At 59.4% G+C, this 57,671-nt stretch carries 48 protein-coding genes, 1 tRNA gene and 1 pseudogene (2 of these 50 cut by a window edge); 24 read left to right on the top strand and 26 right to left on the bottom strand.

Going from position 1 to position 57,671, the window contains the following annotated elements; genetic code table 11:
• The 4 genes from queE to nadA all read left to right on the top strand — a co-directional run.
• Positions 1-550 carry the 3' portion of a 7-carboxy-7-deazaguanine synthase QueE gene (gene queE / locus ACM6IN_RS04610; RefSeq protein ID WP_414915499.1) on the top strand. 98 nt of this gene lie to the left of the window's left edge, so 550 of the gene's 648 nt are visible here — the last part of the coding sequence; its start codon lies beyond the left edge, outside the window; its stop codon occupies positions 548-550.
• A 1-nt stretch (position 551) separates the two neighbouring features.
• Entirely contained in the window at positions 552-1,244 is a 693-nt protein-coding gene (gene queC, locus ACM6IN_RS04615; protein ID WP_007912720.1) for a 7-cyano-7-deazaguanine synthase QueC, read from the top strand.
• A 62-nt stretch (positions 1,245-1,306) separates the two neighbouring features.
• Positions 1,307-1,382 (top strand) — tRNA-Lys (locus tag ACM6IN_RS04620).
• Positions 1,383-1,653: 271 nt separating this feature from the next.
• On the top strand, positions 1,654-2,712 hold the full coding sequence (gene nadA, locus ACM6IN_RS04625) for a quinolinate synthase NadA (RefSeq protein ID WP_003227499.1): 1,059 nt from the start codon (positions 1,654-1,656) through the stop codon (positions 2,710-2,712).
• Positions 2,713-2,847: 135 nt separating this feature from the next.
• Here the strand turns inward: nadA and ACM6IN_RS04630 are convergent, their stop codons facing one another.
• The 12 genes from ACM6IN_RS04630 to arcD (ACM6IN_RS04685) form a co-directional block, all read right to left on the bottom strand.
• The gene (locus ACM6IN_RS04630; RefSeq protein ID WP_007950167.1) at positions 2,848-3,336 is read right to left on the bottom strand and encodes an RDD family protein; all 489 of its coding nucleotides are present in this window, start codon (positions 3,334-3,336) and stop codon (positions 2,848-2,850) included.
• Between the two features lie 97 nt (positions 3,337-3,433).
• Positions 3,434-3,646 (bottom strand): cold-shock protein, encoded by a 213-nt coding sequence (locus ACM6IN_RS04635; protein WP_003227496.1) that lies wholly within the window; start codon positions 3,644-3,646, stop codon positions 3,434-3,436.
• Between the two features lie 404 nt (positions 3,647-4,050).
• Complete coding sequence (gene gcvT / locus ACM6IN_RS04640) at positions 4,051-5,175, bottom strand: glycine cleavage system aminomethyltransferase GcvT (protein ID WP_414915500.1); 1,125 nt, start codon at positions 5,173-5,175, stop codon at positions 4,051-4,053.
• A 166-nt stretch (positions 5,176-5,341) separates the two neighbouring features.
• A complete protein-coding gene (locus ACM6IN_RS04645; RefSeq protein ID WP_414915501.1) occupies positions 5,342-6,718 on the bottom strand; it encodes an L-serine ammonia-lyase in 1,377 nt (458 codons plus the stop codon).
• A 202-nt stretch (positions 6,719-6,920) separates the two neighbouring features.
• Positions 6,921-9,773 carry an aminomethyl-transferring glycine dehydrogenase gene (gcvP, locus tag ACM6IN_RS04650; RefSeq protein ID WP_414915502.1) on the bottom strand — a complete coding sequence of 951 codons (2,853 nt, stop codon included), beginning with the start codon at positions 9,771-9,773 and terminating at the stop codon, positions 6,921-6,923.
• Between the two features lie 11 nt (positions 9,774-9,784).
• On the bottom strand, positions 9,785-10,168 hold the full coding sequence (gene gcvH / locus ACM6IN_RS04655; protein WP_007908049.1) for a glycine cleavage system protein GcvH: 384 nt from the start codon (positions 10,166-10,168) through the stop codon (positions 9,785-9,787).
• 430 nt (positions 10,169-10,598) lie between these two features.
• Positions 10,599-12,107 carry a sigma-54-dependent transcriptional regulator gene (locus ACM6IN_RS04660; RefSeq protein ID WP_095112274.1) on the bottom strand — a complete coding sequence of 503 codons (1,509 nt, stop codon included), beginning with the start codon at positions 12,105-12,107 and terminating at the stop codon, positions 10,599-10,601.
• A gap of 263 nt (positions 12,108-12,370) precedes the next feature.
• The gene (locus ACM6IN_RS04665) at positions 12,371-12,733 is read right to left on the bottom strand and encodes a DUF5064 family protein (protein ID WP_007908047.1); all 363 of its coding nucleotides are present in this window, start codon (positions 12,731-12,733) and stop codon (positions 12,371-12,373) included.
• A 62-nt stretch (positions 12,734-12,795) separates the two neighbouring features.
• Positions 12,796-13,725: a carbamate kinase gene (gene arcC, locus ACM6IN_RS04670; protein ID WP_414915503.1), complete on the bottom strand. Its 930-nt coding sequence runs from the start codon at positions 13,723-13,725 to the stop codon at positions 12,796-12,798.
• Positions 13,726-13,866: 141 nt separating this feature from the next.
• Complete coding sequence (locus ACM6IN_RS04675; RefSeq protein ID WP_007950113.1) at positions 13,867-14,877, bottom strand: ornithine carbamoyltransferase; 1,011 nt, start codon at positions 14,875-14,877, stop codon at positions 13,867-13,869.
• A 69-nt stretch (positions 14,878-14,946) separates the two neighbouring features.
• Entirely contained in the window at positions 14,947-16,203 is a 1,257-nt protein-coding gene (arcA, locus tag ACM6IN_RS04680; RefSeq protein WP_007908043.1) for an arginine deiminase, read from the bottom strand.
• A 33-nt stretch (positions 16,204-16,236) separates the two neighbouring features.
• Complete coding sequence (gene arcD, locus ACM6IN_RS04685; protein WP_007908042.1) at positions 16,237-17,664, bottom strand: arginine-ornithine antiporter; 1,428 nt, start codon at positions 17,662-17,664, stop codon at positions 16,237-16,239.
• A 437-nt stretch (positions 17,665-18,101) separates the two neighbouring features.
• On the opposite strand from arcD (ACM6IN_RS04685), the gene arcD (ACM6IN_RS04690) reads away from it, so the two are divergent.
• Both arcD (ACM6IN_RS04690) and ACM6IN_RS04695 read left to right on the top strand, forming a co-directional pair.
• Positions 18,102-19,529 (top strand): arginine-ornithine antiporter, encoded by a 1,428-nt coding sequence (arcD, locus tag ACM6IN_RS04690; protein WP_095112272.1) that lies wholly within the window; start codon positions 18,102-18,104, stop codon positions 19,527-19,529.
• A complete protein-coding gene (locus ACM6IN_RS04695; protein WP_095112271.1) occupies positions 19,526-20,389 on the top strand; it encodes a DNA-3-methyladenine glycosylase family protein in 864 nt (287 codons plus the stop codon). Before arcD (ACM6IN_RS04690) ends, ACM6IN_RS04695 begins: the two co-directional genes overlap by 4 nt.
• A 598-nt stretch (positions 20,390-20,987) precedes the next feature.
• Here the strand turns inward: ACM6IN_RS04695 and ACM6IN_RS04700 are convergent.
• The 9 genes and pseudogenes from ACM6IN_RS04700 to gap all read right to left on the bottom strand — a co-directional run bounded on the left by ACM6IN_RS04700 (position 20,988) and on the right by gap (position 31,653).
• Complete coding sequence (locus ACM6IN_RS04700) at positions 20,988-22,337, bottom strand: CoA transferase (protein WP_414915504.1); 1,350 nt, start codon at positions 22,335-22,337, stop codon at positions 20,988-20,990.
• A gap of 206 nt (positions 22,338-22,543) precedes the next feature.
• On the bottom strand, positions 22,544-23,299 hold the full coding sequence (locus ACM6IN_RS04705; RefSeq protein ID WP_414915541.1) for a methyl-accepting chemotaxis protein: 756 nt from the start codon (positions 23,297-23,299) through the stop codon (positions 22,544-22,546).
• Between the two features lie 150 nt (positions 23,300-23,449).
• Positions 23,450-24,682 (bottom strand): annotated as a pseudogene (locus ACM6IN_RS04710) (chemotaxis protein); the annotation flags it as partial.
• 213 nt (positions 24,683-24,895) lie between these two features.
• Positions 24,896-25,285 carry a YbaN family protein gene (locus tag ACM6IN_RS04715; protein ID WP_401046209.1) on the bottom strand — a complete coding sequence of 130 codons (390 nt, stop codon included), beginning with the start codon at positions 25,283-25,285 and terminating at the stop codon, positions 24,896-24,898.
• A 153-nt stretch (positions 25,286-25,438) separates the two neighbouring features.
• Positions 25,439-26,035, bottom strand: coding sequence for a biliverdin-producing heme oxygenase (locus ACM6IN_RS04720; RefSeq protein ID WP_414915505.1), 597 nt, complete (start codon positions 26,033-26,035; stop codon positions 25,439-25,441).
• Between the two features lie 111 nt (positions 26,036-26,146).
• Positions 26,147-28,732: a TonB-dependent receptor gene (locus tag ACM6IN_RS04725; protein ID WP_414893486.1), complete on the bottom strand. Its 2,586-nt coding sequence runs from the start codon at positions 28,730-28,732 to the stop codon at positions 26,147-26,149.
• 122 nt (positions 28,733-28,854) lie between these two features.
• Positions 28,855-29,820 carry a FecR family protein gene (locus ACM6IN_RS04730; protein WP_007917894.1) on the bottom strand — a complete coding sequence of 322 codons (966 nt, stop codon included), beginning with the start codon at positions 29,818-29,820 and terminating at the stop codon, positions 28,855-28,857.
• 125 nt (positions 29,821-29,945) lie between these two features.
• Entirely contained in the window at positions 29,946-30,464 is a 519-nt protein-coding gene (locus ACM6IN_RS04735) for an RNA polymerase sigma factor (protein ID WP_007917886.1), read from the bottom strand.
• Between the two features lie 187 nt (positions 30,465-30,651).
• Positions 30,652-31,653, bottom strand: coding sequence for a type I glyceraldehyde-3-phosphate dehydrogenase (gene gap, locus ACM6IN_RS04740; protein WP_007917884.1), 1,002 nt, complete (start codon positions 31,651-31,653; stop codon positions 30,652-30,654).
• A gap of 220 nt (positions 31,654-31,873) precedes the next feature.
• On the opposite strand from gap, the gene edd reads away from it, so the two are divergent.
• The 11 genes from edd to ACM6IN_RS04795 all read left to right on the top strand — a co-directional run bounded on the left by edd (position 31,874) and on the right by ACM6IN_RS04795 (position 45,596).
• Entirely contained in the window at positions 31,874-33,700 is a 1,827-nt protein-coding gene (gene edd, locus ACM6IN_RS04745) for a phosphogluconate dehydratase (protein ID WP_095112266.1), read from the top strand.
• Positions 33,697-34,650 (top strand): glucokinase, encoded by a 954-nt coding sequence (locus ACM6IN_RS04750; RefSeq protein ID WP_414915506.1) that lies wholly within the window; start codon positions 33,697-33,699, stop codon positions 34,648-34,650. The genes edd and ACM6IN_RS04750 overlap by 4 nt, the downstream gene beginning before the upstream one ends.
• A gap of 154 nt (positions 34,651-34,804) precedes the next feature.
• Positions 34,805-35,536 carry a response regulator gene (locus ACM6IN_RS04755; protein ID WP_007917879.1) on the top strand — a complete coding sequence of 244 codons (732 nt, stop codon included), beginning with the start codon at positions 34,805-34,807 and terminating at the stop codon, positions 35,534-35,536.
• Positions 35,526-36,995, top strand: coding sequence for an ATP-binding protein (locus ACM6IN_RS04760; protein WP_414915507.1), 1,470 nt, complete (start codon positions 35,526-35,528; stop codon positions 36,993-36,995). Before ACM6IN_RS04755 ends, ACM6IN_RS04760 begins: the two co-directional genes overlap by 11 nt.
• 308 nt (positions 36,996-37,303) lie before the next feature.
• Positions 37,304-38,563 (top strand): AGE family epimerase/isomerase, encoded by a 1,260-nt coding sequence (locus ACM6IN_RS04765; protein ID WP_414915508.1) that lies wholly within the window; start codon positions 37,304-37,306, stop codon positions 38,561-38,563.
• Positions 38,564-38,693: 130 nt separating this feature from the next.
• Positions 38,694-39,995, top strand: a complete 1,302-nt coding sequence (locus ACM6IN_RS04770; protein ID WP_007917875.1) for an ABC transporter substrate-binding protein — start codon at positions 38,694-38,696, stop codon at positions 39,993-39,995.
• 150 nt (positions 39,996-40,145) lie between these two features.
• Positions 40,146-41,054, top strand: a complete 909-nt coding sequence (locus tag ACM6IN_RS04775) for a carbohydrate ABC transporter permease (RefSeq protein ID WP_008082808.1) — start codon at positions 40,146-40,148, stop codon at positions 41,052-41,054.
• Positions 41,047-41,892, top strand: coding sequence for a carbohydrate ABC transporter permease (locus ACM6IN_RS04780; RefSeq protein ID WP_007917872.1), 846 nt, complete (start codon positions 41,047-41,049; stop codon positions 41,890-41,892). The genes ACM6IN_RS04775 and ACM6IN_RS04780 overlap by 8 nt, the downstream gene beginning before the upstream one ends.
• A 2-nt stretch (positions 41,893-41,894) precedes the next feature.
• On the top strand, positions 41,895-43,055 hold the full coding sequence (locus tag ACM6IN_RS04785) for an ABC transporter ATP-binding protein (RefSeq protein WP_414915509.1): 1,161 nt from the start codon (positions 41,895-41,897) through the stop codon (positions 43,053-43,055).
• A 223-nt stretch (positions 43,056-43,278) separates the two neighbouring features.
• A complete protein-coding gene (locus ACM6IN_RS04790) occupies positions 43,279-44,628 on the top strand; it encodes a carbohydrate porin (RefSeq protein WP_095126181.1) in 1,350 nt (449 codons plus the stop codon).
• Positions 44,629-44,741: 113 nt separating this feature from the next.
• Positions 44,742-45,596: a D-hexose-6-phosphate mutarotase gene (locus tag ACM6IN_RS04795; RefSeq protein ID WP_007917868.1), complete on the top strand. Its 855-nt coding sequence runs from the start codon at positions 44,742-44,744 to the stop codon at positions 45,594-45,596.
• Positions 45,597-45,827: 231 nt separating this feature from the next.
• On the opposite strand, the gene ACM6IN_RS04800 is transcribed toward ACM6IN_RS04795, so the two are convergent.
• The gene (locus tag ACM6IN_RS04800; protein ID WP_171057240.1) at positions 45,828-46,688 is read right to left on the bottom strand and encodes a MurR/RpiR family transcriptional regulator; all 861 of its coding nucleotides are present in this window, start codon (positions 46,686-46,688) and stop codon (positions 45,828-45,830) included.
• 226 nt (positions 46,689-46,914) lie between these two features.
• Between ACM6IN_RS04800 and zwf the strand changes: the two genes are divergently transcribed.
• The 4 genes from zwf to ACM6IN_RS04820 all read left to right on the top strand — a co-directional run bounded on the left by zwf (position 46,915) and on the right by ACM6IN_RS04820 (position 50,623).
• On the top strand, positions 46,915-48,381 hold the full coding sequence (gene zwf, locus ACM6IN_RS04805) for a glucose-6-phosphate dehydrogenase (protein ID WP_007917863.1): 1,467 nt from the start codon (positions 46,915-46,917) through the stop codon (positions 48,379-48,381).
• Positions 48,368-49,081, top strand: a complete 714-nt coding sequence (pgl, locus tag ACM6IN_RS04810; RefSeq protein WP_414915510.1) for a 6-phosphogluconolactonase — start codon at positions 48,368-48,370, stop codon at positions 49,079-49,081. The genes zwf and pgl overlap by 14 nt, the downstream gene beginning before the upstream one ends.
• A 17-nt stretch (positions 49,082-49,098) precedes the next feature.
• A complete protein-coding gene (locus ACM6IN_RS04815) occupies positions 49,099-49,764 on the top strand; it encodes a bifunctional 4-hydroxy-2-oxoglutarate aldolase/2-dehydro-3-deoxy-phosphogluconate aldolase (protein WP_016773539.1) in 666 nt (221 codons plus the stop codon).
• Positions 49,765-50,044: 280 nt separating this feature from the next.
• A complete protein-coding gene (locus ACM6IN_RS04820; RefSeq protein WP_095112261.1) occupies positions 50,045-50,623 on the top strand; it encodes a hypothetical protein in 579 nt (192 codons plus the stop codon).
• Here the strand turns inward: ACM6IN_RS04820 and ACM6IN_RS04825 are convergent.
• The gene (locus ACM6IN_RS04825) at positions 50,620-51,801 is read right to left on the bottom strand and encodes an aminotransferase class V-fold PLP-dependent enzyme (RefSeq protein ID WP_414915511.1); all 1,182 of its coding nucleotides are present in this window, start codon (positions 51,799-51,801) and stop codon (positions 50,620-50,622) included. The two genes, ACM6IN_RS04820 and ACM6IN_RS04825, sit on opposite strands and share 4 nt — an antisense overlap.
• Positions 51,802-51,830: 29 nt before the next feature.
• Entirely contained in the window at positions 51,831-52,067 is a 237-nt protein-coding gene (locus ACM6IN_RS04830) for a DUF3820 family protein (protein ID WP_003227425.1), read from the bottom strand.
• A 204-nt stretch (positions 52,068-52,271) separates the two neighbouring features.
• Between ACM6IN_RS04830 and ACM6IN_RS04835 the strand changes: the two genes are divergently transcribed.
• Entirely contained in the window at positions 52,272-52,739 is a 468-nt protein-coding gene (locus ACM6IN_RS04835; RefSeq protein ID WP_007917852.1) for a ferritin-like domain-containing protein, read from the top strand.
• 378 nt (positions 52,740-53,117) lie between these two features.
• Here the strand turns inward: ACM6IN_RS04835 and ACM6IN_RS04840 are convergent, their stop codons facing one another.
• Together ACM6IN_RS04840 and ACM6IN_RS04845 are read right to left on the bottom strand one after the other, a co-directional pair.
• Positions 53,118-53,588, bottom strand: coding sequence for a MaoC family dehydratase (locus ACM6IN_RS04840; RefSeq protein ID WP_003227420.1), 471 nt, complete (start codon positions 53,586-53,588; stop codon positions 53,118-53,120).
• 42 nt (positions 53,589-53,630) lie between these two features.
• A complete protein-coding gene (locus ACM6IN_RS04845; RefSeq protein WP_414893481.1) occupies positions 53,631-54,575 on the bottom strand; it encodes a lysophospholipase in 945 nt (314 codons plus the stop codon).
• A gap of 200 nt (positions 54,576-54,775) precedes the next feature.
• Here ACM6IN_RS04845 and fadD2 point away from each other — a divergent pair, with 200 nt between their 5' ends.
• Positions 54,776-56,464, top strand: coding sequence for a long-chain-fatty-acid--CoA ligase FadD2 (gene fadD2 / locus ACM6IN_RS04850; RefSeq protein ID WP_095112256.1), 1,689 nt, complete (start codon positions 54,776-54,778; stop codon positions 56,462-56,464).
• A gap of 346 nt (positions 56,465-56,810) precedes the next feature.
• Positions 56,811-57,671: the 5' portion of a long-chain-fatty-acid--CoA ligase FadD1 gene (gene fadD1 / locus ACM6IN_RS04855; protein ID WP_007917844.1), read on the top strand. It continues 837 nt past the right edge of the window; the window shows 861 of its 1,698 coding nt (coding positions 1-861); the start codon lies at positions 56,811-56,813; the stop codon falls past the right edge of the window.

Below are 57,671 nucleotides of genomic sequence, written 5' to 3' on the forward strand. Positions count from 1 at the left end.
CCCATTGCGTTGCCAATACTGCGACAGCGCCTATGCCTTCAGTGGCGGTACCGTGCGCACCCTCGACGACATCCTCGAGCAAGTGGCCGGATTTCGCCCGCGCTACGTCTGTGTCACCGGCGGTGAGCCGTTGGCACAGCCCAATGCCATTCCTTTGCTCGAACAATTGTGTGATGCCGGTTATGAGGTCTCGCTGGAAACCAGCGGCGCCCTCGACGTCTCGGCTGTCGATCCGCGCGTCAGTCGCGTTGTCGACCTGAAGACGCCGGACTCGAAAGAAGCCCATCGCAACCGTTACGAGAACATCGAACTGCTGACGCCCAACGATCAGGTGAAGTTTGTCATCTGCTCGCGCGACGATTATGACTGGGCCGTCTCCAAACTGATTCAGTACGGTCTTGATCGACGTGCCGGCGAAGTGCTGTTTTCCCCAAGTCACCATGATCTCAATGCTCGCGATCTGGCGGACTGGGTGGTGGCGGACAACCTGCCGGTGCGGTTGCAATTGCAGTTGCATAAATATTTGTGGAATGACGAGCCGGGGCGCTGAGATGACCGAACAACTGAACACCACCGAAAAACGTGCGGTCATTCTGCTGTCCGGTGGTCTGGACTCGGCCACTGTAGTGGCCATGGCCCGAGCCGAAGGCTACCGCTGCTACACCATGAGCTTTGACTATGGCCAGCGTTCCCATGCCGAATTGCACGCCGCCGCCCGCGTCGCCCGCGACTTGGGTGTGGTCGAGCACAAGGTGATTGGCCTGAACCTCAATGGCATGGGCGGCTCAGCCCTGACCGACGCCAGCATCGACATCCCTGAAGAGCTGGGCGAAGGCATTCCAGTGACGTACGTGCCAGCGCGCAACACGGTGTTCTTGTCGCTGGCGTTGGGTTGGGCGGAAGTGCTCGGCGCCCGCGATATCTTCATTGGTGTTAATGCGGTGGATTACTCGGGCTATCCGGATTGCCGTCCGGAGTTCATCGAGTCGTTCGAGCGCATGGCCAACCTGGCGACCAAGGCCGGTGTGGAAGGCAACGGTTTCCGTATTCAGGCGCCGTTGCAGAACCTGAGCAAGGCGCAGATCGTGCAGGCGGGCGTGAAGCTCGGCGTTGATTATGGCCTCACCGTTTCCTGCTATCAGGCCGACGATGATGGCCGTGCGTGCGGTAAATGCGACAGCTGCCGCCTGCGCGCAGAAGGCTTCGCGGCCGCTGGTGTAAGTGATCCAACACCTTATTTTTGATTATTTTCAAAAAGGTGTTGAATAGTCCTTAAAAATCAGTATTATACGCGCCACCACACAGCGGGTCGTTAGCTCAGTTGGTAGAGCAGTTGGCTTTTAACCAATTGGTCGTAGGTTCGAATCCCACACGACCCACCATATTTGGCGGTTTAGAAAATCCGGAAGGCCCACGAAAGTGAGGATTTCCGGGTTTTTTTTTGCCTGCAATTTCGCTATGCGTTATTTCAATACCCGCAGCGCTGACGCAGGTCAGAATCATCTTTTGTATCAACGGGATATTCTGTAGCCTTGCGCAGCTTCAATGCTGTCCGTGCCTGATAATACTCACTCTCCCGGCGGTACCCTCAAGCGGTCCGGAGCCGGGTGTATACTCGACTTTCGCGCGAACGCGCCTGCAGGTCTTGCGAACATGACGCAGATTTCCGAACGCCTTCTGGTTCAAGCCCACCTCGATGCCAAACAGCCCAAACCGCTGACCGCTGAGGAAGAGGCTTATTACCGTTCCGCCATTGCCGCCGAGCTGAAGGCTCAGGACGCGGTGCTGGTGGCCCACTTTTATTGCGATCCGGTGATTCAGGCTCTGGCCGAAGAAACCGGTGGTTGTGTCTCTGACTCCCTGGAAATGGCCCGCTTCGGCAACGCTCATCCGGCCAAGACCGTAGTGGTCGCCGGCGTGAAGTTCATGGGCGAGACCGCGAAGATTCTCAACCCGGAAAAACGCGTGCTGATGCCAACGCTGGACGCGACATGCTCGCTCGACCTGGGTTGCCCGGTCGACGAGTTCTCGGCGTTCTGTGATCAGCACCCGGAGCGCACGGTGGTGGTCTACGCCAACACCTCCGCAGCTGTTAAGGCTCGAGCTGATTGGGTGGTGACTTCAAGTTGCGCACTGGAAATCGTCGAAAGCCTGATGGACAACGGCGAGACGATCATTTGGGGCCCTGACAAGCATCTGGGCACCTACATTCAGCGCAAGACCGGCGCCGACATGCTGCTCTGGGACGGTGCCTGCATCGTCCACGAGGAGTTCAAGTCCAAGCAACTCGAAGACATGAAGGCGCTGTACCCGGACGCCGCGATTCTGGTGCACCCGGAGTCGCCGACTTCGGTGATTGAGCTGGCAGACGCCGTGGGCTCGACCAGTCAGTTGATTGCCGCTGCACAGTCGTTGCCGAACAAGACGCTGATCGTCGCGACCGACCGTGGCATCTTCTACAAGATGCAGCAGTTGTGCCCGGACAAGGTCTTCATCGAAGCGCCAACCGCCGGTAACGGTGCCGCGTGCCGCAGTTGCGCGCATTGCCCGTGGATGGCCATGAACACCCTTGAGCGCACGCTCAAGAGCTTGAAGGAAGGCACGAACGAGATCTTTGTTGATCCGGCGTTGATTCCGCAGGCGATCCGGCCGTTGAAGCGCATGCTGGATTTCACCCAGGCCGCACGGATGAAGCTGGCCGGCAACGCCTGAGGTCTTTCAGGCAACAAATAAACCTGTAGGAGTGAGCCTGCTCGCGATAGCGGTGTGTCAGATAACAATTATGTTGACTGACACACCGCTATCGCGAGCAGGCTCACTCCTACAGTAGTTTTTGGTGTCTGGAAGTTATTTGGTCTTCTTCGGGATTCGGACGAGGCGGGTATCCGAATAGATGTCATGCCAGGTGCGCTTCTGCTTGTCATACAGCGACCAGAAGAATCCCAGCCCTACGCACAGCCACGACGCAATCGACACCATAAACCGCAACAGCGCCTGCCACAGGCTGATCGCCGTGCCATTGGCGTTCTGCACGCGAATGCCCCACACCTGCATGCCCAATGTCTGCCCGCCATGGGTCCAGAACTTGGCGAAGAACGCAAACAGCACCAACAGCAGCACGGTGGAGTAGAGCGGATCACCGTCGAGCTTGCCGGCATCGGTCATTACCCGCAGACGCTCTTCACCGATGATCGCGGCCTGGATCATTTTGTAAACGAAGCCGGTGACGATCAGCAGTGCGGTGCACAGCAGAAAGTCATAGAACATTGCTGCCAGGCGACGACCTAGGCCAACGGGAGGGAAGTCCCCTTGGGGCGTGAGCAGGTTTTTCGACATGGCAGCCTCTGGATGCAAAATGAAGCGCCATTTTACGGATTCGCGCGTACAAAAAAGCCCCTGATATCAATATCAGGGGCTTTTTCGTAACAGAAAATCAGGCTTCTGCTTGTACTTCGTCAGCCTGCATGCCTTTCTGGCCCTGCACAGCAACGAAGGTCACTTTCTGGCCTTCTTTCAGGCTTTTGAAGCCGTTGCCCTGAATGGCGCGGAAATGCACGAACAGATCCGGACCGCTTTCTGGAGTGATAAAACCAAAACCTTTCTCGTCGTTAAACCACTTGACGGTACCGCTCTGACGTGTGGACATTTCTTATTTCCTTTGACGCAAAAATTGATGACAGTCTCTTTCTCATGAAAGAGTACTGGGGCTGGTTGCAGGAGAGTAAGAAGACGTCGAACGGGATGTAGCTAACTTGTAGGCTACTGCCCAGGTCACGATTCAAAGCTGACCCATGCAAACACAGTGGACAAACTCTACGCCAACTACGGGAGAAAAAACAAGCCCCGTGAAGAGCCCGGTTTTCCTACGCTTGCTGGCACTTAGTCGGTTCGCTACTGCGGTCTTAGACGATTCGCTTGTCCAATTGTTTTCGAACGTTATAAGCAAAGTTCAAATGCGAATCGAATGTTAGAAAATGCACTTTTTTGTGGCGATTGCGTTACACATTAGTGCACGCATAACGCAATCGCGTTACTTATAGAAACAGTCAATCAACCGCGATAGTAGCGTTGTGGAACAAATGGCATTTTGCTTACAAGCATTTGCACCTTTTTCCCACGAACGATGGCCCAGACCGGTGTGTCGAGTGTTACATAAGCACTGTCGAGGTAACCCATCGCCAGCGGCCCGCCCAAGGTCGGACCGAAACCGCCACTGCACACGCTGCCGATGATTTCTCCGGCTTCGTTGACGATTTCCGCGCCTTCACGCACAGGCGTACGTTCTTGCGGCAGCAGGCCGACGCGTTTGCGCGCGACGCCGTTCTGTTGTTGAGCGAAAACAGTCTCTGCCCCCGGGAAACCGCCAGCCCGTGCGCCATCAGCGCGGCGCGGCTTGGAAATCGCCCACAGCAGGCTCGCTTCGATTGGCGTGGTCTCGGTGTTCATGTCGTGGCCGTACAGGCACAGGCCGGCTTCCAGACGCAGCGAATCGCGGGCACCGAGGCCGATGGCCTGGACTTCCGGTTCGGCGAGCAGGGCGCGGGCGAGTTTCTCGGCATCGGCAGCCGGAATGGAGATTTCGAAACCGTCTTCACCGGTGTAACCCGAACGGCTGACGAAGCAATCCACGCCGAGCAACGACACGCGGTTGAATTGCATGAAGGTCATCTTTGCTACTTCCGGCGCAAGACGCGCCAGCACTGAAACGGCCGTCGGGCCTTGCAACGCGAGCAGCGCGCGCTCTTCGAACAGCGCCGTAATGGTGCACTGATCGCCAATGTGTTGTTGCAGGTGAGCCAGGTCCTGATCCTTGCACGCGGCGTTGACCACCAGAAACAGTTCATCGTTGCCGAGGTTGGCGACCATCAGGTCATCGAGAATGCCGCCGTTGTCGTTGGTAAACATCGCGTAACGCTGCATGCCCACCGGCAGATCGATGATGTCCACCGGCACCAGGGTTTCCAGGGCTTTGCCGGCGTTGGCGCCGGTCAGGCGAATCTGGCCCATGTGCGAGACGTCAAACAGCCCGGCCTGCTCACGGGTGTGTTGGTGTTCTTTCATCACGCCAAGCGGGTACTGCACCGGCATGTCGTAGCCGGCGAACGGCACCATGCGGGCGCCGAGTTCGAGGTGCAGAGCGTGCAGCGGGGTTTTCGACAGTTGTTCGGTGGACATGCGTGGCTCCTTGAAAATGTGGTTCGAGGGTCGGGGCTAGATCAAGATCAAAGGCCCCTCACCCCAGCCCTCTCCCGGAGGGAGAGGGAGCTAGTTACGTTTCTCTCCCGGGGGAGAGGGGGCTAAGTACGATCGTCTCCCTGAGGGAGGCCGAGTTGAATAAGGCTCAGCATTCGATAATGTTGACCGCCAGACCGCCGCGGGCGGTCTCTTTGTATTTGCTTTTCATGTCGGCGCCGGTCTGGCGCATGGTGCGGATGACTTTGTCGAGGGAGACGAAATGCTGGCCGTCGCCTCTCATGGCCATGCGTACCGCGTTGATGGCTTTCACCGAACCCATGGCATTGCGCTCGATGCACGGCACCTGCACCAGTCCGCCAATCGGGTCGCAGGTCAGACCGAGGTTGTGTTCCATGCCGATTTCCGCGGCGTTCTCGACTTGCTGCACGCTGCCGCCGAGCACTTCGCACAATGCCCCGGCCGCCATCGAACAGGCCACGCCGACTTCACCCTGGCAACCGACTTCGGCGCCGGAGATCGAGGCGTTTTCCTTGTAGAGAATGCCGATGGCCGCCGCCGTCAGCAGAAACCGTACGACGCCGTCGTCATTCGCGCCGGGGATAAAACGCATGTAGTAATGCAATACCGCCGGAATAATCCCCGCCGCGCCGTTGGTCGGTGCGGTAACCACGCGGCCACCATTGGCGTTTTCTTCGTTGACTGCCAAGGCGTAGAGGTTGACCCAGTCGAGCACCGACAACGGATCGCGCAACGCTGATTCCGGGTTTTTGCACAGTTGCCGATGCAGCGCTGCCGCACGACGTTTGACCTTCAAGCCGCCCGGCAAAATACCTTCGTTACGGCAACCTGCAGCCACGCAGTCCTGCATCACCTGCCAGATGTTCAGCAGTCCGGCGCGGGTTTCCGCTTCCGGGCGCCAAGCGCTTTCGTTGGTCAGCATCACCTGGCTGATCGACAGACCGTAGGTGGCGCAATGACCGAGCAAGTCTTTGGCACTTTTGAACGGGAAGGTCAGCGGTGTGGCGTCTTCGACGATGCGGTCGGCACCGGCGGCATCCTCGTCGACGACGAAACCACCACCCACCGAGTAGTACTCACGGCTGCGAATCTGCAGGCCCGCCGCATCGAAGGCGCGGAAGATCATGCCGTTGGGGTGATAGGCCAACGGCTTGCGGATCATTGCCAGGTGTTCTTTCTCGTTGAACGCAATGCTGTGCTCACCGAGCAGATTCAGTCGGCCGTTGCCGCGAATTTCTTGCAGGCGTGCGGCGACGGTTTCGGTATTGACGGTGTCGGGGTGTTCGCCTTCGAGGCCGAGCAACACGGCTTTGTCGCTGCCGTGACCTTTACCCGTGGCGCCGAGGGAACCGTAGAGTTCGACGCGAACGCTGGCGGTGGTGGTCAGCAGATTTTCACGTCGCAGGCCTTCGGCGAAACGCGCAGCAGCACGCATCGGGCCGACGGTGTGGGAACTGGAGGGGCCGATGCCAATCTTGAACAGGTCGAACACGCTTAACGACATGAGTGGTTCTCCGGTTTCTTGTTATAGGAATTGGCGAAACATCAGGCTTGATGCGTTCCTTGTGGGAGCTGGCTTGCCAGCGATGGCGGTGGGTCAGGCAACAAAGATGTAGGCTGATCCACCCTCATCGCTGGCAAGCCAGCTCCCACAGGGATTTGTGGTGTTCTGGAGAAAGAGGCAGGTATTCCTGCCCCTCATTCCTTTAAGCGTAGCTTTCGATCGACGGGCAGGCGCACACCAGGTTGCGATCGCCGAAGACGTTGTCGACGCGACCGACCGGCGGCCAGTATTTACCTTCAATCAACGACGCAACCGGGTAAACGGCCTGCTCGCGGCTGTACGGGTGAGTCCACTCGCCAACCAGTTCCGCCGCGGTGTGCGGAGCGTTCTTCAGCGGGTTGTCGTCCTTGTCCAGCGTGCCGTTTTCCACCGCGCGGATTTCTTCGCGGATGCGGATCATCGCGTCGCAGAAGCGATCCAGTTCTTCCTTGGATTCGCTTTCGGTCGGCTCGATCATCAGCGTGCCCGCTACCGGGAACGACATGGTCGGCGCGTGGAAACCGAAGTCGATCAGGCGCTTGGCGACGTCATCAACGCTGATGCCGCTGCTGTCTTTCAACGGACGCAGATCGAGAATGCACTCGTGCGCCACCAGACCGTTGCTGCCGGTGTACAGGACTGGGTAGTGCTCTTCGAGGCGACGGGAAATGTAGTTGGCGTTGAGGATCGCCAGTTGCGAAGCGCGTTTCAGACCGGCGCCGCCCATCATGCGAATGTACATCCAGGTGATCGGCAAAATACTTGCGCTGCCGAACGGTGCCGCGCAGACCGCGCCTTCCTTGCGTTCCATCTGGCCGTGGCCCGGCAGGAACGGAGTGAGGTGCGACTTCACGCCAATCGGACCAACGCCCGGGCCGCCACCGCCGTGCGGGATGCAGAAGGTTTTGTGCAGGTTCAGGTGCGAGACGTCGCCGCCGAACTTGCCCGGTGCGCAGAGGCCGACCATTGCGTTCATGTTGGCGCCGTCGATGTACACCTGACCGCCGTTGTCATGAATGATCCCGCAGATTTCGCGGATGCCTTCTTCGAACACGCCGTGGGTCGACGGGTAAGTGATCATCAGCGCGGCGAGGTGTTCGCGGTGCTCGATGGCTTTGGCACGCAGGTCTTCGATGTCGACGTTGCCGCGCGCATCGCAGGCGGTCACGACCACGCGCATGCCCGCCATGTTGGCGGTGGCCGGGTTGGTGCCGTGGGCGGACGAGGGGATCAGGCAGATGTCGCGGCGTTCATCGCCACGGCTCTGGTGATAAGCACGAATCGCCAACAGGCCTGCGTATTCACCTTGCGAACCGGCGTTCGGTTGCAGCGAGATCGCGTCGTAACCGGTAGCGGCGCAGAGCATCGCTTCCAGTTCATCGGTCAGTTGCTGGTAACCGGCACTTTGCGCGGCCGGGGCGAACGGGTGCAGGGCACCGAATTCAGCCCAGGTCACCGGGATCATTTCGCTGGCGGCGTTGAGTTTCATGGTGCACGAACCCAGCGGGATCATGGTGCGATCCAGTGCCAGGTCTTTGTCCGCCAGTTTGCGCAGGTAGCGCATCAGCTCGGTTTCCGAGTGATAACGGTTGAACACCAGGTGGCTGAGGATTGGCGACTGACGTACCAGCGAGGCTGGAATAGTGCTCTGCACGGTCGCAGCAAGTGCAGCGAAGTCCGGCAGGGTCTTGCCGTCGGCGAACAGGCCCCACAGGGTTTCAATATCCGCCTGGGTGGTGGTTTCGTCGACCGACAGACCCAGACGCTGAGCGTCGATCACGCGCAGGTTGATCTGTGCAGCGTGCGCCTTGTCGTGCAGCGCTGCGGTGTGTGCGCCGGTGGCCACGGTCAGGGTGTCGAAGAAACTGGCTTGTTCGACATTAGCGCCCAGCGCGGTCAGGCCCTTGGCCAGAATCGCGGTCAGGTGATGCACGCGGTTGGCGATCTGCGTCAGGCCTTTCGGGCCGTGGTAGACGGCGTACATGCTGGCGATGTTGGCCAGCAGCACCTGCGCGGTGCAGATGTTCGAGGTGGCCTTCTCGCGGCGGATGTGTTGCTCGCGGGTCTGCATCGCCAGACGCAGCGCAGGCTTGCCGAAGCGGTCAACCGAGACACCGACCAGACGGCCCGGCATATCGCGTTTGAACGCATCTTTGGTGGAGAAGTAAGCCGCGTGCGGGCCACCGAAGCCCAGCGGCACGCCGAAGCGTTGCGCGGAACCGATGGCGACGTCAGCGCCGAACTCGCCCGGGGCGGTCAGCAAGGTCAGGGCCAGCAGGTCGGCGGCGACGGCGACCAAGGCGTTGGCGGCGTGGAAGCGTTCGGTCAGTTCGCGATAGTCGAACACATCACCGTTGCTCGCCGGGTATTGCAGCAGTGCGCCGAAGAACGGCGTCACGTCAGTCAGTTCACGCTCATCGCCGACCACAACGTCAATGCCCAGCGGCTCGGCACGGGTGCGCAGCACGTCGAGGGTTTGCGGGTGGCTGTGGATCGAGGCGAAGAATTGGTGGCTGCCCTTGTTCTTGCTCAGGCGTTTGCAGAAGGTCATGGCTTCGGCAGCGGCGGTGGCTTCGTCGAGCAGCGAGGCGTTGGCGATCGGCAGGCCGGTGAGGTCGCTGATCATGGTCTGGAAGTTCAGCAGCGCTTCGAGACGGCCTTGGGAAATTTCTGGCTGGTACGGCGTGTAAGCGGTGTACCAGGCCGGGTTTTCCAGCAGGTTGCGCAGGATTGGCGACGGCGTGTGGCAGTTGTAGTAGCCCTGGCCGATGTAGGTTTTGAACAGCTGATTTTTGCCAGCGATCGATTTGATCATCGCCAGGGCATCGGCTTCGCTGAGGCCATCGTCCATGCCGAGCACGCTGGTGCCCTTGATGCTTTCCGGGATGACACTGGCGCTCAGCGCTTCGAGCGAGTCGAAGCCGAGGCTGTTGAGCATGGCTTGCTCGTCACCGGCGCGCGGGCCGATGTGACGGGCAATGAATTCGTTGGCGGTGCCAAGGTTTACTTGAGTCATGTCGGTGTTCCTCAGGCTTCGGCTTGGGCTTTGATCAGACGGTCGTACGCGTCCTGATCGAGCAGTTTGCCGACAGCGGCGGCGTCGCTTGGCTGGAAGCGGAAGAACCAGCCTTCGCCCAGCGGATCTTCGTTGACCAGTTCCGGGGCATCTTCCAGCGCCGGGTTGACTTCCAGTACCTCGCCGTCGAGGGGCATGTACACGCCGCTGGCGGCTTTTACCGATTCCACGGTGGCGGCTTCGGCGCCTTTTTCGTAAGCCTGCAGCTCAGGCAGTTGCACGAACACCACGTCGCCCAGGGCGTTCTGCGCGAAAGCGGTGATGCCGACAGTAACGCTGCCGTCAGCTTCGGTGCGCAGCCATTCGTGATCTTCAGTAAAACGCAACTCGCTCATGGAAACTCCTCAGGGGCCAGACTCGTCTGGTGGACGCGGTGGAATAGTCGGGCGCGAAGGCCCTTATTTATGAGGGGTTGATTAGCAAGAATGCGGCCAAGGTTTGTTTGTCTTTATAAATCAATGGTTTAAATGTTGCAGGGGTCGACAAGGCAGGCATGTCTGTAGCGAAATCGCTACAGCATAGAGCGAGGATAAAAGCTGAACGGGATCAAAGCCTTGCACTGCGGTGATCGGAGGTGCGTGTAGCGATATCGTTCCGCTGTAGCGCTTTCAGTACAGGTGGAGGTCGTTTTTAGCGTGGATCGAAAGACTGCTGAAAAACCTGTGGGAGCTGGCTTGCCAGCGATCGCGGTGGGTCAGACACCATCGATGGTGCCTGTGCCGACGTCATCGCTGGCAAGCCAGCTCCCACAGGTATGAGGTGATCTCAGGGTTTGTTGGGAATGCCGTACTTGCGCAGGCGATGGGCGATGGCCGTGTGCGAAGTTTGCAGGCGGCTGGCCAGTTGCCGGGTCGAGGGGTAGCTGACGTAGAGTTTTTCCAGCAGCGTTTTTTCGAACGACTCGACCGCTTGTTCGAGGCTGTCGACATCGCTGTCGGTTTGCCGCGCCACCGAGGTACCGGCAATGTCGAGGTCGCCAATATCCACCAGGCTACTCTCGCAAATCGCCGCCGCGCGGAAGATCACGTTCTGCAATTGCCGCACGTTGCCCGGCCAGCGATTGCCGAGCAGGGCCGGGTAAGTCCCCGGGGCGAGGCGGCAGACCGGGCGCTGAATCTGCGCACAAGCCTGCTGCATGAAATAGCGGGCCAATAGCAAAATGTCCTGGCCGCGCTCGCGCAGTGGCGGCACCTCTACGTTGAGCACGTTGAGGCGATAGAACAGGTCTTCGCGGAACAAGCCTTCGCTGACCATTTTTTCCAGATCGCGGTGGGTCGCGCTGAGGATGCGTACGTTGACCTTCACTTCGCGATCACCGCCCACGCGGCGGAAGCTGCCGTCGTTCAAGAAACGTAGCAGCTTGGCCTGCAAGTACGGCGACATCTCGCCGATCTCATCGAGAAACACCGTGCCCTGGTTGGCCAGTTCCATCAGCCCCGGTTTGCCGCCGCGCGCTGCTCCGGTGAAGGCGCCGGGGGCGTAGCCGAACAGTTCACTTTCGGCGAGGTTCTCCGGCAGCGCTGCGCAGTTCAACGCCAGAAAAGGAGCGCTGTGCCGCGCACTGATCGCGTGGCAGGCACGGGCGACCAGTTCTTTGCCGGTGCCGGTTTCGCCTTGAATCAACAGCGGTGCGTCGAGGGCGGCGACTCTTTGAGCGCGGGCCTTGAGGGTGCGGATTGCCGGGGATTCTCCGAGCAATGCATCGAAACCTTCGGCATGGTCGTGGTGCAAGGCCGAGAGTTGTTCGCCGATGCGGTTCGGTTGATACAAGGTCAGCAGGGCGCCAGCGTCGGTGATCGGCGTGGCATCGAGCAACAAGGTCTGACCGTTGACGGTGATTTCGCGCAGCGGCAAACGGAAGCCGTGTTCGAGCAAGGTGTCGAGCAGCGCGGGATCATTGAACAGTTCTGCAACACTCTCACCGGCCGGTTCGCGACCGTACAACGCGATCAACGCCGGGTTGGCCAGCAGCACCTTGCCGGCGCTGTCGAGCGCCAGCACCGGATCGGTCATTGCCGCCAGCAACGCGTCGAGCTGCAAGTGCCGACGCTGGCCAGGGAGGATGTCGACCACGGTTACCGCCTCGACGCCGAGCACGCGAAACAAAGCATCTTTCAGCTCTTCGAGCACTTGCGGGCTCAACGTTGGCGCGTCGATGTAGACGTTTGGCGGGATCATCTCCACCGCATCCAGATTGAGATTGCGCCCACCGAGGATAGCCAGGACTTCCTGGGTGATGCCGACGCGGTCGATGAAACTGACGTGGATACGCATGGGGCGGTTCAGTGATCTGCAGAGCGGAGGGTGGCAAGTATGCCTTGGGCTTGGAGAGAGGTGAAAGCAAAAGCACCCTCACCCCAGCCCTCTCCCAGGGGGAGAGGGGGACTGACCGAGGTGTCTGAGGTTTGACATCGACCTGAAAGAACCAGTTGATTATGGATTCGGTAAAGCAAGTTCAGGTCGGTGTAACTCTGAAGCATTCCCCAATCAGTCCCCTCTCCCTTTGGGAGAGGGCTAGGGTGAGGGGCTTTTGCGGGTTACTCGAAATGCTCAAGATTGACCGGATCCCCGGATTTCATATCAAGTTGCTTGCGGATGTCTTCAAACATCATGTCGTAATGCTTGTGCACCGAACCGATCTGACTGTGAGTCTTGGGAATGCCGTACTTCTCGGCGATTTTCGTCACGTTGTTGGCAAAGTTGTAGGCCTCCTCTTTGGGCAGGAAGAAGGTCTCTTTCATGTCCTTGCCCTGAAGGTTGCCATGCATCGTGAACTGGATGCCTTTGCCTTTTTGCGGATCGGTGAACACTTCATAGTCGAGGTGCACGTTGTAACTGACGTCATCCGGCGTCAACGCATGCCGCTCAATGTGCAGATGACCGGGTTCAAACTGGGCCATGGGTTTCTCCTTTCAAGGCATGGGAGAAGGGCAGACCCTCGGTCTGCCCCCGGAGTTTCTGATTATCGGTAAGTGATGCCCGGCTTCGCCGTGGTCACGCGAGTACCGGCAGTGCCCTGAACGATGGCTTCGATATCCGCCAGCGAACCGATCACCGCGACCTTGCCAGTATGGCGCGCGAATTCGCAGGCTGCCTGCACCTTGGGCCCCATCGAGCCGGCGGCGAAACCGAGGCGTTCGAGTTCATCCGGGTGCGCTTCGGCAATGGCTTTCTGCGTCGGCTTGCCGTAATCGATGAACGCCGCGTTGACGTCCGTGGCGATCACCAGCAGGTCGGCTTCCAGTTGTTCGGCGAGCAGCGACGAGCACAGGTCCTTGTCGATCACCGCCTCAATACCCTTGAGATTACGGTTCTCGTCATACATGGTTGGAATCCCGCCGCCACCGGCGCAAATCACGATGCTGCCCTTGTCCAGCAGCCACTTGATCGGGCGGATTTCGAAGATGCGTTTTGGTCGTGGACTGGCCACCACACGACGGAATTTGTCGCCGTCCGGGGCAATTGCCCAGCCTTTGTCGGCGGCGAGTTTTTCCGCTTCGGCCTTGTCGTAGACCGGGCCGATCGGCTTGGTCGGGTTCTGGAAGGCCGGATCCTTGGCGTCGACTTCAACCTGGGTCAGCAGGGTGGCGAATGGCACCTCGAAATCAAGCAGGTTGCCCAGTTCCTGTTCGATGATGTAGCCGATCATGCCTTCGGTTTCGGCACCGAGCACGTCCAGCGGGTAAGGGCTGACGGAGGTGTAGGCCGCCGCTTGCAACGACAGCAGGCCGACTTGCGGGCCATTGCCGTGGGCGATGACCAGTTGGTTGCCGGGATGGATCTTGGCGATTTGCTCGGTGGCGATGCGGATGTTGGCGCGCTGATTGTCAGCGGTCATCGGTTCACCACGGCGGAGCAGGGCGTTACCGCCCAGCGCTACGACGATACGCATAATGCATGTCCTTTTCGTGTTGATCGTTCCCACGCTCTGCGTGGCAATGCCGCCACGGACGCTCCGCGTCCACTGTGACGCAGAGCGTCACGGGATGCATTCCCACGCGGGAGCGTGGGAACGATCATGGATCAGCAGTGGTTACAGATCAGCCAGGGTCGAGACCAGAATCGCCTTGATCGTGTGCATGCGGTTTTCCGCTTGCTCGAAGGCGATGCAGGCTGGGGACTCGAACACGTCGTCGGTCACTTCGATGCCGTTGGCCAGGTGCGGATACTGCTCGGCAATCTGTTTGCCGACCTTGGTATCGCTGTTGTGGAACGCCGGCAGGCAGTGCATGAACTTGGTGCGTGGGTTGCCGGTGGCTTTCATCAGCTCTTTGTTGACCTGATACGGCAGCAGTTGCTGGATACGTTCAGCCCAAGCCTCAACCGGCTCGCCCATCGATACCCAAACGTCGGTATGGATGAAGTCGACACCTTTGACGGCGGCTTTCGGGTCTTCGGTCAGGGTGATGCGCGCACCGCTTTCTTCCGCGTATTTGTTGCAGCGCTCGACCAGATCGTCATGCGGCCACAGCGCTTTCGGCGCGCAGATGCGCACGTCCATGCCGAGTTTGGCGCCGACCAGCAGCAGCGAGTTGCCCATGTTGTTGCGCGCGTCGCCCAAGTAGGCGTAGCTGATTTCATGGATTGGTTTGTCGGCGTGTTCACGCATGGTCAGCACGTCGGCGATCATTTGCGTCGGGTGATATTCATCGGTCAGGCCGTTGAACACCGGCACACCGGCGAATTTTGCCAGCTCTTCGACGATTTCCTGTTTGAAGCCACGGTATTCGATGGCGTCGTACATGCGCCCGAGTACGCGGGCGGTGTCTTTCATGCTTTCTTTGTGGCCGATCTGCGAAGAGTTCGGGTCGATGTAGGTGACGTTGGCGCCTTGGTCATAGGCCGCCACTTCGAACGCGCAACGGGTGCGGGTCGAAGTTTTTTCGAAGATCAGGGCGATGTTGTTGCCCTTCAGGTGTTGCTGCTCGGTACCGGTGTATTTCGCGCGTTTGAGATCGCGGGACAGGTCGAGCAGGTAACGCAGCTCACGTGGGGTGTGGTGTTCCAGGCTGAGCAGGTTACGGTTGTGAATGTTGAACGCCATGATGATTCTCCTTGGATTCGGTAATCGGCCCGGCCGCTACGGGATGGGTGCGGCCGGGGAGATGGTCGTTTAGTAATCGATTGGGTCACGCACGATCGGGCAGGTCATGCAGTGGCCGCCGCCACGGCCTCGGCCCAGTTCACCGGCGCTGATGGTGATGACTTCCACGCCGGCCTTGCGCAGCAGGGTGTTGGTGTAGGTGTTGCGGTCGTAGCCGATGACCACGCCCGGTTCCACGGCCACCACGTTGTTGCCGTCGTCCCATTGCTCGCGTTCGGCGGCGAAGCTGTTGCCGCCGGTTTCCACCACGCGCAACTTCGGCAAATTGAGGGCTTTGGCCACGGTGTCGAGGAAAGTGCCTTCTTCGCGGCGGATGTCGATGCCGCCCTGTTTGCTTTCGTCAGGGCGCAGGGTGAAGGCGACGATCTGATTCACCACTTCCGGGAAAATCGTCACCAGGTCGCGGTCGCAGAAACTGAACACGGTATCCAGGTGCATCGCCGCGCGGGACTTCGGCAGGCCGGCAACGATGACTTTTTCCACGGCTTTGTTTTTGAACAGGTTCAGCGCCAGTTGGCCGATGGCCTGACGCGATGAGCGCTCGCCCATGCCGATCAACACCACGCCGTTGCCGATTGGCATGACGTCGCCGCCCTCGAGGGTGGAGCTGCCGTGGTCCTTGTCCGGGTCGCCGTACCAGATCTCGAATTCGGCGTTGGTGAACTGCGGGTGGAATTTGTAGATGGCGGTGGTCAGCAGGGTTTCCTGACGACGTGCTGGCCAGTACATCGGGTTCAGCGTCACGCCACCGTAGATCCAGCAGGTGGTGTCACGGGTGAACTGGGTGTTCGGCAGCGGCGGCAGAATGAAGCTGGAGTGGCCGAGGAAATCGCGGAACATCTGGATGGTCTTGCCGCCGAAACTGTCCGGCAGATCATCGGCGGAGACGCCGCCGATCAGGAATTCGGCGATGTGTCGCGGCTCGAGGCTTTTCAGCCAGGACTTCACTTCGCTGATCAGGCCCAGGCCCACCGAATCGGCGGTGACCTTGCGCTCAAGAATCCAGTCCAGCGCCTCAGGGATGGCGACGATGTCGGTCAGCAGGTTATGCATTTCCAGCACGTCGATGCCGCGCTCGCGCATCTTGGTGACGAAGTCGAAGTGGTCGCGCTTGGCCTGAGCCACCCAGAGCACGTCGTCGAACAGCAATTCATCGCAGTTGTTCGGGGTCAGCCGCTGATGGGCCAGACCTGGGGAGCACACCATGACTTTGCGCAGTTTGCCGGCTTCGGAATGTACGCCGTACTTAACTTTTTCCGTGGTCATTTCAGATCCTCCAGATAACAATTCAATCAGGGATTACAGAGTCAGGAAGCCGTCGTAGAGACCGTAGGCAGCCACCAGGGCACCCACGACCACTGCGGCGAAAATCAGCTTCTCGACGTTAGTGAAAATCGGTTGTTTGAGTTCCAGCTTGGCTTTGGCGAACAGGATCGCGCCAGGTGCGTAGAGCAGGGCCGAGAGCAGCAAGTACTTGACCCCGCCGGCATACAGCAGCCACACCGCGTAGATCAGCGCGATGCCGCCGATAATCAGATCCTTGCGTCGCTCGGCCGCGAAGCCTTCGTAGCTCTCGCCGCGCACCGCCAGCAGCAGGGCATAGGCCGCCGACCACAGGTACGGCACCAGAATCATCGAGGTGGCGAGGTAGATCAGCGACAGGTAAGTACTGGCCGAGAACAGCGTGATGATCAGGAAGATTTGCACCATCGCGTTGGTCAGCCACAGGGCGTTGACCGGCACGTGGTTGGCGTTTTCCTTGCGCAGGAACTCCGGCATGGTGTGGTCTTTGGCAGCGGCGAACATGATCTCCGCACACAGCAGCACCCACGACAGCAGCGCACCCAGCAGCGAGATGATCAGGCCGACGCTGATTAGCACCGCGCCCCAGTGACCGACCACATGCTCGAGCACGGCGGCCATCGACGGGTTCTGCAGTTTCGCCAGTTCCGGTTGGGTCATGATGCCCAGCGACAGCACGTTCACCAGCACCAGAAACAGCAGCACGGTGATGAAACCGATCACGGTGGCTTTGCCGACGTCCGAGCGTTTTTCCGCACGGGCCGAGAAGATGCTCGCACCCTCGATGCCGATGAACACCCAGACGGTGACCAGCATCATGTTGCGCACCTGGTTCATCACACTGCCCAGATCCGGGTTTTTGATGCCCCAGATGTCGGCGGTGAAGATGTCCAGTTTGAAGGCGAACACCGCGATCAACACGAACAGCAGCAGCGGTACGACCTTGGCGACCGTGGTCACCAGGTTGATAAACGCCGCTTCCTTGATCCCGCGCAGCACCAGAAAGTGCACGGCCCACAGTAAAACCGAGGCGCCGATTACCGCAGCAACGGTGTTGCCTTCACCGAAAATCGGGAAGAAATAACCGAGGGTGCTGAACAGCAGAACGAAGTAACCGACGTTGCCCAGCCAGGCGCTGATCCAGTAACCCCAGGCGGACGAGAAACCCATGTAATCGCCGAATCCGGCCTTGGCGTAGGCGTAGACACCGCCGTCCAGGTCAGGCTTGCGATTGGCGAGGGTTTGAAAGACAAAAGCGAGGGTGAGCATGCCGACAGCGGTGATGGCCCAACCGATCAGTACTGCACCGACGTCGGCGCTGGCGGCCATGTTTTGTGGCAAAGAAAATATCCCGCCACCGATCATTGAGCCGACTACCAATGCAACCAGTGCACCTAGTCGTAGTTTTCCGGGAGCTTCAGACATTGCATGACTCCATTGCAGGAGAGAAGAGATCACAGCGTAGTTCTGTTGTCTGTTCAAACAGCTGACTTAGATCAGTGCATGGTCACATTCCATTGTTAATGAATGACTTAGGCTTCGACTGAAGGCATAAATACTCTGCCCGCAAGGCCCGTCCTAGAGGCGTTGTGGCTACATTGTTGGGAATGGCTATTATTACTTTCGAATTATCACGCTAGTTCTTTTTCAGCTTTTGGCAAATTTTCAGCGTCTGTTTTCAGTACAGAATTGATTTATCAGGATCAGCGCACAAAACTGTCTTAACGTGCTAGGCGTTAGCGTCATCGGCTATATATAAACAGGCGTTAATTGGCGTTACCTGATAAACGTCATCTACCTTTATCCGTTTAGTTAATAGTTGTTACAAATGCACGCTCACCACACTTCAAAGGGAAACTGAAATGTCGCAACCGACGCAAAAGCTGCGATTAGGCGCGTTGATCGCCCTGGTGGTGGGTTCGATGATTGGCGGGGGGATTTTCTCGCTGCCGCAGAACATGGCGGCACGCGCCGATGCCGGGGCGATCCTGATCGGTTGGGGCATCACGGCGATCGGCATGCTGACTCTGGCGTTCGTGTTCCAGACGTTGGCCAATCGCAAACCCGAGCTGGATTCCGGCGTGTACGCCTACGCCAAGGCCGGGTTTGGCGACTACATGGGTTTCTCGTCCGCGTGGGGTTACTGGATCAGTGCGTGGCTGGGCAATGTCGGCTATTTCGTCCTGCTGTTCAGCACCCTGGGGTACTTCTTTCCGGTGTTCGGTCAAGGCAACACGCCAATCGCCATCGGCTGCGCCTCGGTGCTGCTGTGGGCCGTGCATTTTCTGGTGATGCGCGGGATCAAAGAGGCGGCGCTGATCAATCAACTGACCACGGTGGCCAAAGTCGTGCCGCTGATCATGTTCATCGTCATCGCCGCCATCGCATTCAAGGCTGACATTTTTACCCGCGACATCTGGGGCACCAGCAACCCGAATTTCGGTGGGGTGATGGATCAGGTGCGCAACATGATGCTGGTCACGGTGTTTGTGTTCATCGGCATCGAAGGCGCCAGTGTGTACTCGGCGCGGGCGGAGAAACGCAGCGACGTCGGCCGCGCCACGGTGATCGGTTTTATCGGTGTGCTGGCGCTGCTGGTGCTGGTCAACGTGCTGTCGCTGGGGATCATGAGCCAGCCGGAACTGGCGAATCTGCAGAACCCGTCGCTGGCGGCGGTGCTCGAGCACATTGTCGGGCCGTGGGGCGCGTTGCTGATCAGCATTGGCCTGGCGATTTCCCTGCTCGGCGCGTTGCTGTCCTGGGCCTTGCTGTGCGCGGAAATCCTCTTCGCCACGGCCAAGGACAAGACCATGCCGGCGTTCCTGAAAAAGGAAAACAAGAACCATGTGCCGGTCAACGCGTTGTGGCTGACCAACGCGATGATCCAGATTTTCCTGTTGATCACGCTGTTCTCGGCGGGCACTTACACCAGCCTGATTTATCTGGCCTCGTCGATGATTCTGGTGCCGTACCTGTGGTCGGCGGCGTACGCGGTGCTGCTCAGCGGGCGCGGCGAAACTTACGAACACGCCTCGGCTGAGCGCACCAAGGATCTGCTGATCGGTGGCATCGCCCTCGGTTATGCGGTGTGGTTGTTGTATGCCGGTGGGGTGAAGTATTTGCTGTTGTCGGCGTTGCTGTATGCGCCGGGGGTGATCCTGTTTGCCAAGGCCAAGCATGAGGCGGGCGAGCCGTTGTTCACTCATGTCGAGAAGGGCATTTTTACCTGCGTGGTCATCGGCGCGGGGTTGGCAGCGTATGGGTTGTACAGCGGTGTGTTGTCGTTGTGAGGTTGTCGCTTGCCTATGCACCGCCGTATGACTGGGAGGCGATGTTGGGGTTTCTCGCGGCGCGGGCGGTGGTCGGGATGGAGGCCGTGGGCGATGGCGTGTATTCGCGCAGCATCGGGTTAAACGGTGTTCACGGCACGGTTTCGGTCTGGCTAGGGACGGCGGATGCGCTGGAGGTCGAGCTGGACTTTCCTGATCCGGCAGCCGTGCCCGAGATCGTTGTCAGGTTGCGGCGGATGTTTGATCTGGATGCGGATCTGGCGCTGAGGCAAGGGCATCTGGCGAATGATCCGTTGCTGGCGCGGTTGATTGTCGAGCGTCCGGGGTTGCGCATTCCCGGTGCGTGGGATGGATTGGAGTTGGCGTTTCGCGCGGTGCTTGGGCAGCAGATTACGGTGGTGGCGGCGATTCGTCTGGCGGGGAAACTGGTTGCGCAATATGGCGCGCCGCTGGATTCCACCGTGCCCGGATTGACGCATGTATTTCCCGAGGCGCACGTAATGGCGGCGGCAGATCTGGCAGCGTTGGGCATGCCGAAAAGTCGTGGGCGCACGTTGTCGAGCGTGGCGCAGACGTTGCTGGATGAACCTTCGTTGTTTGAGCCGAATCGCGAGGGTGGCGTGGCGCGGTTGTTGGCGCTGCACGGGATTGGCGAGTGGACGGCGCAGTACATCGCGTTGCGGCAGTTGCGGGATATGGATGGGTTTCCCCATGGTGATGTCGGGTTGCTGCGGGCGCTGGAAGTGCTGGAAGGCAAGCGGCCGACAGCGCGGGAATTGTCGTTGCGCGCTGAGGCGTGGCGGCCTTATCGAGGGTATGCGGCGCAGTTGTTGTGGACGTCTTTGAGCCGGGCAGATTGATACATCATCGCTCGGCCTGAAATTGCAGCCCTCACCCCAGCCCTCTCCCGGAGGGAGAGGGGGCCGACCGAGGTGTCTTGCGTTTTACATCGACCTGAAAGACCGAGTCGATTATGGATTCAGTGCCGATCGTTCAAGTCGGTGAGTGTCTTCAGTATCCCCGAATCAGCCCCTCTCCCGGAGGGAGAGGGGGCCGACCGAGGTGTCTTGCGTTTTACATCGACCTGCAAGACCGAGTCGATTATGGATTCAGCGCCGATCGTTCAAGTCGGTGAATGTCTTCAGTATCCCCGAATCAGCCCCTCTCCCGGAGGGAGAGGGGGCCGACCGAGGTGTCTTGCGTTTTACATCGACCTGAAAGACCGAGTCGATTATGGATTCAGCGCCGATCGTTCAAGTCGGTGAATGTCTTCAGTATCCCCGAATCAGTTCCTCTCCCGGAGGGAGAGGGGGCCGACCGAGGTATCTGGCGCTGTCCATCGACCTGCAAGACCAAGTCGATTATGGATTCCGAATCAATCGTTCAAGTCGGTGAATCTCTTCAATATCACCCGATCGGTCCCCTCTCCCTCTGGGAGAGGGTTAGGGTGAGGGGCTTTTAATTCCACTGTGGGTGATGAGAACCCAGCTCTGTAGCCGGCAACGCCCACTGAATCGGCGTGCCGCTGATCTTCACCGGCACCTGCAAACGATGCGCCGGGCCCCAAGGGGTCTGTTCCAGAAATGAACCCTGATCCTGCTCATCTTCCGCTCGCAATGCCTCACTTGTCCCCGGCCCATGCTCGATCAACAACTTCGCCGTCCGCGCCAGCGACAACCGCGCCGAGCCACCGCGTCCGGTGTTCAAACGCTCGGTCAACAGTCGGAGCGCACTCGCCGCCATCAAATACCCCGTCGCATGATCCAGCGCCTGCACCGGCAATGGCGTCGGTTTCTCAGCCTGCTGCCAGCGCTGGCCGGCCTCGGCGATGCCGCTGCTCATCTGCACCAAACTGTCGAAGCCCCGGCGGTTCTGCCACGGGCCGTTCCAGCCGTAGGCGTTGAGGGCGACATCGATCAGGCCCGGTGCCAGATGGCGACGGCGCTCAACGCCGAAACCGAGATTGTCCAAAGCGTCGGCGCGGTAACCGTGCAGCAAAATATCGGCGTCTTTCAACAAGCCTTCGAACACCGCGCGATCCACCGGATCCAGCAAGTTCAGCCGCGCGCAGTGTTTGCCGAGGGTCATTTCCGGAACGACACCAGGCTCATTCCAGGTCGGGGAATCGATGCGCAACACGTTGGCGCCAAGGCCAGCGAGAAAACGGCTGGCGGTGGGGCCGGCGAGCACGCGTGTCAGATCCAGCACCCTGATCCCGGCCAACGGTTGCGCCACCGAGCCTTGCCACGCTTGGTGCTGTTCATCCTGCGAGTCAAGGAAATGCACCAGCGGCTCGGCATTCACCGCGAGTCCCTGCGGATGCTTCTGCCATTGCGCCCAACTGCGCATTTCGGCGGCGCAGCCCTGGGCCTCGACCACCGCTTGTTCCAGATCCGTACTCGTCCATTGCGCGACTTTCGCCGCCATTGCATCACGGTCGGCGCAGGCGCCGAGCACACGTTCAGCGGCGGCGCGGTGATGTGGAGCGTTGGTGTGCAGGCGGATCCAGCCGTCGCGGGTCGCGTAGTCGCCGGCGATCGGGTCCCACAGCGGTGGCACCTGCCAGCCGATTGGTCGCAGCGAGCTGGAGAACCAGAACGAGGCCAATCGACGGTCGACTGCAACGGCCGGCAAATGGCCTGACTGCTGCTGGATCAACTCGCTGACGGTCTGACCGGCAGCAGCGATGCTGGCGCAGGCAAGCTCCGTGACGGCGAACGCCGAGGGCAGGGCGCCTTGCTCGGTGAAAGGAATCGGTGTGCGAGGCAAGCCGAGTGCGGCTTGAATGGACGTGAGTAAATCAGTCATCGAAGGCCCTCCGGAGCGAGAGGGCGATGATAGTGCAAAACAATCCCGTGTCAGATGAAATCCCCGATTGCAGGGTTGCCACTTGACCCTGTGGGAGCTGGCTTGCCAGCGATAGCGGAGTGTCAGTCAACAATGTACTGACTGATGTGCCGCCATCGCTGGCAAGCCAGCTCCCACAAGGTTTTGTGGTGGATTGAGTGGCGGGCTCAGACGCGAAACTGATCCATCAATTTCATCTGCTGACTCGCCAGGGCATTGAGCTGGCTGCTGATCGCCGCCGACTCAGTAGCCTGCTCGGTCAGGGTTTCAGTCACGGTACGAATCGCCGAAACGTTGCGATTGACCTCTTCGGCGACCGCACTCTGCTGCTCAGCCGCGCTGGCAATCTGCAGGTTCATGTCGCTGATCACCGTCACCGCATCACTGATCTTGCCCAGCGCATCCACCGCCTGACGAATCTGCCCGGCGTTGTTGTGTGCCTGAGTCTGGCTCGAATGCATGGTCGCGACCACGCCACGGGTGCCTGTCTGAATCTTCTCGATGACTATGCGAATTTCTTCCACCGAATCCTGCGTGCGCTTGGCGAGGTTGCGCACTTCGTCGGCAACCACGGCAAAACCACGGCCGCTCTCACCGGCGCGGGCCGCTTCAATCGCCGCGTTGAGCGCCAGCAAATTGGTCTGTTCGGCGATACTGCGGATCACTTCCAGCACCGAGCCGATCTGCTCGCTGTTGACTGCCAGCGCTTCAACTTCGGTCACCGCTTTGCTGACTTCTTCGGCCAGTTGATTGATATCGCGGGTGCTGCGCTCGATGATCGACATGCCGTCCTTGGCCGACTGATCGGCACCTTTCGCCGCATTGGCAGCGTTGGATGCGCTGTTGGCGACGTCGTGGGCGGTGGCGCTCATTTCGTTGGAAGCGGTGGCGACCTGATCGATCTCGCGGAACTGCACCTGCATGCCTTCGCTGGTCTGGCGGGCGATTTCCGAAGACTGGTCGGCGGTGCCGCGCGCCTCGGTGATGCTCTGTTTGATCTGCGCGATGGTCGGTTGCAGCTTGTCGAGGAAACGGTTGAACCAGTTCACCAGTTCGCCCAGTTCATCCTTTTTGCTGTAGTTCAGCCGTTGGGTCAGATCACCTTCGCCGCTGGCAATGTTCTTCAGCATCTCGGCAACGCTATTGATCGGGCGAGTAACGCCGGACGCAGTCAGCCAGATCAGCAACAGGCCGACCAGACCGGCAACCACGGCGACCAGCAGCGCGGTGATCACGCCGGTTTCCTGAGCATCGTCGAGTACCGCTTGCAGCTTGACCGAATCGGCCAGCAGCACTTGTTTTGGCAGGTCGATGACTACGCCCCAGGCGCGTGAGTTACCGATCGGATCGACCGGGTATACGGCGCGAATCAGATCGCCCTGTTCGAGAATCTTCGGTGTGCCTGAGCTCAGCAGTTGCAGTACGTCCTTGCCATCGGCGCCGAGAGTGTCGCTGATCTTTTTGCCGACCTTGCTCGCGTCGGAACTGTCAGCACCGAGCACGCCGCTGCCGGAAACAATCAGCATGTGCCCGGCGTTGTTGAACAAGTTGCGCTGGGAATCCACGGCCGCTGCTTGCAGGGCATCGAGGGCGATGTCGACACCGACCACGCCGATGGCCTTGCCGTCGACGATCAACGGCACGGAAATGGTCGTCATGAGCATTTCCTTGCCACCGACGGTGTCGGCATACGGGTCGAGCAGGCAGGTGCGCTTGGCATCGCGAGGGCAGGTGTACCAGCTGTTGTACGGCGTGCCGCTGACGCTGAGGGTGGTTTTGGTCAGGTCTTCTTCGACCATGATCGTGTTCAGCGAGGCGCCAGCGGCGCGGCTCCAGTACGTGGCAAAACGTCCGGCTTCGTTGGACTGGCGCGCAGCATCGTTGGCGAACTCGCTGTCCTTGCCGTCGAGAGCGTTCGGTTCGAAAGCGAGCCAGATGCCGAGCACTTTATCGTTGCGCTCAAAAGCGGTTTTCAGGCTCAGGTTCAACTCTTCGCGCAAGGCACCGGCGTCCAGCGAACGCTTGGCGGCCATGACGCGCATGTCCTTGATCTGGTCAGCCAGGGCAGTGATCACCGTCAGGCTTTCGCCGAAGGTTTTCTGCACCCGCACGGCTTGCTCGGCGGCTTTGGCTTGCAACAGATTCTGCACGCTGGCGGTGAGCAATTTATTGCTCGAGTCACTGACCAGTTGGTCGTTCTGGTTGGTCTGGTAGATGTTCATGCCGACGATCAGCGCAACCACACCGAGCAGGCACAGGCCGGAGAGCAGAACGATTTTCAGGCGAATGGACAGAGAGTCGAACATGGGGCGATCTCGCGAATGAATAAACGGGTGGCAGGCGGATATGAACTATCCGGTTCGCCAAATCCATTCAGCGCCATGCAATGCTCATCGGCGTGGAAGCAGAGGGCATGAGGCGCGTGCCGACGGACGGTCAGCGCTAAACGTTTGCGCAGGAGAAAGTGCTGAAAAAGCGATTAATTACAGGGATGTTTCAGTGTGGATACGGGGGCGGGTTCACGCGGGAATCGATTCCGGACGCGACCAGATCCACAGATTGCCCAGGCTCATCCCGGCAATCGCCAGATAGACCGGCCAGCCGTGATCGAGCATCACCAGCATTAACGTCGCGCAAAGCAACATGCTCACTGTCGCGCTGACTTTGGCCTTGCGCGCGATGATCTTGCCGTTGCGCCAATTGCTGAGGATCGGTCCGAACAAGCGATGGTTTTCCAGCCAGGCACTCAGGCGCGGCGAGCTGCGGGTCGCGGCCCAGGCGGCAAGAAGGATGAACTCGGTGGTCGGCAGGCCGGGCACGACGATGGCGATCAGGCCAATGCCAAGGCTGACGTAAGCCAAGAGGCCGAACAGCACGCGGGCGAGTTTCGTGGAGGCGGGTTGCGGCATGGGCTACGCGGTGGCTTCTGAAGCGGAATGGAGATCTTACAGGCTTACGCAGTTCCCCTGTAGGAGCTGCCGAAGGCTGCGATCTTTTGATGTTGTTTTCAAGATCAAAAGATCGCAGCCTTTGGCAGCTCCTACAGGGGGATGTGTGTTGTGTCAGGCCGGCTCAGCTTCTGTGGCGTAAGCCTGTTCCAGCAACACGGTGAAGCGGTTGAACGCGTCGATCGCGCCTTGCTCCACTTCAGCTTCTTCTTCAGCAGTGAAATGCAGCGAATCGAGGGTGCGCACGAAGCTTTTCCAGCCTTCGGCACGGCCACCTTCAGGCTCACCCAGGTGACGGGCACCGAAGGTTTCGCTCAGCTCCAGCGCCACCGCGCGTTTGATCAGGAATGCCGCACCGAGCTTCGAACCTTCGGAAACAAAGATCCAGCCCAGAGCACGAGCCTTGCTCGGGTTTTTCACCGCGCCTGCTACCGGGGCCGGTACTTCGGTTTCCAGGTCCGCGAGGTCAGCCTTGGCCGCTTCGGCGCGGCAGCGGGCCGGCAGATCAGGCACGATGGCGGTCAGTTCAGCGTTGTTGTACAGGTCGACCAGTTCCGACTGGAACAGGTACTGCGCGACGACGAAACGGGCGAAATTGGCGCGGGTCTCGAACGGCGCGTGGGCTTTGACCAGGGCGTCGAGCTTGCTGTGCGGCTCGTGGGTGATCTGGTTCAGGCGTTGTGAACGCAGGGCTTTTTCCGATGTGCTCATGACATGTCCTTGATAAAAGAGGCGCTTGATAACGAGACGAACAAGGCGACGTGCAAGCGTAAAAAAACCTCACTGCGCGGTGCCTGAACACGCGCAGTGAGGTCGACCGGATCAGATGTCCCAGATCAGATTGATCGCGAAGTTGCGACCCGGTTGGGTCAGGCGATCGAGGTTGGCCGGTTGCGTCACCGACGCTTCGCCGACGCTGTCGTAACCGCGCACGTCATCCCACAGCCAGTATTTCTTGTCGGTCAGGTTGTAGATGCCGCCGCTGACGGTGACGTCGTCGGTGACTTTGTAATAACCGGCCAGATCAAGAATGCCGAAGCCCGGGGTTTTGAACTGGCTGCTGACGCCATCGGGCGACTTGAAGTTGCTGTCGTCGACGCGATCCTTTTTCTTCACCACGGTCCAGCTCAGCAGGCCGCCGTAGTTGTCCTGGTCGTAACCCAGACCGAACACGCCAGTCAGCGGGTTGACGCTGTTGATCGGCTCGCCGTTGTCGTTGTTGCGACCGTAGGCGTAGGCAATCGAGCCTTGGGTGTAGAGGCCTTGCGGCGCGCCAAACGCATCCAGATTCAGACGACCTTTGACTTCCGCACCCTTGATGGTGGCGTGCTTGATGTTGGCCGACTGGAAGGTCAGTTCGTTGCGGCCCGGGGTCACGGCGTCTTCGTTAATGAAATCGCGGTACTTGTTGTAGAACACCGCTACGTCGAACGAACCTTGTTCGAAATTGCCGCGCAGACCGGTTTCATAGCTTTTGCTTTTTTCCGGTTCCAGGTCGGGATTCGGCGCCACGCTGTAACCAGTGGTGGTGTTTTCGAAGCGGCCGTACAGGGCTTTCGCGGTCGGGGTGCGGAAGCCTTCGGCGTATTGACCGTACCAGGTGTAGTTTTCGGTCAGGGCGTAGGTCAGGCCGAATTTCGGCGAAACTTTGTGCCAGGTCTTGTTCTTGTCGCTGACCGTGCCTTGGCCGTCAGCCGCCACGGTGTTGAGGAATTCCTGGGTGATGTGCGGCTTGAGCTGGGTGTAGTCGTAGCGCAGGCCCGGCAGGAAGGTCCAGTTGTTCCAGCTGATCTGATCCTGAGCGAACACGCTGTAGGTGTTGATGGTCGGGTCCGGGAAGTCGGTGGCTTTGGCCAACACGTCCGCGGTACTGGTCGCGCCGATGGCGGTGCAGCCACGACCGACGGCCAGGCAAGTGCCGTCGCCGCTGCGCGAGCCGGTGACTTTCTGTTGCTTGATGGTGGTGCCGTAAGTCAGCACGTGATCGGTGGCGCCGAGGGCGAACGCCTTGTCCAGCTGCGCGTCGAAGACCCACTGTTTCTCTTCGTAAATCGTGTCGCGAGTACGCAGCACTTTACGGGTGATCGGGTAGTAGAACTCAGTGGTGCTCTGGTCGGTTTTGGCGATCTGGTGGTTGAGGCTCCACTTCACGTTATCGACCAGCAGGCTGTCGAGGGCGAACGAGTGCTCGATGCCGAAACGCTCACGGGTGATCGTGTCGTTACCGGTGCGCCACTGATACATGCCGCCGGGGAGCACGCTGTCGGGGATAGTCGGGGCGCCGTTGAAGTACGGGCCGCCGTAAGCGCTTTTCTGATCGGTGTCGCGATCGTCCTTGTACTTTTCGTAGGTCAGACCCAGACGCGAATCTTCGTTGTAGTTCCAGCCGATCTTGGCCAGTACGTTGTAGGCGTTGACGTCTTCCGGGTTGGCGGCGGTGCGCTCAAGGCCGGTGCCATTGTTGCTGCCGTAGGAATCGGTCTCGTGCCCGTCGCGCTGGCTGTAGTGCAGCAAACCGTCGAACTGGTCGGCGCGGCCGGCAACGGTAGCGGACTTCAGCCAACTGTCATCGGCCGAGCTGTAACCGCTTTTCAGACGGGCGCCGACGTCTTTGCCTGGCTTGATGATGTCGTCGGCATCAAGGGTGTAATAGCTGACGGCGCCGCCGATGGCGTTGCTGCCGTACAGCACCGAGGCCGGGCCCCGGAGGATTTCCACGCGTTTGACGATTTCCGGGTCAACGTAATTGCGCTGAGTCTTGGCGTACGGACCGTTGAAGAAACCGTCCGGGACTTCGACGCCGTCAACCTGGGTCAGGATGCGGTCGCCATCGATACCGCGAATGTTATAGCCGCTGATACCGCCACGCTGACCGGCGCCGCCCACGGAAACACCCGGCTCGTAACGCACCAGATCCTTGATGGTGTTGACGTTGTTGCGGTCCAGATCCTGACGGGTCTGCACGGTGACGGTGGCCGGTACGCTGTTGACCGACTGCTCCTGGCGGGTGGCGCTGATGGTCACCTGATCCAGATTGAGCGTGCCACTGGCGTTGCGCTTTTCCAGCACTACGTTGTTGTTGCTGATTTTGCGGAAGCTCAGGTTGGTCCCCACCAACAGGCGCTCAAGGGCTTTTTCCGGGGACAGCGAGCCACGCACGCCCGGCGACGACACGCCCTGACCCAGTTCTGCCGGCAAGCCGACCTGCCAACCGGTCACGGCAGTGAAGGCGTTGAGCGCCGACACCAGTGGCTGCTGGCCGATGGCGAACGAGTAATCGCCCATGTTGCGCGTCGGTTGCTCGGTGGCAGCCATCAGCGGCGCGGTGCCGGCCATCAGAATGGCCGCGGTCAGCAGCGACAAGACGCGGGATGGGGAGGAAGTCTGGCGGGTAAGGCGTGAGGACATCGATAGCGCTCCGTGTCGCACGAATCTTTATAGGGGCTGATTGGCTTCGCGTGTTGCGAATCAATTGCATTGGCTATAACGAGACGTACTGACGTTGGCTATCGAGTAAAAATAATTCTCATTTAGTTCAGGATGACCACGGCGGGGAATTCTTTCAGTTGCGCCGAGGTGATGTGCGCGAGGGAGCGAACCACGTCGAGTGGCTGATCGAGGCGGTAATTGCCGGTCACAGCGACGTCGGCCAATTGCTCGTTGGTGTTGATGATCCAGCCTGGATAGTAGCGGCGCAATTCGGCCAGCACCTGATTCAGCGGGCAGTTCTCGAACACCAAGCGACCTTGCACCCAGGCCAGGTCAGTGTTGACGTCGAGTTTGGCCGGGCGGTCGAAACCGTTGGGGCCGATACGAATACTCTCACCGGCCTTAAGACGTACGCGAGCGTCGTTATGCGTTGCCTGTAGATCGACATCGCCGCGCTGCACGTTGACCTGCGCCACGCCATCGAGATAACGCACCGCGAATGCGGTATCGCGCACGCTGGCGCGGACCGGGCCGGCATCGATTTCCAGCGGTTGACTGCGGCCGCTGGCGATCTCGAAAAACGCTTCGCCCTGAAACAACCGGGCAACGCGCTGCTGATCGTTGATGGTGCTGGAAAATGCCGAATTGGTATTGAGCAGGACTTTCGAACCGTCCTCCAGTTGCAGGCGCTGGCGCTCGCCGACCACGGTCAGATGATCGGCCTGAATGCGCATCGGCAGATTACTGAAACTGAACAAACCGAGGATCAGCACGGCGGCGGTGGCCAGCGGTTTCCAGTGTGGACGCAGACGCTTGAGGAAAGTGACCTTCGCAGGTTTGGCCGCCAGGCTTTGCGCGCACTGGGCGATTTGCGGCCCGTCCCAGATCGCCTGGGCCTTGGCGAACGCTTCGGCATTCAACGGATCGGCCGCCAGCCAGGCATGAAATTGCCGGGTCTGCTCCTCGTCCGGACTGCCGAGCACGATGAGCCAGTCCAGAGCCTGGTCCATTGCGTTGGCAGCGTCCTGCACCGAATCCGGCGAAGGCGAGCGGTGGGTGTCCGTCACGGTGTTTCCTCGGCAGTGTCTGCGCACGGCTGTTTTTTTAAGTGAAGCGTAAAAGTCGGGCAAGGGTAACAAAGCCCACTGATCCGTGCAGGCGATCCTGGCACTTACAGAAAAGCCCTACAACTTCAGTCGCCATTCAGACGTTCGGCGACGCCGATACAAATGGTCATGATCAGCTTCAGTTCTTTCTGCACGGTGCTGAGGGATACATTCAGCTCATCGGCGATTTCCTGATAACTGTTCCCGTGCAGACGGCTGAGGATGAAAATCTGCTGCTGACGGGGACTGAGTTGACTGAGGCTCACGTTCAGGCGCTCCAGCATCTGTTCGGCGTGGGCGGCATCTTCGGCGCTGCTGGCGGGGGCGGCGACGCTGTGCACGACATCCTGCGGCACGTCATCGACCATGGTTCGCGAATGGATCTTGCGCGCACGCAAATGATCCAGCGCCAGATTGCGCGCGGTCTGGAAGACAAAAGGTTCGAGGTGATCGATGGCCCGTTCGCTCAACGCCCGCGTCACGCGCAGGTAGGTCTCCTGCAGCAGGTCTTCAGCGGTGCTGTGATTGTTGACCATCCGTTCCAGCGTACGCAGCAGCGAGGTGCGCTGGGTGAGGAAGACGTGGTTGAAGCGCGATTGACTCACGGGAGGACCTGATCGATTTCAAGCGAATGATAATGCTTATCATCTAGTTGAATGGTCAAGTATTGTTTTGTGATCGACGCAGATAAATGTAGGAGCTGCCGAAGGCTGCGATCTTTTGATGTTGATCTTAAAAACCAGATCAAAAGATCGCAGCCTTCGGCAGCTCCTACAGGGGATCAGGACAACCTTACTCGGCGTTACACAGCGCCAGGCAGTTATCCAGCATGCGGTTGGAGAAGCCCCACTCGTTGTCGTACCAGGCCAGCACCTTCAGCAGTTTGCCGCTGGACTTGGTGTGGTTGGCGTCGAATATCGACGACAGCGGATTATGGTTGAAGTCGCTGGATACCAGCGGCAGGGTGTTGAAGCCGAGAATCTTCGAGTGCTGGCTCGCGGATTTCATCAGCGCGTTGACTTCCTCGGCGCTGGCTTCTTTTTTCAACTGCACGGTCAAATCTACCAGCGACACATTGATCACCGGCACGCGCACGGCCATGCCGGTCAGCTTGCCCGCCAGTTCCGGCAGCACCAGGCCTACCGCTTCAGCGGCGCCGGTCTTGCTCGGGATCATGTTCTGCGTGGCCGAACGCGCGCGGTATGGGTCGGTGTGATAGACGTCGGTGAGGTTCTGATCGTTGGTGTAGGCATGAATCGTGGTCATCAGACCGCTTTCGATCCCCAGTTCGCGGTGCAGCACTTGCGCCACTGGCGCCAGGCAGTTGGTGGTGCACGAAGCGTTGGAGATGATCTGGTGCGACTGGCGCAAAATGTCGTGGTTCACGCCATAGACAACAGTGGCGTCGGCACCTTTGGCCGGAGCCGAGATGATCACTTTGCGCGCGCCGGCAGTAATATGCGCGGCCGCTTTGGCGCGATCGGTAAAGAGACCGGTGCATTCGAACACCACATCAATCTTTTCCGCCGCCCATGGCAACTCGGCCGGGTTGCGAATCGCGCTGACCGCAATGCGGTCGCCGTTGACGGTCAGACTTTCGTTGTCATGCTCGACCTGAGCGTCGAACGTGCCGTGAACGGTGTCGTATTTGAGCAGATGAGCATTGATCGAGCTGTCGCCCAGATCGTTGATGGCGACGATCTGCAAATCCTGTCGATAGCCTTGGGTATACAGTGCGCGCAGGACATTACGGCCGATGCGGCCAAAACCATTGATTGCGATTCGAAGAGTCATGGAACAGCGCCGCCGTCGTTTTGTTGTTGGAATTACAAGATTATTCGCATAAAAATAGAAAACAAGCCTTTTTAGTGGCAATATTTTGTTTTATCTACAACGAGTGACCTGAATCAACTGGTCCGAATGGTCAAAAAAGCCGTCTGTCATTCCAACAACAACGGCGTTTGATCAGCATAGACAATCAGGTCGCCACATCCGTTAGCCTGGAGTTCTACACATGCATCCCCGCGTCCTTGAGGTCACCGAACGGCTTATCGCCCGCAGCCGCGCCACGCGTCAGGCTTACCTTGCACTGATTCGCGGCGCCGCCACTGACGGGCCGATGCGCGGCAAGCTGCAATGCGCCAACTTCGCCCACGGCGTGGCCGGTTGCGGCAGCGAAGACAAGCACAGCCTGCGGATGATGAACTCGGCGAACATCGCCATAGTTTCTTCGTATAACGACATGCTCTCGGCGCACCAGCCGTATGAAGTCTTCCCGGAACAGATCAAGAACGCCTTGCGCGAAATCGGCTCGGTCGGCCAGTTCGCTGGCGGCACTCCGGCGATGTGCGACGGCGTCACCCAAGGTGAGCCGGGCATGGAACTGAGCTTGCCGAGCCGCGAAGTGATCGCCATGTCCACCGCTGTGGCGCTGTCGCACAACATGTTCGACGGCGCGCTGATGCTCGGCATCTGCGACAAGATCGTCCCGGGCCTGATGATGGGCTCGCTGCGCTTCGGTCACCTGCCGACGATCTTCGTGCCGGGCGGGCCGATGGTCTCGGGGATTTCCAACAAGGAAAAAGCCGACGTGCGGCAGAAGTACGCCGAAGGCAAAGCCACCCGCGAAGAGCTGCTGGAATCGGAGATGAAGTCCTACCACAGCCCGGGCACGTGCACCTTCTACGGCACCGCCAACACCAACCAGTTGCTGATGGAAGTCATGGGCCTGCACTTGCCGGGCGCTTCTTTCGTCAACCCGAACACGCCGCTGCGTGATGCGCTGACCCGCGAAGCCGCGCACCAAGTGACGCGTCTGACCAAACAGAACGGCAACTTCATGCCGATCGGCGAAATCGTCGACGAGAAGTCGCTGGTCAACTCCATTGTTGCGCTGCACGCCACCGGCGGCTCGACCAATCACACCCTGCACATGCCGGCCATTGCCATGGCGGCGGGCATTCAACTGACCTGGCAGGACATGGCCGACCTCTCCGAAGTCGTGCCGACCCTGAGCCACGTCTACCCGAACGGCAAAGCCGACATCAACCACTTCCAGGCAGCGGGCGGCATGTCGTTCCTGATCCGCGAACTGCTTGGCGCCGGTCTGCTGCACGAAGACGTCAACACCGTGCTTGGCCACGGCCTGAGCAAATACACCAAGGAACCGTTCCTCGATAACGGCGAACTGGTATGGCGCGAAGGTCCGGTCGACAGTCTCGACGAAAATATCCTGCGCCCGGTCGCCCGTGCATTCTCGGCGGAGGGTGGTCTGCGGGTGATGGAAGGCAACCTCGGTCGCGGTGTGATGAAGGTGTCCGCCGTTGCTTTGGAAAACCAGATCGTCGAAGCGCCAGCGATGGTGTTCCAGGATCAACAAGATCTGGCCGACGCGTTCAAGGCCGGCCTGCTGGAAAAGGATTTCGTCGCGGTGATGCGCTTCCAGGGCCCGCGTTCCAACGGTATGCCGGAGTTGCACAAGATGACACCGTTCCTCGGCGTGCTGCAGGATCGCGGCTTCAAAGTCGCCCTGGTAACTGACGGCCGGATGTCCGGCGCCTCGGGGAAAATCCCCGCAGCGATTCACGTCAGCCCGGAAGCTTATGTCGGTGGCGCTTTGGCGCGCGTGCAAGAGGGCGATATCATCCGCGTCGATGGCGTCAAAGGCACTTTGGAACTCAAGGTCGACGCCGCAGAATTTGCAGCGCGCGAACCCGCCAAAGGCCTGTTGGGCAACAACATCGGCAGCGGGCGCGAACTGTTCGGCTTCATGCGCATGGCCTTCAGCTCGGCGGAGCAGGGCGCCAGCGCCTTCACTTCTGCCCTGGAGACGCTTAATTGAAACTGGCTTTGGTCGGTGACATCGGAGGCACCAACGCGCGGTTCGCGTTGTGGAAAAACCAGCAACTGCAATCGGTTCAAGTGCTGGCCACGGCCGACCACGCCAGCCCGGAAGAGGCGATCAGCCTCTATCTGCGCGGGCTCGGTCTGGCGCCGGGTTCGATCGGTTCGGTGTGCCTGTCGGTGGCAGGTCCCGTTAGTGGTGATGAGTTCAAATTCACCAACAATCACTGGCGCCTGAGCCGCAGCGCGTTCTGCAAAACCTTGCAGGTCGAGCAGTTGTTGCTGGTCAACGACTTCTCGGCGATGGCGCTGGGCATGACCCGTTTGCAGCCGGGCGAATTTCGTGTGGTCTGCGAGGGCACGCCGGAGCCGTTGCGTCCGGCGGTGGTGATTGGCCCGGGCACCGGCCTTGGCGTCGGTACTTTGCTGGATCTCGGTGAAGGTCGTTTCGCGGCGTTGCCGGGCGAGGGGGGGCACGTCGATCTGCCGCTGAGCAGTCCGCGTGAAACCCAGCTATGGCAGCACATCTATAACGAGATCGGCCATGTCAGCGCGGAAACCGCGTTGAGCGGTGGTGGTCTGCCGCGAGTCTATCGCGCGATTTGCGCAGTGGACGGGCATGAGCCGACACTCGACACGCCGGAAGCGATTACGGCAGCTGGTTTGGCCGGTGATCCGATTGCCCTGGAAGTGCTCGAGCAGTTCTGCTGCTGGCTCGGCCGTGTCGCCGGCAACAACGTGCTGACCACGGGCGGGCGTGGCGGGGTGTATATCGTCGGCGGTGTGATTCCACGCTTCGCCGATTTCTTCCTCGAAAGCGGTTTCGCCCGCAGCTTCGCTGACAAAGGTTGCATGAGCGATTACTTCAAAGGCATTCCGGTGTGGCTGGTGACAGCGCCGTATTCCGGCCTTATGGGCGCGGGTGTGGCCCTGGAACAGGCTGGCTGATGATCGTTCCCACGCTCTGCGTGGGAATGCAGCCCGTGACGCTCCGCGTCACTGGACGCGGAGCGTCCCCAGAGGCGTTCCCACGCAGAGCGTGGGAACGATCGGTTCATCAGGCATAATCCGCCCCAATTCCAACAACAAGGATGCCTTCGAAGTGAGCTCAGTCAACAAGTCGATATTGTTGGTCGATGACGACCAGGAAATACGCGAGTTGCTGGAAACCTACCTGACCCGCGCCGGGTTTCAGGTGCGGGCCACCGCCGACGGTGCCAGTTTCCGTCAGGCCCTCAACGAGGCGCCGAGCGATCTGGTGATCCTCGATGTCATGCTGCCCGACGAAGACGGCTTCAGCCTGTGCCGTTGGGTGCGTCAGCATCCGCGTCAGGCGCAGGTGCCGATTATCATGCTCACCGCCAGTTCCGATGAAGCCGATCGCGTAATCGGTCTCGAACTCGGTGCCGACGACTACCTCGGCAAACCCTTCAGCCCCCGCGAACTGCAAGCCCGCATCAAAGCTCTGCTGCGGCGTGCGCAATTCGGTCAGGAGCGCAGCGGCAGTGACGTACTGGCCTTTGACGAGTGGCGCCTAGACATGGTCAGCCACCGCCTGTTTCACACCGACGGCGAAGAAGTGATTCTCTCCGGCGCCGACTTCGCCCTGCTGAAACTGTTCCTCGATCACCCGCAGGAAATCCTCGACCGCGACACCATCGGCAACGCCACCCGTGGCCGCGACCTGATGCCGCTCGATCGCATCGTCGACATGGCCGTCAGCCGTTTGCGCCAGCGTCTGCGCGACACCGAGAAACCGCCACGGCTGATCCGTACCGTGCGCGGCAGCGGCTACCAACTGGCAGCCAACGTGGTTGCCGGCAATGCTCACTGAGTCGCTGCGTAAACTCGCCGCCAAGGTGCCGGTACCGCGTTCGCTGCTTGGGCGGATGTTGCTGCTGACGTTGCTCGCGGTGTTGTTTGCGCAGACCTTGTCGAGCGTGATCTGGGTCTCGCAGCTGCGCGCCACGCAGCTCGAAGGTCTGGTCACCAGCGCCCGCAGCCTCGCCCATTCGATGACCGCCAGCGTCAGTTATTTCCGCTCGTTGCCGGTGGCTTATCGGCCGTTGGTACTCGACCAATTGCGCAGCATGGGCGGCACCCGATTCGTCGTGACGCTCAACGACAAGCCGCTGGGCATGGACGTACTGCCGGTCACGCCGCGTAAAGCGGCGGTGATGAAAGCGGTCGACGAAGTGCTGCGCCAGACCTTGGGCCATGACACCGATATCTCGGTGACCTTTGTCAGCCCCGAAGACCTGCGCATCTTCAACGCCGGGCTGAAGCTGGATGAATTGCCACGTTCCTGGGCGCATTACGCGCTGACCCTGGAACCGGTGAATCCACCCGTGCTGGTCACGCAGATTCAAATGGCCCCGGGCGAATGGCTGTACATCGCCTCACTGTTGCCCGAGCCGTACACCAGTCTTGAAGAACAGGGACTGCCGTCGCAACAGGTGTGGTTCATCGTCCTCACCAGCGGATTTTTGCTGCTGTTCATCGGCCTGTTGGTGCACTGGCAGAGCCGGCCGCTCAAGCGTCTGGCGCGGGCAGCGCGGGATCTGTCGCTGGGGGCCGACGTCGAACCGGTGGCCGAGGGTGGTGGCAGTGAAGTGGTCGAAGTGGGGCGCGCCTTCAACACCATGCGCGAGCGCATCAGCCGCTACCTGACTGAGCGCAGCCAGTTGTTCAGCGCTATTTCCCATGACCTGCGCACGCCAATCACCCGTTTGCGTTTGCGCGTCGAACTGCTGGAAGACGAAAAGCTGCAAGCCAAATTCGGCCGCGATCTGGATGAGCTGGAGTTGTTGGTCAAAGGCGCGCTGCAATGCGTGAAAGACACTGACATCCACGAGAACATCGAACCGGTGGATCTCAACCATGTGCTTGATTGTCTGGTCGAACCGTACCTGGCGCCGAACGGCAACGGCCGGGTGACTCAGCATGGTCGTGCGTTGGCGGCGTATCCGGGCAAACCTTTGGCGTTGAAGCGTTGCATTGGCAATCTGATCGACAACGCGTTGAAGTATGGGCAGACCGCACATCTGCATATCGATGACGATGACAGCGCGTTTGTCTTGCACGTTGATGATGAAGGGCCGGGAGTGCCGGAGCAGCGCTTGGAGCAGGTGTTTGAGCCGCACTTCCGGTTGGCGGGGCAGCAGCAGGGATATGGCTTGGGGTTGGGCATTGCGCGCAATATTGCCCACAGCCATGGCGGGGAGGTGACGTTGCAGAATTTGCGTGAGGGTGGGTTGCGGGTGACGTTGCAATTGCCGCGTTCGGCGGATTAGATCAAAAGAGCCCCTCACCCTAGCCCTCCCGAAACGTCGGACCGCCCGTAGGGAGAGGGGACTGACCGAGTTGTCTTGCGTCATACATCGACCTGAAACACCGTGTCGATTATGGATTCGCTGAAAAACTTTCAGGTCGGCGTAACTCTTCAATACCCCGCGGTCGGCTCCCTCTCCCTCCGGGAGAGGGCTGGGGTGAGGGTGGCTCTTTGTCACCGCTCAGTGACAAACCCCGCCCCCTTCGTTACAAGCCCACCCCGACCCGTTGTTTAGACTCCCCGCAGTCATAACAACAAAAAAGGCCCCCCATGGATCTCTTCCAACCCGGCTTCAGCAGTTGGCTGAACGCCCCTGCGCACCAGCAATGGCTCGCCGCCGAAGGCCTGCGTCTGCTGGATTTCGCCAAGGCATCAAAACTGCCTGAAGGCTTCGGCAACCTCGACGAACGCGGCCGTCTGCCAGCGAACGCACAAGCCGAAACCATGAACACCGCGCGCATGACCCACAGCTTCGCCATGGCCCACATTCAGGGCCTGCCGGGTTTTGCCGAACTGGTCGATCACGGCATCGCCGCCCTGCGCGGGCCGTTGCGTGATGCGTTGCACGGCGGCTGGTTTGCCGTCGCCGAACACCGCGACGACGACACCGGCAAGAACGCCTATCTGCATGCCTTTGTCGCACTGGCGGCCAGCTCTGCGGTGGTCGCACAACGTCCCGGCGCCCAGGCGCTGCTGGATGATGCGATCGACATCATCGACACCTATTTCTGGAGCGAGGAAGAGGGCGCCATGCGCGAATTCTTCAATCGTGACTGGAGCGAAGAGGAAGCCTATCGCGGCGCCAACAGCAACATGCACGCGACCGAGGCGTTCCTCGCACTGGCCGATGTCACTGAAGATCCGCGCTGGCTGGTACGTGCGCAACGCATCGTCGAGCGGGTGATCCACGGTCACGCCGCCGTCAATGGTTACATGGTCATCGAGCACTTTGACCGCGACTGGCAACCGCTGCGCGAATACAACCACGACAATCCTGCCGACGGTTTCCGCCCGTACGGCACCACACCGGGTCACGGTTTCGAGTGGGCGCGGCTGCTGCTGCACCTCGAAGCGGCGCGGGTGCAGGCCGGCATGTTGACGCCCGGTTGGCTCGCCACCGACGCGCAAAAACTGTTCGAGAACAATTGCCGCAACGGTTGGGACGTCGATGGTCTGCCGGGCATCGTCTACACCCTCGACTGGGACAATAAAGCCGTTGTCCGCCACCGCTTGCACTGGACCCACGCCGAGGCCAGTGCCGCTGCCAGCGCCTTGCTCAAACGCACCGGCGATGCGCAATACGAAACCTGGTACCGGCTGTTCTGGGAATTCTGCGAAATGAATTTCATCGACCGTTGCGACGGCAGTTGGCACCACGAACTCAATCCGCAAAACCTGCCAAGTGCCGATATCTGGCCGGGCAAACCCGATCTGTACCATGCCTGGCAAGCCGTGCTGATCCCTCGTCTACCCTTGTCGCCGAGCATGGCGACTGCGCTGGCGCAGTGGTCTCAGAGCGTTGCTATGTGATTAATCATGTAACCATGCGGTGACATTCGCGCGTCCCTTCGTTACCTGCGAAGGGAAACGTCCTGTTTAAAATCCTGTGCAGCGCAAGCACCAGACTTGCATGCATAACAACAAGAAAGGTACATCTCAGATGAATGCGATTTCTCGCCTCGCTACTGTCATTTCTGTCGCCTCCCTGTTCCCGCTCGCAATTCTGCCTCTCAGTGTTTCCGCTGCCGAATCCAAAGGTTCGGTCGAAGTCGTGCACTGGTGGACGTCCGGTGGCGAAAAAGCTGCCGTTGATGTGCTCAAGGCCCAAGTCGAAAAAGACGGTTTCACCTGGAAAGACGGCGCTGTCGCCGGTGGTGGCGGTGCGACTGCCATGACCGTGCTGAAAAGCCGGGCAGTCGCTGGCAACCCGCCTGGCGTTGCCCAGATCAAAGGCCCGGACATCCAGGAATGGGCATCCACTGGCCTGCTCGACACCGACGTTTTGAAAGACGTCGCCAAGTCGGAAAAGTGGGACAGCCTGCTCGACAAGAAAGTCTCCGATACCGTGAAGTACGACGGTGATTACGTGGCCGTGCCGGTGAATATTCACCGCGTGAACTGGCTGTGGATCAACCCGGAAGTGTTCAAGAAAGCCGGGATCACCAAGAACCCGACCACCCTCGAAGAATTCTATGCCGCTGGCGACAAGCTGAAGGCTGCGGGCTTCATTCCGCTGGCTCACGGCGGTCAGCCTTGGCAGGACAGCACCGTGTTCGAAGCCGTGGTGCTCTCGGTCATGGGTGTCGATGGTTACAAGAAAGCCTTGGTTGACCTGGACAACGCCGCGCTGACTGGCCCGGAAATGGTCAAGGCGCTGACCGAGCTGAAGAAAGTCGCGACCTACATGGACGCCGACGGCAAAGGTCAGGACTGGAACCTGGAAGCAGCCAAGGTCATCAACGGCAAGGCCGGCATGCAGATCATGGGTGACTGGGCCAAGTCCGAATGGACCGCCGCCAAGAAAGTCGCGGGCAAAGACTACGAGTGCGTAGCTTTCCCGGGCACCGACAAGGCGTTCACCTACAACATCGACTCGCTGGCCGTGTTCAAGCAGAAAGACGCCGGCACTGCGGCCGGTCAGCAGGACATCGCCAAAGTCGTGCTGGGTGAAAACTTCCAGAAAGTCTTCAGCATCAACAAAGGCTCGATCCCGGTTCGCAACGACATGTTGAACAACATGGACAAGCTCGGCTTCGACTCCTGCGCACAGACTGCTGCCAAGGACTTCCTCGCGGACGCCAAGTCCGGTGGCCTGCAACCAAGCATGGCGCACAACATGGCGACTACGCTGGCCGTGCAAGGCGCGTTCTTTGATGTCGTGACCAACTACATCAACGACCCGAAAGCCGACCCGGCCGACACTGCCAAGAAACTCGGCGCTGCGATCAAGTCCGCCAAGTAATGCTTGGCCCCGGTAGGAGTGAGCCTGCTCGCGATAGCAGTTGGTCAGGTAACAGATTTATCAACTGACACACCGCAATCGCGAGCAGGCTCACTCCTACAAGGGGGCGAGTTGCCCAAGTAGTCCTTTTCTCTCGTACTGGATTTCCCCATGAGTTCTGTTGCTGTGTTCAGCAAGGCCTCGCCGTTCGATGCATTGCAGCGCTGGCTACCCAAACTGGTGCTGGCGCCGAGCATGTTCATCGTGCTGGTAGGCTTCTATGGCTACATCCTGTGGACGTTCGTGTTGTCGTTCACCACCTCGACTTTCCTGCCCAACTACAAGTGGGCCGGTCTGGCGCAATACGCGCGGTTGTTCGACAACGACCGCTGGTGGGTCGCGAGCAAAAACCTCGCGGTGTTCGGCGGCATGTTCATCGGTATCACTCTGGTGATCGGCGTGTTGCTGGCGGTGTTTCTTGACCAGCGCATCCGTCGTGAAGGCTTTATCCGCACCATTTACCTGTACCCGATGGCGCTCTCGATGATCGTCACCGGTACTGCCTGGAAATGGCTGCTCAACCCGGGCATGGGCCTGGACAAATTGTTGCGTGACTGGGGCTGGGAAGGCTTCCGTCTCGACTGGCTGATCGACCCGGATCGCGTGGTGTATTGCCTGGTGATCGCCGCTGTGTGGCAAGCCTCGGGCTTCATCATGGCGATGTTCCTCGCCGGCCTGCGTGGCGTTGATCAATCGATCATCCGTGCTGCACAGATCGATGGCGCGAGCATGCCGATGATCTACTGGAAAGTCGTACTGCCAAGCCTGCGTCCGGTTTTCTTCAGTGCCGTGATGATTCTGGCGCACATCGCGATCAAGAGCTTCGACCTGGTCGCGGCGATGACTGCCGGTGGTCCGGGTTATTCCTCTGACCTGCCGGCGATGTTCATGTATTCCTTCACCTTCAGTCGCGGCCAGATGGGCATGGGTTCGGCCAGTGCGATTCTGATGCTCGGTGCGATCCTCGCGATCATCGTGCCTTACCTGTATTCCGAGCTGAGGACCAAGCGCAATGACTAGTCTCGCTGCCAAACCTGCTATCAGCCTGAGTCGCATCGCGATCTATGCGGTGCTGATCCTCGCTGTCCTGCTTTATCTGGTGCCGCTGGTGGTGATGTTGCTGACCAGCTTCAAGACCCCGGAAGACATCAGCACCGGCAACCTGTTGAGCTGGCCGACCGTGGTCAGCGGCATCGGCTGGGTCAAGGCCTGGGCCACGGTTGACGGTTACTTCTGGAACTCGATCAAGATCACCGTTCCGGCCGTGATCATCTCCACCGCCATCGGTGCGTTGAACGGTTATGTGCTGTCGTTCTGGCGCTTCCGTGGTTCGCAGTTGTTCTTCGGTCTGCTGTTGTTCGGTTGCTTCCTGCCGTTCCAGACCGTGCTGCTGCCGGCCTCGTTCACCCTCGGCAAAATGGGCCTGGCGAGCACCACCACCGGTCTGGTGTTTATCCACGTGGTTTACGGTCTGGCGTTCACCACGCTGTTCTTCCGTAACTACTACGTGAGCATTCCGGATGCGCTGGTCAAAGCTGCTCGTCTGGACGGCGCGGGTTTCTTTACGATTTTCCGCCGGATCATTCTGCCGATGTCGACGCCGATCATCATGGTCTGCCTGATCTGGCAGTTCACCCAGATCTGGAACGACTTCCTGTTCGGTGTGGTGTTCTCCAGCGGTGATTCGCAGCCGATTACGGTAGCGCTGAACAACCTGGTAAACACCAGCACCGGCGCCAAGGAATACAACGTTGATATGGCAGCGGCGATGATCGCCGGCCTGCCGACCCTGCTGGTCTATGTGGTCGCAGGCAAGTATTTCGTGCGCGGGCTGACGGCCGGCGCAGTCAAGGGGTAATCATGGCAACGCTCGAACTTCGCAACGTAAACAAGACCTACGGTGCCGGCCTGCCGGACACCCTGAAGAACATCGAACTGTCGATCAAGGACGGTGAGTTCCTGATCCTCGTCGGCCCGTCGGGCTGCGGCAAATCGACCTTGATGAACTGCATCGCCGGTCTGGAAACCATCACCGGTGGCGCGATCATGATCGGCGATCAGGACGTCAGCGGTATGAGCCCGAAGGATCGCGACATCGCCATGGTGTTCCAGTCTTACGCGCTGTACCCGACCATGAGCGTGCGCGAGAACATCGAGTTCGGCCTGAAGATTCGCAAGATGCCTCAAGCGGCGATCGATGAAGAAGTCGCGCGCGTGGCCAAACTGCTGCAGATCGAACACTTGCTCAATCGCAAGCCGGGTCAGCTTTCCGGTGGTCAGCAGCAGCGTGTGGCGATGGGCCGTGCACTGGCACGTCGACCGAAGATTTATCTGTTCGACGAACCACTGTCCAACCTCGACGCCAAGCTGCGCGTCGAGATGCGCACCGAAATGAAATTGATGCACCAGCGCCTGAAAACCACCACGGTCTACGTGACCCACGACCAGATCGAAGCGATGACCCTGGGCGACAAGGTTGCGGTAATGAAGGACGGCATCATTCAGCAGTTCGGTACGCCGAAAGAGATCTACAACGATCCGGCCAACCTGTTCGTCGCGAGCTTCATCGGTTCGCCGCCGATGAACTTCATTCCGCTGCGTTTGCAACGCAAGGACGGTCGTCTGCTGGCGCTGCTCGACAGCGGCCAGGCCCGTTGCGAATTGCCGATGAGCATGCAGGATGCTGGTCTTGAAGATCGCGAAGTGATCCTCGGCCTGCGCCCGGAACAGATCGTTCTGTCGAACGGCGAAGGCAATGGCTTGCCAAGCATTCGTGCCGAAGTGCAGGTCACCGAGCCGACCGGTCCGGACACCTTGGTGTTCGTCAATTTGAATGAAACCAAAGTCTGCTGCCGTCTGGCGCCGGACGTGGCACCGCAGGTGGGCGAGAGCCTGACGCTGCAATTCGATCCGTCGAAAGTGTTGTTGTTCGATGCCAAGACTGGCGAGCGCCTCGGCACTGCCGGGCAACCACAGACCGATGCGCGGTCTGCGAACGTGGCGCAATTCAAAGGCCGCTGAAGATCAATGCTGGAATGCGGTCATGTGGGAGCTGGCTTGCCAGCGATGAGGCCGGCACATCCAACATGGAAGTCGCCTGAAGCACCGCCATCGCTGGCAAGCCAGCTCCCACAGGGATTGGATTCCAAAAGGAGCACGCGGTGGATTGCCTGTAATCCATCGCAATTTATGTAAACCGCGTTAGATAAAAACAGTTAATAACAATAAAGACGAGGATGTAGGGATGAAAAAGAAACACGTCAATGCCCGGTTGATCTGCCAAGTGTCGGCTGCGGCGGCCTTGGTGCTGGCCGGTAACGCCATGGCGGCGGATGCCTTCAGTTCCGATTCGAAATGGATGACCGGCGACTGGGGTGGCGAGCGTACCAAGCTGATCGAGCAGGGTATCGACATCAAGGCTGACTACGTTGGGGAAGTCGGTGGCAACCTGAACGGTGGCTACAACGACGACAAGACCGCGCGTTACGCTGACCAGTTCGGTCTGGGCGTGGCACTCGATCTGCAAAAGCTCTGGGGCTGGGATAACACCCAGGCGAAGATCCAGCTGACCAACCGTAACGGTTACAACATCTCCAACGACCGCGTTGGCGATCCGCGTGCCGGCACCTTGAGCTCCTCGCAAGAAGTTTACGGTCGTGGCCACATGGTGCGTCTGACCCAGTTGTGGATTCAGCACCAGTTCTTCGACAACAAACTCGACGTCAAGGCCGGTTACTTCGGCGAAGGCGAAGACTTCAACACCTTCCCGTGCGACTTCCAGAACCTCGCGTTCTGCGGTTCGCAAGTGGGTAACTGGGCAACCAACATCTGGTACAACTGGCCGGTCAGCCAGGCCGCGATCCGTGTGAAGTACAACATCAACGACGAGCTCTACGCGCAAATCGGTGCGTACAACCAGAACCCGTCGCAGCTGGAACACGGCAACGGCTTCAAACTCAGCGGCAGCGGCACCAAAGGTACTGTGTTGCCGGTTGAGTTGGTCTGGTCGCCGAAGGTCAACAGCCTGCCGGGCGAATACCGCGTCGGTTACTACAAGAGCACGGCCGATGCCGACGACGTTCGTGAAGACGTCAACGGTTTTGACGCTGCTACTACTGGCGACGCGTACAAAACCCACAGCAGCAAAAGCGGCTACTGGTTCGTCGCGCAGCAGCAACTCACCAGCCACAACGGTGATGCGACCCGCGGTCTGAACATCGCGGCCAACGCCACGTTCCACGACAAAGACACCAACTTCATCGACAACTACCAGTCGGTGATGTTTGTCTACAAAGGCCCGTTCGACGCGCGTCCGAAGGATGACGTCGGTATCGGCGCGGCACGTATCCACGTCAACGATGACGTGAAGAAAAACGCCGAGCTGCTGAACGCTTCCAACGGTGTGTCGGATTACGACAATCCGGTGTTCTCGCCGATTCGTGAAACCGAATACAACTACGAGATCAACTACGGCTTCCACGTCACCAACTGGCTGACCGTACGTCCGAACCTGCAGTACATCACTCACCCGGGTGGTGTGGATGAAGTTGATAACGCTTTGGTCGCTGGCCTGAAAATTCAGTCTACGTTCTAACGCGTCTGCGATAAGCTCCTCTCTATGTGCGCATATTTGCGGACAGCCCAGGCTGTCCGCTTTTTTTTGAGGGGCAGTAATCCCCGTGACAGTTGAATTCGGAACCGTGGCCAATGCATGAGCATCCGCTACAACGCTTCTTCAAATCCCTGCGTGAACAACCGGTGTTCGCCTGGGAGCGCTATCAGATGCGCGACGTCTTGGTGATCGATCACCCGCTGTGTCAGGCGGTGTTCAGTCGTCAGGGCGCGCAGTTGCTGCACTTTCAGCCGCGTGGGCAAAAGCCGTGGTTGTGGTGTGCGGCGAAGTGGCCGCATGTCGGTGCCATTCGCGGTGGCGTGCCGGTGTGCTGGCCGTGGTATGGCCGTCATCCGAGCGAAAACGCCTGGCCATCGCATGGTTGGGCGCGCTTGCTCGACTGGAAGTTGCTCGACAGCAGCAGCGCCGAAGACGGCGTGCGCCTGCACTGGCAATTGCAGCTGTGCGACTGGCAGGTCGACCTGCACGCGCATCTGGGTGAGCGCATGGAATTACGCCTGAGCACCGAGCATCAGGACGACATGCCGTGCCAGTTGAGCCAGGCTTTGCACGCTTACTGGCGTATTGGCGATGTCGGTGAGATAGCGCTGTCTGGGCTCGAAGGGGCGCAGGGTTATGACCAGTTGAATCGCCAGGTTTGCCAGCAGGAAGGTGAGTTGCGGGTGGATGGCGGCTGTCAGCGGGTGTTCCAGCACGACGGCGAATTGCAGTTGAAAGATCACGCCTGGCAGCGTGAGTTGTGCATTGATACCGGCGACAGCGCAGACACGGTGGTGTGGCATCCGGGAGCGCGGCCGTTGTTGGGCGTGACGTGGGATGAGATTTCCGAGTTCGTGTGCGTGGAAGCGGCGGCGGGCGGGACGGACAGTCTGCATCTGGCGCCGGGGGAGAAGGCGCATTTGAGTTTGCAGGCGTGGGCGGCGGCTTGAGAGTGTCAAGTACACCGATACCCTCACCCTAGCCCTCCCGAAACGTCGGACCGCCCGGAGGGAGAGGGGGCGAATGGGGGATATTCGAGAGATGCACCGACATGAACGAATGTCGGTGAATCCATAATCGACTCAGTGTTTCAGGTCGATGTATAGCGCAAGACACCTCGGTCGGCTCCCTCTCCCTCCGGGAGAGGGCTGGGGTGAGGGTTGGCTTTCGCTTTTAGCGCCTTAGTTGAACTCGTCACCCACCGGATACCGGCTGGCATTCAAGCTCTCTTTGATCTTGCGCAAATGCGGCTGGAAATCCACTCCGCGACGCAAGGTCATCCCGGTCGCCAACACATCCAGCACCGTCAACTGAATGATCCGCGACGTCATCGGCATATAAATGTCGGTGTCTTCCGGCAACGGAATATTCAGGCTCAAGGTACTCGCCTTGGCCAGCGGCGAATTCTCCGCCGTCAAACCCAACACCGAAGCGCCGTTCTCGCGAGCAATGCGCGCCACTTCGACCAGCTCACGGGTACGGCCGGTGTAGGAGATGATCACGAACAACTCACCGGTGTGCGCCACCGAGGCAATCATCCGTTGCATCAACACATCGGCGTGCGCGGTGACGGCGAGGTTGAAGCGGAAGAACTTGTGCTGCGCATCCAGCGCCACCGGCGCCGAAGCGCCGAGGCCGAAGAAGTGGATCTGTCGTGCTTGAATCAACAGGTCGACGGCGCGGCTGATCAGGTTCGGATCGAGCGCCTGGCAAGCACTGTCCAGCGACGCGATGGCGCTGCCGAAAATCTTCTGCGTGTACGCCTCGGGATTGTCGTCGGCCTCGACCGCGCGGCTGACATACGCCGCGCCGCTGGCCAGGCTCTGCGCCAGTTGCAGCTTGAGTTCGGGATAGCCGCTGACACCGAACGAACGGCAGAAACGGTTGACCGTCGGTTCGCTCACCGAGGCCGCCTGGGCGAGGGCGGCGATGCTGAAGCGGGTGGCCTGCTGCGGGTTGAGCAGGATCACCTCGGCGACTTTGCGTTCGGCCTTGTTCAGGTCTTCAAGGCGACTCTGGATCTGTTCCAGTAAATTTCGCACGCGGTCCATATGGAATTCCTAATTCACCTGCGCAAAGGTGCGCCGGGCTATGCAAATTGGGCCTTTGATATGGCCCGTAACGGTGGCCTATCCTACTGATGGCTCCGACCGACCACCACTCGGAATCTGTATTTTGCGAAAATGTTGTGGTTATTACTACATTTTCCCTTGAGTGATGCCTTGAAAAAAGGTATTTGTAGCTTAACTTGATAAAAGAACAAACATCATGCCTTCGATTACGGTTGAACCGTGCACCTTTGCCTTGTTCGGCGCGCTTGGCGATCTGGCCCTGCGCAAGCTGTTTCCTGCCCTTTATCACCTCGATGGCGCTGATCTGCTGCACGAGGACACGCGCATCATCGCGTTGGCCCGTGAAGAAGGTTCCGAGCAACAGCACATGGCGTTCATCGCCGCCGAACTGCGTCGTTATGTAGGCAAAGAGCTGGACGAGGCCGTCGCCGAGCGTTTTCTCGCACGCCTGACCTATCTGCACGTCGACTTCCTCAGATCTGAAGATTATGTGGCGCTGGCCGAACTGGCCGGCAGCACGCAACGCATGATTGCCTACTTCGCCACGCCGGCGGCGGTGTACGGCGCGATCTGCGAGAACCTGGCGAAAGTCGGTCTGGCAGAAAATACCCGTGTGGTGCTGGAAAAACCGATCGGCTCCGACCTCGAATCGTCGCGCAAGGTGAACGACGCGGTAGCGCAGTTCTTCCCGGAAAACCGCACCTACCGCATCGACCACTACCTGGGCAAAGAAACCGTTCAGAACCTGATCGCCCTGCGCTTCGCCAACAGCCTGTTCGAAACCCAGTGGAACCAGAATTACATCTCCCACGTGGAAATCACCGTGGCCGAGAAGGTTGGCATCGAAGGCCGCTGGGGCTACTTCGACAAGGCCGGCCAACTGCGCGACATGATCCAGAATCACCTGTTGCAGTTGCTCTGCCTGATCGCCATGGACCCGCCGGCTGACCTGTCCGCCGACAGTATCCGTGACGAGAAAGTCAAAGTGCTCAAGGCGCTCGCGCCGATCAGTCCGGAAGGCCTGACCACGCAGGTCGTGCGCGGCCAGTACATCGCCGGCCACAGCGAAGGCAAATCCGTACCGGGTTACCTCGAAGAACCGAATTCCAACACCCAGAGCGACACCGAAACCTTCGTCGCTCTGCGTGCCGACATCCGCAACTGGCGCTGGGCCGGCGTGCCGTTTTACCTGCGTACCGGCAAACGCATGCCGCAAAAGCTGTCGCAGATCGTCATCCACTTCAAGGAACCGTCGCACTACATTTTTGCGCCGGAACAACGCCTGCAGATCAGCAACAAACTGATCATCCGCCTGCAACCGGACGAAGGCATTTCCTTGCGCGTGATGACCAAAGAGCAGGGCCTGGACAAAGGCATGCAACTGCGCAGCGGGCCGCTGCAACTGAATTTCTCCGACACCTGGCGTAGCGCGCGGATCCCCGATGCCTACGAGCGGTTGTTGCTGGAAGTGATGAACGGCAATCAGAACCTGTTTGTCCGTAAAGATGAAATTGAAGCCGCGTGGAAGTGGTGTGACCAGCTGATCGCCGGGTGGAAAAAATCCGGTGACGCGCCCAAGCCGTATGCGGCCGGGTCGTGGGGGCCGATGAGCTCCATTGCATTGATCACGCGGGACGGGAGGTCGTGGTATGGCGATATCTGATGTGCAACTGCCTGCGGGCGTGAACGCTCACGAATACAAGAGCCCGGTGCTGTTGGCCGAAGGTCTGGCGCTGAACGTCGCCAAGCAATTGAGCGAGGCCATTGCGGCACGCGGCAACGCGGTGCTGGTGGTGTCTGGCGGTCGTAGTCCGGTAGCGTTTTTCCAGCACCTGGCCAAGCAGGATCTGGACTGGTCGAAGGTCGTCGTGACCCTCGCCGATGAGCGCTGGGTACCGATTGAACACGCCGACAGCAATGCCGGTTTGCTCAAGCAATATTTGCTCAAAGGCCCGGCGGCCAAGGCGCAGTTCCTCAGCCTTTATAGCGCGGCGGCCAACGTCGAGCAGGCTGCTGAACAGGCTGATCGCTTGCTCGCGGAATTGCCGCCGATTGATGTGCTGGTGCTGGGCATGGGCGATGACGGCCACACCGCGTCGCTGTTCCCCGACAGCCCGAACCTCACCGAAGCCTTGCAGGCTGATGGCGCGCGTCGTTGCTGGCCAATGCTGGCGCCGAGCGTGCCGCGTCAGCGTCTGACCATGAGCCGAGCGCTGCTGGCCTCTGCGAAGCACAAGATTCTGTCGATTTCCGGTCAGTCGAAACTGACCACCCTGAATGCCGCACTGGCATCCGACGACGTCGCCACCATGCCGGTGCGCGCGTTTCTGCAATCTACGTTAGAGATTTACTGGTGCCCATGAGCCAAGGAACAGCCGCTATGACAACCCCATCCCCGACCGTTTCCATGGCGGACAAAGTTGCCCTGATCGACAGCCTCTGCGCCAAGGCGCGGATCCTGCCGGTGATCACCATCGCTCGCGAACAGGACGTGCTGCCACTGGCCGACGCTCTGGCTGCCGGTGGTCTGACCGCGCTGGAAGTGACCCTGCGTTCGCAGTTCGGCCTCAAGGCGATCCAGATTCTGCGCGAACAGCGCCCGGAACTGATGACCGGTGCCGGCACCGTACTGGATCGCAACATGCTGGCCGCTGCCGAAGCGGCCGGTTCGCAATTCATCGTCACCCCGGGCATTACCCGTGACTTGCTCGAAGCCAGCGTCGACAGCCCGATTCCGCTGTTGCCGGGCATCAGCAACGCCTCCGGCATCATGGAAGGTTATGGTCTGGGTTATCGCCGCTTCAAGCTGTTCCCGGCTGAGGTCAGCGGTGGCGTGGCGGCAATCAAGGCCCTCGGCGGCCCGTTCGGCGAAGTGAAATTCTGCCCGACTGGCGGCGTCGGCCCGGCCAACATCAAGAGCTACATGGCGCTGAAAAACGTCATGTGCGTCGGCGGTAGCTGGATGCTTGATCCGGAGTGGATCAAGAACGGCGACTGGGCGCGCATTCAGGAATGCACCGCCGAAGCGTTGGCGCTGCTGGACTGATTGTTACCAGACACTTCGTTGTGTGTTCTACGGCTTTACGGTGCGCTTGGTCGGTGCACCGTTTTTTTTTGCCTGAAAATTGCTATGTAGAAGCTATGTAGGAGCTGTCGAGTGAAACGAGGCTGCGATCTTTTGACCTTGCTCTTGAGCGCCAACATCAAAAGATCGCAGCCTTCGGCAGCGCCTACATCGACACCGTTACGACGCGATACATAGTTACCGCACAACCGCGTTGGCGTGGCGCTAATCTGCGTTCATCTTACGGAAGAGAGAACGCCTCATGGACGACCATCAATCAGCAGACTTGCCCCATCAGCCTCTTCGGCAACGGCACACTCATATCCCTGGCAGCTTCGATTGGCGCAAAACCGAAGGCAAGGTGCGCAACATCAGTGGCGGCATCGAAGGCCTGCCCCTGATTTTACGTCTGGTCCTGGTCGACGCCATGACCGGTGAGCCAGTGGTTGGCGCCGAGGTCCGGATCGAACAGAACATCGGCGCCGACAGCCTGTGCGGCGCCCAGTCGACCGACAGCCAAGGCATCGTGCGGTTTACCAGTATTTACCCGGATCAGCACTCTGGCGGGGCCTCGTGCATCGCCATGACCGTGTGCATCGCCAGTGATGATCAACACCCGCAGTCACATCAGGAGGCCTGGGCAGGACGCCTGCATCTTCCCAGTGTATGTGGCTGTGAAGCGGTGGGCGATGACGCCTCGCGGCTGTCGTTGCGAGCGATTGGCGGGGAAGGTCTTGAGGACGGCTACTTCGGCAGCCTGACGATCGGCGTCGACACCTTTGCGGTGTCGTCGCAGATCGGCCTTGCAGGTTACGAGAAGTCCACGGGCGCGGTGTTTTAGCGCAGCTCGTTCAGCGCGCGGACCAGCAACTGCATGTCGCCAGCGGTGGTGGTCAGCCCCGGTGTAATGCGGATGCTCGGTCCGCTGGCGGCGCCGTTACGCACCACGGTGAACAGGTTGTAATCATTGAGCAGGCGCTCTGCCATCGCTTGTTGATCGTCGTGCCGGGTGAAACGCAGCGATGTGATGCCGCAATACAGCCTTGGATCGTCTGGCGTCATGACTTCGATGCCCGGCAAGTGCCTTACCGCGCTGACCCACAGATTGCGCAGATAATTGACGCGAGCGCCTTTGGCCGGTGCACCGCCGAGGGAGCGGTGCTCCTCGAACACCAGCGGCAAGGTCATCAGTGCTGGAATGTTGGGCGTGCTGTACGACGTGCGCGCACGGATATCATTGGCCGGGTAATGCATTTCATCCATGTCCGGATCGATATCGATCAAGCGTTGCGGCGCGATATAGAGGAAGCCGAGGGTGAGCGGTGCGCCGATCCATTTGTGCAGGTTGTATCCGGCGAAAGCGATGCCGAGGGCATCAAGATCGAACTCGATCTGACCGAGCGCATGGGCGCCGTCGAGGATGACATCGACGCCATGCTCTTTGGCGAGCGCGGCGATGGCTTGTACCGGCATGACCAGGCCGGTGCGGTGAGTGACGTGAGTCAGGGCCATCAGCTTGATCTTCGGGTGGCCGCTGAACGCTTCGCGGTAAGTCTCCACCAGGCTGTCGTAACTCGCTGGGTGCGCGTGGGCAATCTCGATCACCTCTGCGCCACGATGTCTGGCCAGCCAGCGCATGGCGCCTTTGACCGTGTCGTATTCCAGATCACTGATCAGCACCTGATCGCCCGGTTGCAAGCGGTTGTAGTTGCGGATCAGCGACTGCAGGCCTTCGGTGGCGTTACGGGTGAAGGCTACGCTCTGCGCGCGCACACCGATCAGCTCGGCCAGTTGCGCACGGATATCGAGGTTGTCGTGCTGCTCGAAACGCTGGCGCACGTACACCGAATTGCTGGTGTTGATCAGCTCGATATTGCGCTGGTATTCCTCGATTACTGTGCGCGACATGCGCCCGAAGTAACCGTTTTCCAGGTTCACGGGACCGGGTTGAACGTCGTAACGGTCGGCGAACGTTTGCCAGAAGGCTTCGTCACGGGCACGGCGGGTGTTATCGGGCATGGTCGGCTGACTCTAGAGAGGAGGGCGCTTCAATGGCGCGGGGCAGGTTTGCCGTGTTTGGCGCGCAGCGGTTCGAGCAAGTCCGAGAGGCCGTTATGGTCGATCTCCTGCATCAGCGCGAGCAGGCCGCCGAGTTCGCCGTGAGGGAAACCTTCACGGGCAAACCAGTTCAGGTACGGCCCCGGGAGGTCGGCAATGATTCGGCCCTTGTACTTGCCGAAGGGCATTTCGCGGGTGATCAGCAGTTCGAGTTTTTCGGGATTCATCAGGGATTTCGTCTGGCTTCAAATCAGCTTGGAAAATACAGGCATTCTGCATGCAGGCCAAATGACAGATCATGCAAATAACCGTGATACAGATAGTTCACTTATCTTTAACTAATTGATAATTAAAGGAATTTTATAAATAAAAAGCTGGCACGCACACTGCAATATCCCTTGCATCTTCAACCAATCGCAAGGAATTGAAAAATGACCGACATGAATAAAGAAGCCATCTCTGTACTCAATGACCTGATTGAAACCTGCAAGGACGGTCAGGAAGGGTTCAAGACTTGCGCCGAAGACATCAAACATCCAGAACTGAAAACCCTGTTTGTCACCCGCTCTGCCGATTGCGCAACCGCTGCAGCAGAACTGCAGGCCGAAGTTCGCAAGCTGGGCGGCGATCCGGAAACTTCCACCAGCGTCAGCGGTGACCTGCACCGTCGTTGGGTCGACGTCAAAGCCATGTTCACCGGCAAGGACGAAGAAGCTGTGCTGAACGAAGCCGAGCGCGGTGAAGACCACGCACTGAAGGCCTACAAAGAAGCCCTCGAGAAAATCACCAAGCACAACCTGGTGGGTATTCGTGATCTGGTTGAACGCCAATACCACGGCGTACAACGCAACCACGACCAGGTGAAAGCCCTGCGTAACCAGGCTCGTGCTCGTTCGTAAGCGCTTTTCGGTTATAAAAAACGCCAGCTAGTCTGGCGTTTTTTTATGTCTGGGGGAAAGCCAAAGCAAGGGCCCCTCACCCTAGCCCTCTCCCGGAGGGAGAGGGGACTGATCCAGGTGTTCTGTCGAGGTACGCCGACCTGAAATATCCAGTCGAACTCAAGATCTGAAAACCACGGAGATCGGCTCCCTTTCCCCCTCGCCCCTTGGGGGAGAAGGGACTGATTGGGGTGAATGTGGGAGATACACCGACTTGAACGATCTGAGGTGAACTCAGGTTTTGAAAAGCATCGAGATCGGCTCCCTTTCCCCCTCGCCCCCCAGGGGGAGAGGGCTGGGGTGAGGGGGAAAAGCGCTCACTGACACACCACCAATCAATCAGCCAATACTAATCGCCGGCAGCGTTGGCAGTGTTACGGTCTGCTGCTTACGCGGCGCCAGAATCTCCGCCTCACCATCCACTACCAACTCATCGCGCTGGTTGAACACACGAGTGGCAATGCGCACACGAAACTTCGGCAGCTTCTCGAGAATTTCCAGACGCACGGTCAGCGTGTCACCGATCTTCACCGGCTTCTGAAAGCTCATCTGTTGACCGATATAAATAGTCCCCGGCCCAGGCAGCTCGCAGGCAACGGCGGCACTGATCAGCGCGCCACTGAACATACCGTGAGCGATACGCTCCTTGAACATGCTCGCGGCGGCAAATTCGGCGTCAAGGTGCACCGGGTTGTGGTCGCCGGACATGGCGGCGAACAGTTGAATATCGCGTTCTTCGACGGTCTTGCTGTAGCTGGCGGTCTGGCCGACTTCGAGGGCTTCGTAAGGGATGTTGGTAACCTGGGTCATCGGTCTCGATTCCTGTGACGGATTCAGTGAATCCACAAAAAATTATTCGCTGCGCTGAGGGCGCGGATGGCTCAGGGCCTGATCGATCCAGGCCAGCACATCAGCGATCACTTCGTCGCGATTGGTTTCGTTGAACAATTCGTGCCGCGCCTGCGGGTAGATCTTCAGTTGCAGGTGCTGGCTGCCGGCCGTGCGCAAGGCATTGGCCAGATCTGTCAGACGCTTGCCTTCACTCACCGGATCACATTCGCCGCCGATTACCAGCAGCGGCAGGCCCGGATCGATCTGCGCGAGATTGGACGCTTTGCTGATCTGCTGCAAGCCGCCGAGCAGGTCGATCCACAGTTGATTGGTGCAGCGAAAGCCACACAGCGGGTCGTTGGCGTACAAGTCGACCTCCGCCGGATCGCGGCTGAGCCAGTCGAAGCGTGTGCGCACCGGTTTGAATTGGTTATTGAATGAGCCGAACGACAGCCATTCGATCAGCGCACTGCGGCCCTTGCCACCCTGACGGAGTTTTTCCAGGCGGGCGATCTGCCGCGCAGCGCGGTACAGCGCAACGGGCTGAAAGTTGGAACCACTGAGAATCGCTCCGTGCAGACTGGCGCTGTGATGCAGCAAATAACCTTGGGCGATGTAACTGCCCATGCTGTGGCCCAGCAGGATGATCGGCACGCCGGGGTGCTGCTGGCCGATGTGCTGATTGAGGCTGGCCAGATCGCCGAGCACTTTGCACCAGCCATCGTCATCGGCGAAGTGGCCGAGGGTACCGTGATTGGCGGTTTTGCCATGTCCGCGTAAATCCGGCGCATACACGCCATATCCTTTGTCGCAAAACGTGTCGGCCAGTCGTGCGTAGCGGCCGCTGTGTTCCGCCATGCCATGGGCCAGCAGGATCACTGCTTTCAACGGCGCCGCCGGCAGCCATTGATTGACGAACAGGCGGCTGCGGTCACTCGCGTCCAGCCATAGGGTGTCGTGGATCATGGCGATTCCTTTGCTCAGAGTCGGATCATTGTATAGCGCGTCTGATCAGCCCACGCCACGGCAGGAAGATTCACACGATCAATGACGGCTTTGCCCATATTTGCCTCAATGGCCATAACTGCTAGTGTCCGTGAAGCTCCGCTTTTTCAGAAATGACAGAAAGCGGCCCCGGATCAGCTCAGGTAAAGAGGACAAGAACAATGCAACCTGATTTCTGGAACGACAAACGCCCGGCCGGCGTACCGCTGGACATCGACATGGGAGAGTTCAAGTCGGTGATCGAGGTGTTCGAGCGTTCCTGCAAGAAGTTCGCTGATCGCCCGGCGTTCAGCAACATGGGCATCACCCTGACCTACGCTGAACTCGAGCGTCAGAGCGCCGCCTTCGCCGGTTACCTGCAGGCGCATACCGATCTGGTTCCGGGCGATCGCATTGCGGTGCAGATGCCCAACGTCCTGCATTACCCGATTGCCGTGTTCGGTGCACTGCGTGCCGGGCTGATCGTGGTCAACACCAACCCGCTGTACACCGCGCGGGAGATGCGCCATCAGTTCAAGGATTCCGGCGCACGAGCACTGGTGTACCTGAACATGTTCGGCCAGAAAGTCCAGGAAGTGCTGCCCGACACCGACATTCAATACCTGATCGAAGCGAAGATGGGCGACCTGATGCCCACTGCCAAGGGTTGGCTGGTCAACACCGTGGTCAGTAAAGTGAAGAAAATGGTCCCGGCGTATTCGCTGCCGCAGGCGATCTCCTTCAAAAGTGCACTGCGCATGGGCCGTGGCCTTGGGGTCAAGCCGCTTAAGGTCGGTCTCGACGACATCGCCGTGCTGCAATACACCGGCGGCACCACCGGCCTGGCCAAAGGCGCGATGCTCACTCACGGCAATCTGGTGGCGAACATGCAGCAAGTGCGCGCCTGTCTCGCGCAACTCGGCCCGGACGGCCAGCCGCTGCTGCGCGAAGGCCAGGAAGTGATGATTGCGCCGCTGCCGCTGTATCACATCTATGCGTTCACGGCGAACTGCATGTGCATGATGGTTTCCGGCAACCACAACGTGCTGATCACCAACCCGCGCGACATTGCCGGCTTCATCAAGGAGTTGAAGAACTGGCGCTTCTCGGCGCTGCTGGGCTTGAACACCTTGTTCGTGGCGCTGATGGATCACGCGGATTTCAAGACCCTCGATTTCTCCAGTCTGAAGCTCACCAACTCCGGCGGCACCGCGCTGGTCAAGGCCACCGCCGAGCGCTGGGAGCAAATAACCGGTTGCCGCATCACCGAAGGTTACGGCCTCACCGAAACTTCACCGGTGGCCTGTACCAACCCGTACGGCGATCAATCGCGTCTGGGCACGGTCGGTTTGCCGGTGCCGGGCACGTTGCTGAAAGTCATCAACGATGACGGTGTCGAACAGCCGATGGGCGAGCGCGGCGAGTTGTGCATCAAGGGCCCGCAGATCATGAAGGGCTACTGGCACAAACCGGAAGCCACCGCCGAAGTGCTGGATGCCGAGGGCTGGTTCAAGTCCGGTGACATTGCGGTGATCGATCCGGACGGTTTTGTGCGAATCGTCGATCGCAAGAAGGACATGATCATCGTCTCCGGTTTCAACGTGTACCCCAATGAAATCGAAGACGTGGTGATGGCGCATCCGAAAGTCGCCAATTGCGCAGTGATCGGCGTGCCGGACGAGCGCTCGGGCGAGGCGGTGAAGTTGTTTGTGGTGGCGCGGGAAACGGGGGTCAGTCTTGAAGAGCTCAAAGCCTACTGCAAAGAGAATTTCACCGCTTACAAAGTGCCGAAACACATTGTGTTGCGTGAGTCATTGCCGATGACGCCTGTCGGGAAAATTCTGCGGCGCGAGTTGCGCGATATCGCTTAAGACCAGAAGCAAAAAGATCGCAGCCTGCGGCAGCTCCTACCTTGGAATACATTTCCTGTAGGAGCTGCCGAAGGCTGCGATCTTTTGCTTTAAGTCCCCGAAAACCGGGGCTTTAAGGTTGTTCTAGGATTTTTGCTCTAAAATGACTGCTAGATAGTCTTGAGTCATGATAATGACTGTAGGGGCCGCTTTTGGCTCTAGTCGACCCTTGGCAAAGCTGCTACTCTCGGCGCGCTTTGTGACTTCTCGGCCTATATAAAAGCCAGATTCACCAATACCAAACACACACCAATAATAATCGCATCAAATGCGGTGAAGAATTCGCGTTGCTGAGGAGTGGGCTTCCATGATCGAAGACTTTTGGAAGGATAAATACCCGGCTGGAATTGCTGCCGACATCAATCCGGACGAGTATCCGAACATTCAGGCAGTGTTGAAGCAATCCTGCCAACGCTTCGCCAACAAACCGGCTTTCAGCAACCTGGGCAAGACAATCACCTACGGTGAATTGTACGAATTGTCCGGTGCGTTTGCCGCGTATCTGCAACAGCATACCGATTTGCAGCCCGGCGATCGAATCGCCGTGCAACTGCCCAACGTTCTGCAGTACCCGGTGGCCGTCTTCGGTGCGATCCGCGCCGGGCTGATCGTGGTCAACACCAACCCGCTGTACACCGCGCGGGAAATGGAACACCAATTCAATGACTCCGGCGCCAAGGCGCTGGTGTGCCTGGCGAACATGGCGCACCTGGCCGAAGCCGTGGTGCCGAAAACCGGCGTCAAACACGTTATCGTCACTGAAGTCGCCGACCTGTTGCCGCCGATCAAGCGTCTGCTGATCAACAGCGTCATCAAGTACGTGAAAAAAATGGTGCCGGCCTATCACCTGCCCAAAGCCGTCAAGTTCAACGACGTGCTGAGCAAGGGCCAGGGCCAGCCGGTGGCCGAAGCCAATCCGCACAGCGGCGACGTTGCGGTGCTGCAATACACTGGCGGCACTACTGGCGTGGCCAAAGGCGCGATGCTGACCCATCGCAACCTTGTCGCCAACATGCTGCAGTGCAAAGCGCTGATGGGCTCCAACCTCAATGAAGGTTGCGAAATCCTGATCACGCCGCTGCCGCTGTACCACATCTATGCGTTCACCTTTCATTGCATGGCGATGATGCTGATCGGCAACCACAACATCCTGATCAGCAACCCGCGC

This window comes from Pseudomonas sp. IT-P395 (assembly GCF_949767675.1).
In the GTDB taxonomy this organism is placed as follows: domain Bacteria; phylum Pseudomonadota; class Gammaproteobacteria; order Pseudomonadales; family Pseudomonadaceae; genus Aquipseudomonas.

Bases quoted from the DNA above. Each gene is read 5' to 3' on its own strand.
- queC (WP_007912720.1), top strand. From the start codon at position 552: ATGACCGAACAACTGAACACCACCGAAAAACGTGCGGTCATTCTGCTG.
- nadA (WP_003227499.1), top strand. From the start codon at position 1,654: ATGACGCAGATTTCCGAACGCCTTCTGGTTCAAGCCCACCTCGATGCC.
- ACM6IN_RS04630 (WP_007950167.1), bottom strand. From the start codon at position 3,336: ATGTCGAAAAACCTGCTCACGCCCCAAGGGGACTTCCCTCCCGTTGGC.
- ACM6IN_RS04635 (WP_003227496.1), bottom strand. From the start codon at position 3,646: ATGTCCACACGTCAGAGCGGTACCGTCAAGTGGTTTAACGACGAGAAA.
- gcvT (WP_414915500.1), bottom strand. From the start codon at position 5,175: ATGTCCACCGAACAACTGTCGAAAACCCCGCTGCACGCTCTGCACCTC.
- ACM6IN_RS04645 (WP_414915501.1), bottom strand. From the start codon at position 6,718: ATGTCGTTAAGCGTGTTCGACCTGTTCAAGATTGGCATCGGCCCCTCC.
- gcvP (WP_414915502.1), bottom strand. From the start codon at position 9,773: ATGACTCAAGTAAACCTTGGCACCGCCAACGAATTCATTGCCCGTCAC.
- gcvH (WP_007908049.1), bottom strand. From the start codon at position 10,168: ATGAGCGAGTTGCGTTTTACTGAAGATCACGAATGGCTGCGCACCGAA.
- ACM6IN_RS04660 (WP_095112274.1), bottom strand. From the start codon at position 12,107: ATGCGTATCCACGTCAGTTTCATCGACCGCGTCGGCATCACCCAGGAA.
- ACM6IN_RS04665 (WP_007908047.1), bottom strand. From the start codon at position 12,733: ATGGCCCAGTTTGAACCCGGTCATCTGCACATTGAGCGGCATGCGTTG.
- arcC (WP_414915503.1), bottom strand. From the start codon at position 13,725: ATGCGTATCGTCGTAGCGCTGGGCGGTAACGCCCTGCTCCGCCGTGGT.
- ACM6IN_RS04675 (WP_007950113.1), bottom strand. From the start codon at position 14,877: ATGGCGTTCAACATTCACAACCGTAACCTGCTCAGCCTGGAACACCAC.
- arcA (WP_007908043.1), bottom strand. From the start codon at position 16,203: ATGACCACGGAAAAAGTTAAGTACGGCGTACATTCCGAAGCCGGCAAA.
- arcD (WP_007908042.1), bottom strand. From the start codon at position 17,664: ATGTCTGAAGCTCCCGGAAAACTACGACTAGGTGCACTGGTTGCATTG.
- arcD (WP_095112272.1), top strand. From the start codon at position 18,102: ATGTCGCAACCGACGCAAAAGCTGCGATTAGGCGCGTTGATCGCCCTG.
- ACM6IN_RS04700 (WP_414915504.1), bottom strand. From the start codon at position 22,337: ATGACTGATTTACTCACGTCCATTCAAGCCGCACTCGGCTTGCCTCGC.
- ACM6IN_RS04705 (WP_414915541.1), bottom strand. From the start codon at position 23,299: ATGCAGGTGCAGTTCCGCGAGATCGATCAGGTCGCCACCGCTTCCAAC.
- ACM6IN_RS04715 (WP_401046209.1), bottom strand. From the start codon at position 25,285: ATGCCGCAACCCGCCTCCACGAAACTCGCCCGCGTGCTGTTCGGCCTC.
- ACM6IN_RS04720 (WP_414915505.1), bottom strand. From the start codon at position 26,035: ATGAGCACATCGGAAAAAGCCCTGCGTTCACAACGCCTGAACCAGATC.
- ACM6IN_RS04725 (WP_414893486.1), bottom strand. From the start codon at position 28,732: ATGTCCTCACGCCTTACCCGCCAGACTTCCTCCCCATCCCGCGTCTTG.
- gap (WP_007917884.1), bottom strand. From the start codon at position 31,653: ATGACTCTTCGAATCGCAATCAATGGTTTTGGCCGCATCGGCCGTAAT.
- edd (WP_095112266.1), top strand. From the start codon at position 31,874: ATGCATCCCCGCGTCCTTGAGGTCACCGAACGGCTTATCGCCCGCAGC.
- ACM6IN_RS04760 (WP_414915507.1), top strand. From the start codon at position 35,526: ATGCTCACTGAGTCGCTGCGTAAACTCGCCGCCAAGGTGCCGGTACCG.
- ACM6IN_RS04765 (WP_414915508.1), top strand. From the start codon at position 37,304: ATGGATCTCTTCCAACCCGGCTTCAGCAGTTGGCTGAACGCCCCTGCG.
- ACM6IN_RS04770 (WP_007917875.1), top strand. From the start codon at position 38,694: ATGAATGCGATTTCTCGCCTCGCTACTGTCATTTCTGTCGCCTCCCTG.
- ACM6IN_RS04775 (WP_008082808.1), top strand. From the start codon at position 40,146: ATGAGTTCTGTTGCTGTGTTCAGCAAGGCCTCGCCGTTCGATGCATTG.
- ACM6IN_RS04780 (WP_007917872.1), top strand. From the start codon at position 41,047: ATGACTAGTCTCGCTGCCAAACCTGCTATCAGCCTGAGTCGCATCGCG.
- ACM6IN_RS04785 (WP_414915509.1), top strand. From the start codon at position 41,895: ATGGCAACGCTCGAACTTCGCAACGTAAACAAGACCTACGGTGCCGGC.
- ACM6IN_RS04790 (WP_095126181.1), top strand. From the start codon at position 43,279: ATGAAAAAGAAACACGTCAATGCCCGGTTGATCTGCCAAGTGTCGGCT.
- ACM6IN_RS04795 (WP_007917868.1), top strand. From the start codon at position 44,742: ATGCATGAGCATCCGCTACAACGCTTCTTCAAATCCCTGCGTGAACAA.
- zwf (WP_007917863.1), top strand. From the start codon at position 46,915: ATGCCTTCGATTACGGTTGAACCGTGCACCTTTGCCTTGTTCGGCGCG.
- pgl (WP_414915510.1), top strand. From the start codon at position 48,368: ATGGCGATATCTGATGTGCAACTGCCTGCGGGCGTGAACGCTCACGAA.
- ACM6IN_RS04815 (WP_016773539.1), top strand. From the start codon at position 49,099: ATGACAACCCCATCCCCGACCGTTTCCATGGCGGACAAAGTTGCCCTG.
- ACM6IN_RS04820 (WP_095112261.1), top strand. From the start codon at position 50,045: ATGGACGACCATCAATCAGCAGACTTGCCCCATCAGCCTCTTCGGCAA.
- ACM6IN_RS04825 (WP_414915511.1), bottom strand. From the start codon at position 51,801: ATGCCCGATAACACCCGCCGTGCCCGTGACGAAGCCTTCTGGCAAACG.
- ACM6IN_RS04830 (WP_003227425.1), bottom strand. From the start codon at position 52,067: ATGAATCCCGAAAAACTCGAACTGCTGATCACCCGCGAAATGCCCTTC.
- ACM6IN_RS04835 (WP_007917852.1), top strand. From the start codon at position 52,272: ATGACCGACATGAATAAAGAAGCCATCTCTGTACTCAATGACCTGATT.
- ACM6IN_RS04840 (WP_003227420.1), bottom strand. From the start codon at position 53,588: ATGACCCAGGTTACCAACATCCCTTACGAAGCCCTCGAAGTCGGCCAG.
- ACM6IN_RS04845 (WP_414893481.1), bottom strand. From the start codon at position 54,575: ATGATCCACGACACCCTATGGCTGGACGCGAGTGACCGCAGCCGCCTG.
- fadD2 (WP_095112256.1), top strand. From the start codon at position 54,776: ATGCAACCTGATTTCTGGAACGACAAACGCCCGGCCGGCGTACCGCTG.